We start from the raw sequence: 57,671 nt of genomic DNA on the forward strand, positions 1-57,671 counted from the left end.
TTAAAAATGATGTCACCGCGAGAGTATCGAGTTCTCAAAATGGCAAGTTAGCATTGTCCGTTTTAGCGGGGGCAACTACATGATGTAACGCTTGCGGGTCGATACGACAAACAAGCCTAGCGATAGTGTCATGAACCGGTATGCCATAACTAAAATCACCGTACTTTTTCAGCCATTCCAGTCGCGAGTGGCCAAAATCTTCGATTTCTTCCCAGCCTTCTGCGCCTGAAATCACCGCAGTCAGGATTAAAAACAGGACATCAAACAGTTTATAGGTTACTTTTGATGCTTGTCTTGGGTCTTCAATGTCGGCAAAGTGGTCAGTCAGCAAAGTCAGGCTCATCGCGGCTCTCCGTATAAGAGAGTATATGATCACGACTAGAACTGATCGTCAAATCTATCCATTATTTAGCTGCTTAACTGGTTAATAAATGTTCGCGATCTCGCACTGGCCGGATAGCCTTGGTCATGGTTTGCTTAAACCTTTCAATGAATAGTGAGGTTCTACTGACGAGCATCAAGCTTCTACGTTATGAAGCGCGATGGCTTAAGTTAGCTAGAGAGCTATAACATACCGACTTTCGACAAAAATAATACAGCACCGGCATTTATATCGTAATTTTGGATAAGACTTAATCTGCCACACTGGCGTCATGTATAAATTGAGCCAAAAATTGCGCCGAATCTCCAACGTATTGAGACTGCAGCATACCGAAATGATCTCCTGATACAATACGATAGTTCACCGATTCGCTGATCGTCTTTTCGAGATAGTCGATATACGCCTGTATATCCACACCATTACCTTTGGCGAAGATAAACAAACAGTCCAAACCATCCAGTTCCTCTATGCGATACTTTTCGAACAACGTGGTTTGCTTGTTATACAGCGTTGTCAGGCTCTCAGATATCATCTCAGGCATTGCCGCATCATTTCGCTCAGATGTCACTTCAACGGTTTCGTTACGTTTGAGCTTTTGCTGCTCAAAATAAGTATCTAGTAGCACCGCCTTTACTTCATGTCCCTCTCTACGTAATAGCCTAGCCGTCTCTAGAGCTATCACACCGCCGTAAGAGTGGCCAAGCACCACATAAGGCCCCACCCTTTGTTGCTGACGAATATTCGCAGCAAACGCCACCGCATTGTCCGCCACACTGTCAAATATGGGGGTTTCACCAAACACTCCTTGATGGTCGAAGGCCAAGACCCTATAACGATATCGTTTTCCCTGGCCGGCGAGCGCCGTAAAAGTATTCGACAACCCGGCAATCCCCGGTATCGCATAAACGGTCTGATACCCCTCATAAGCATCACCCAACGGCTTAAGTAAGCTACCACTATGGTGCTCCTCTTCGCCATTGAGAAACTTGGCTAGCGTACGGATGGTGCTATATTTAAAAAATATCTTCACAGGTAATGATTGACCTAACCGATCTTCGACTTGCGCCACCATCCGTAATGTCAACAATGAATATCCGCCAAGCTCGAAGAAGTCGTCGTCAACACTTATTTGCTCACCCGGCACTCCCAATAGATCACTCCAAATCTCTACCAGAACCTTTTCTGTATCATTCTCGGCTTTGCCCCTTTCTTTACCTAACATCAATTGTTGGACTTTCAACAACGCCCTTTTATCTACTTTCCCAGTATCAGTTAGCGGCCAATCCGCCACTATCGCATACACATGCGGCACCATAAACTCGAGCACTCGTCGTGACAATCCTTCCTTGATGCCCGCGATAAACCTTTGCTCATCCTCGACGTTATCCTTAGGCTTAATATATCCGAGCAACTGCTTTCCACCCGTTTGATGTTCAACCGCCAACACCAACGCCGAATCCACCTCTGGCTCGGCCGCCAACTGCCGTTCTATTTCCCCTAGCTCGACTCGATATCCACGAATCTTCACCTGCTCGTCACTGCGCCCACAAAACTCGATCTCGCCACCATCCAACCACCGGACATTATCCCCTGTCTTATACAAGCGCCCGGCTTGCGGCAAAGCTGCCAGCGCCACGAATCGATCCGCCGTTTGCGCCTCTGCGCCATAATATCCTTGAGCCACAGCATGACCACCCAAGTATAATTCCCCTATAACGCCTGGAGGACATAAATGTCCTTGCTTATCTATTACGTAGCAAACAGTCCCTGTTATTGCACGTCCTATTGGCACACTTGCCATTCCCTCAATATCATTACAGGTGTCGTACACAGTCGCCACGACCGTCGCTTCTGTAGGACCATAGGTATTAAGTATCCTTATCGACTCGCCAAAGCGAGCCTTAAAGCGCTGCAATTGATACTTAGACATCGCTTCACCACCTAGCACCATCAACCGTATCGACTTAAACGCATCGTCTGGAAGCTGCGGCAGTACCTCACACAACGAGTGCCAATATGCCGTCGGTAAACTCATCACATTGATATTCTGTTCAGCCGTGAAATCGCACAACGCGTTCACGTCACTGACGATCTCGTCATTGCGCAGCACCAACGTTGCTCCTGCCGCTATCGTGGCAAACACTTCCTCAACAAAAATATCAAACGACATCGTCGAGAACTGTAATACCCGGTCATCGCCGTTAATACCATACGCATTTAATGCACCACTCAAATACGACTGAAGGTTACCGTGACTTATCATTACCCCTTTAGGCTCTCCCGTCGACCCCGACGTAAATGCGATATATGCCAACTCCTCATCATCAATATCTAGCGCCAAATCATCTTCAGCCTGTGCTTCAAGCTGATCTTCCAAAGTACGCACATCCAGACTTTGATATCCTTCGAACATCAAAGAGTGACGTTCACTGTCCAGCAGCACTAATGCGGCATTACTTTTGTCACACATCCATTGCATTCGACCGATCGGATAATCAGGATCTAATGTAATGTAACAACCTCCGGCTTTCAGCACGGCAAATACCGTTGCGATCAAACGGTTTGAACGTGCCATACATATCACCACTGCTTTACCGCGCAAATCGCTTTTTTGCACTAGGCTTCGTGCTAATTGATTCGACCAGGCATTAAGCTCAGCATAACTGAGTACATGATCTCCATCGACCAAAGCTTCATGTCCTCTTCGTGTTCTCGCTTGTCGCTCCAGCCACTCGTGCCCTAAAATGCTTTTTGTCGCCTTAGCAGGTATTGCCATAGCTTCTTTAACTGGAAGCGTCGCTATATCCGACAGCTTTGCCTCCGGCTTAGACGTAACTGCATGGATTAAATGCTCAAAACAATTAGCCATTCTTTCTATCGTTGATGGCATAAACAAATCAATGTTGTAGCCCCACAAGATTTTCAACGTCTCACCATCTTCAAAACTGGACACAGACAGGTCGAATTTAGTTTTAAGCATACTAAAATTTGGCTTCGACTCACTACTCATAGTATTACTAGCAGCATCCACATTATCCACGGTATCAAGACCAAAATAGATCTGTAATAACGGCGCATAAGCCAAAGATCTTTTGAGATTTAAGGTTTTGACCAATTCATCAAATGGCATATATTGGTGAGTATAGGCACCAAGTGCCACTTCCTTAGAGTGCAGCATCAACTGCTCGAATGTCTCGATGCCTTCAAACTGAATCCTAAAAATCAAGGTATTGACAAAAAAACCTATCATCTTAGCAACTTCAGGTTTATCTCGATTAGAAATGGATGAACCAAATACCACGTCCTGCTCGTTGCTGAAACGGCTTAACATCAAGGAAAAGATCGCGCTGGCACCCATAAACAAAGTCATGTTGTACTTTGCACACAGCGCTTTCAAATCTGCTAAAGGCTTACCCCGCAATTGGCTTTCGACCATACCACCATCATAGGTTTGCTCCTTCGGTCGTTGTTTATCCAACGGCAGATTGTGCACCAAAGGCGCCGCTTCGAGATTCTTGTGCCAATAGTCTATTTGTTTTTGTCTAAGCTCATGATTAAAGAACTTGTTTTCCCAAACTGCATAATCAGCAAACTGCACCTTAAGCGGCTCTAGAAGACAGGGTTGATTATTAAGATAACAGTGATACAAGGTATCAAGTTCTAAGCGCATTAGATCCTGAGACCAACCATCAGATGCAATATGGTGAACATTGATCAACAGGTAGCTTTCGTACTCACTGAAACGGCACAATGTGAAGCGAATAGGTAAACCAGCAGACAAATCAAAACAATGATCGGCTTCTCTTTCCATATATTCATGTACTTTGAGCAGAGCTTTTTCTCTTGGGAGTTCAAAGAGATCAACAATTTCCAACGGCAACTCGGGCAACGGCAGAATCACTTGATAGACTTTGCCTTCTTCTTCTACGTAAGCTGTTCTTAAAATCTCATGACGCGCAATAATCTCAGTCAACGCTCGCTTAAGCGACGAAACATCCAAGAACTTATCGATGTGCAATTCTTCGATAATGTTGTAATAGTTCGAACCTTGACCCAACGCATCGATAAACCATAATCGATTTTGCGAATAAGTGCTTGGCGCCAGTTGTCGGTTTGACTGGATCCCCAACTGTTCATAGGTTTCGATAATGGATGGTTTGAGCGACTTTAGTTCAAGCTTGATCTCATCAGTCAACGCTCCGCGATTAGCTTCGATAGAAAGCTTTTCATCGGTCCAATTGATATAAATCGACAATGATTTGTAATTAAGCAGTTTCTTTAGGATATTCATAGTTCAACAACCTCAATATCTGCCTCATCATTGTCGTCATCTTGTGCAAACGCTGGTATCTCCAACCCTTGCTCAGCTTGTTTCTCAACAGCCTGAGCAAATTCTCCTAACTCTGAGTAATTGAAAATGTCCAAAATGGCCATTTCTATTTGCTTATCTCCGCGTAGTCTGGCGATGATTTTAGTGGCCATCATCGAATGTCCGCCGAGCTCGAAAAAGTTATCGTGCAAACCGACCTGCCCGACATCCAACACCTGCTGCCAAACCTCGGCAAGATAGCACTCCATTTCACTCTTTGGAGCGACATACTCTTTGCTTCTACTCAAGGCAGATATATCTACCCGTGGCAACGCCCGCTGATCAACCTTACCATTGATGGTAAGCGGAATACGTTCTATCGGCATAAAGGCAGCCGGCATCATGTAGTTAGGTAAGGTCAGTGCCACTTGGTTTTTCAATTCTACGATTAGTTGTTCGGTCGCAGCTTCATCAAGATTCGACTCTTGACAGCAAACCAAATAAGCGACGAGCTGCTTGTCACCATCATCCTGTTGTTGAACCACTACCAAAGCATCGTCCACAGAAGGGTGGACAATCAACACATGACGGATCTCTCCCAGCTCGATTCTAAATCCACGTATTTTCACCTGTTGGTCAGCACGCCCGACAAACTCTAAATCGCCGCGGCTATTCCAACGTAATAGGTCACCGGTTTTATACAATCGGTCACCTTCGACAAACGGGCTTGGCAAGAACCTCAGTTCGGTCATCTGCGGACTATAGTTGTAGCCACGAGCAAGACCCATACCGCCGATATACAACTCCCCAACCACACCTTGAGGTACTACACGCATCTGGTCATCTAAAACATATAGTCTGTTATTGGTGACTGGCTTGCCGATTGGAGCCACTTTGCATTCAGTATCTATGCCATGACGAACTTGGTAGATACTGCAACAAATGCTTGATTCTGAAGGACCGTAGCCGTTTAGAATTTCAACCTCAGGCAACAACTCTTTAATCAATTGCAATTGTTTCATCGCGAGTGATTCGACCCCGACAAGCAACCGTTTTAGCGGCGGTCTTTTAGTCGCACGCTCAAGATAGTTGGTAAATTCGCCAACATAAACTGGCGGTAAGAAACAACTCGAGACTTGCCGTTCAACCAACAGTCCAAACAACTTAACGGTATTCATTCGGGTGTTGTCTTCGATTACTTCTAGGCAGTGACCGTAACACAGGGCACTCATGACCTCGTATACCGAAACATCGAAACTAAAACTGGCCGCTTGTGTGACTCGGGCTCCCTGTGGCAACGGAGCAATCCGTTGCATAAATTCAAGCAAGCTGACTACACCTCGGTTATGACAAGCAACTCCTTTAGGTTTACCCGTAGAGCCCGACGTGTAAATCACGTAGGCCAAAGAGTCAGGTGTAGCATCATTAACTGGGGAATCGATCGACAACATTCGCAACTTCGCTGCCATAGTATCGTCGTTAACACATACAGCGATATCATCGGCAAAATCGCATCTATCTTTCATTTCGGTGCTGGTCAAGACAGTAGTCATTTGTGAGTCTTCCATCATGTACGCCAAACGACTTTGCGGATAAGACGGTTCAAGCGGAACATAAGCACCACCAGCTTTAAGTATCGCGACCACAGAAATTATCATTTCGATGGAACGTTCAAAACAAACACCGACCTGAACATCGACATTGACGCCGCGCTCATTTTGAAGATAGTGAGCTAATTGATTCGCTCTAGCGTTAAGTTCGCCGTAACTAAGCTGTTGTTCATTGAATACAACGGCTGGAGCATCCGGCGTCGACCTACCATATTGCTCGATGAGTTGATAAAAACATTTATCTTCTATCAGAGCTACATCGGTGCTATTAAAATCGTAAACCAACTTGTCGTATTCAGATCTCGATACAATATCTATCTGATTAATGGGTGCACTAGTATCTTGCACAACTGCCCGTAATACTTGCTGGAAGTATGCAATATAACGTTCAATCGTTGTTCTATCGAAAAGCGAGGTGGCAAATTCCAGGTTACCGACAATGACATCGTCTTGTTCCTCCATATGCATAGAAAGATCATATTTGGCACTGCTACCACCATCGACTTCATAGCTTTGCACCGAAAGACCTGTTTGATGTTCGGTTTCAACGTTCCTAGTCGTCGCTTTCTGCCAAGCAAATGTAACTTGGAAGATCGGGCTGAAAGCAGCACTTCTTGCTGGACTAATGGCTTGCACAACCTGTTCGAAAGAAACAAGCTGATTATCATGTGCAGCAAAAAACGTATCTCTGACCTGCGTGAGTAATTGTGCAACCGATGGTTCACCGGATAAATCAACTCGTATCGGCAAGACATTGATAAAGAAACCTATGACTTGTTCCAAGTCTTTAACTGGGCGGTTAGCAGAAGGCGTTCCAATGACAATATCTTTTTCACCGGAAATTTTGCCCAACAGTAGCGCCCATGCACTCATCATGGCCATATATAAAGATACGCCGTGCTCACGACTGATTTGACGCAATTGAGCAGTCAACTCTTCGTCAATGAGCAAGTCGATTGAACCACCACTAAAGTCTTGTACCGGAGGTCTTTGATAATCGGCAGGTACCGGTAGAAAATCTGGAATACCAACTAATTGATTCTGCCAGTACTGTACTTGCTGTTCGATCCCGTCATCACCCAGAGAGTCATGTTGCCATTTAGCATAATCGCCAAACTGTAAAGCCAGCGGTGCCAATGGGTTAGTTTGGCCTTTAGCAAACGCTGTATAGAGGGTTTTAAACTCCTCAATCAACAAGCCGATTGACCAATGGTCCGCGATAATATGATGCATAACCATCAGCAATACATGCTGATTTTCTGACATTTTAACCAACTGACCAAATATCACTGGACCTGCACTCAAATCAAACTCATGGCTGACAAGTCTTTCCATCCACTCGCTCAGCTTAAGTTGTTTGTCATCAAAATCGCAGAGGTCTTCGTATCCTAACTCAAATTGGCTCTCTTTAGAGACTTGCTGTACCGGTTCGTCGTTAAGCAAAATGAAGCGACTACGCAACAACTCATGACGCGCGACTATCTCATCCAATGCTCGCTGTACCACAGCAAACTCCAGCTTGCCTTTAAGTTGATAACCCAGCGAAATATTGTAGGCTAGGTTGGCACCATTGACTTGATGCTGGAACCATAATTGGCTCTGTGCAAAAGCCAGTGGGAAAGTATCTCGCTCATCACTCGGAACGATATGAACCAGATTCCGCGTCCCAGCATCGGTCTCCTCCTCATTGTTTATTATTAACTCTTCTATTACGCCTGCAAGCTCAGCAATCGTTAATGCGGTAAATATATCTCGCAGCGGCAAGTTAACCGACAACGACTCTTTGACTCTGGAGATCATTCGTGTAGCCAACAGCGAATGGCCGCCCAACTCGAAGAAGTTGTCGTAAATGCCGATTTTTTCGATACCTAACAGATCCTGCCAAATGTCCACCAAAAGCTTTTCAGTATCCTTGGTTGGCGCGACGTAATCCGCCAAGTCAAAGTCTTGCTCCGGTTTCGGCAATGCCTTACGGTCTATCTTTCCGTTCGGTAGCAGCGGGAAAGCATCCAACAACACCATCAAGCTTGGTACCATGTAATCCGGTAGCTGCTCCAACAAGTACCGGCGCAAGGTATCCGCCGTCACTTCTCCATCCACCACCGTATAGTAAGCCACCAAACGTACTTGTTCGTTGCCGCCGTACTGGGGCAGAACTAGCACACTATTGATGTCATCATGTCGTAACAACGCAACTTCCACTTCCCCTAGTTCAATACGAAAACCCCGTACCTTTACCTGATGATCTAATCGTCCAATAAACACCAGACGACCATCCTCTAAGCGACGCACCAAGTCACCAGTTTTGTACAAACGGCTATCGGGTTCATCACTAAATGGGTTTTTAATGAATTTCTCTGCCGTAATAGCCGCACTATTGAGGTATCCCCTTGCCAAGCCTGCACCGCCAAGCAACAATTCGCCCTTGACACCTAGCGGTACCAACTTCTGATGGGCGTCAACCACGTAAGCTTGGGTTTCGTCTATCGGCAAACCAATGGTGTTCTCGCCAGCACGTTCGCGTAGTGCAAACGTCGAATACGTCGTATCCTCTGAGGGACCATAGAGGTCATAGACCTTATTCACACCAGTATCATATAAACGGTTTACCAAATCCCCGTTGAGCGGCTCACCTGCTAAATTCACTGTCTTTACGCTATTTGGTAACGCGCGGTTATCCAGCAACGCCCGAATGCCTGATGGCACCGTGTTAATCAGACTTAACGGCGCACTCACCGAGTCGTCGATCAGTGATAGAATGTTCTCAACTACAACCACCTGGCCACCACTACTCAGCGTCACATATATCTCATAAACCGAGAGATCAAAACACATTGATGTCGACGCCAAAACACATCTCAACTCATCTTGGCTGTATTGCTTCAAGCTCCACTCAATCAACGCATCGGCATTGCGATGCTCTATCATCACCCCTTTGGGTTTACCCGTTGACCCGGACGTATAAATGACATACGCCAACTGCCGATCAACCAGACCCAAGTCTTCCGCATTCAAATCCGTAGCGCTGAAGCCACTCAAGGTCTGCTCAAACTCGGCGCTATCGATATACACCACCTGCTCATCGTCAAACGGCGTCTCTTGCCATTGAGTCTGACTTAATACAGTTTCTACCCCAGTATCAGCGATAATATATTGCAGACGTGACAAGGGGTATGCCGGATCTAATGGCACATAGGCGCCGCCTGCTTTCATAATCGCTAACATTGACACCACCATGTCTAACGACCGATCGGTATAAATACCCACAAACTGCTCGGCCTTTACGCCACGCACTTCAATTAAGTAGCAGGCCAAGCGATTCGCCTTGGCGTTCAATTCACCATAGCTGATATCCTGCCCTTTGGCACTTAAGGCTATCGCCTCTGGTTGGCTTTGCGCCAGTGCTTCAAAGCGTTGGTATAAACGCTGCCCTGTACCTCGACGGAACTGACTCTCGTTGCCGCTGCACAGTAATTCGTTACGCTCCACCGCCGATAGAACGTCAATCTGGTCGACTCTTTGCTCGGCGCCACTGACGAGAGCCTCAAGCACTTTTTGGAAGTAACCGATATAACGTGCGATGGTTTCTGCCTTGAACAATGCCGTTGCGAACTCAATGCTACCGACGATCCGTGACGACTGCTCTTCTAGGTGCAAACTTAAATCGTATTTTGCTGTTACTGTGCTGTCTAAACCATAGGTAGACAAGGATAAACCGTGATCATCATCAAGTCCTGATTGCCCCTCTTGCGCACTTTGCCAAGAAAACATCACTTGGAACAATGGACTATAAGAAGCACTCCGCGCCGGGCTTACCGCCTGAACCACCTGCTCAAAGGGTAAGTGCTGATAGTGGTGAGCATTTAAGAAGGTTTCTCTAACCTGTTTCAACAAGGTCTTAACATTCGGATTGCCCGACACATCTAGACGGATTGCCAACATGTTGATGAAGACCCCTACCAATCCTTCCAGCTCACCTACTGGTCGATTACTTGAAGGCGTACCGATGACAATATCCTGTTCGCCAGACAGCTTGCTCAGTAATACGCCCCAACCCGCCATCAAAGCCATATACAACGACACACCATGACGACGGCTCAAACGCCGTAACCCTTCGGTCAAAGTTTCGTCAAGTTCAAGGCTAACTGCGCTACCACTAAAGTCTTGAACAGCAGGACGCTGATAGTCCGCAGCCACTTGTAGTTGGCCCGGTGCACCTGCCAACTGACCTCGCCAGTAGTCAACATATTCAGCCATCGCTTCGCCGCTGAACCATGTTTGTTGCCATTGAGCATAATCGCCGAACTGCACCAGCAAAGGTGGCAACGGCGATGGTTCTCCGGTCACAAAGGCCTGATACAAGCACTTGAATTCGTATGTCAGTAATCCCAGCGACCATCGGTCGGCCAGAATGTGGTGCATCACGATAAACAACACATGGTCGTCTTCAGCCAACTTCAATAACGAGCCACGAATAAGGTGCTCACCTGACAAATCAAATTCGACCTTGCATAACTCACCCAATCGAGCATCCAATGCCGAAATAACATCCTCCTGTACGGATAGATCTTCTTCATCCAGCATAAAATAGGATTCATCTGCCGCCATCACCCGTTGTACCGGCACTTCGTCTACTGTCATAAAACGGCTGCGTAATAATTCATGTCGCTCGACAATGCTATTCAGCGCGTCGCGTACCGCCTGGCTATCCAGTACACCTTTGACACGATACGCTACTGGAATATTGTAAGCTTGGTTAGCGCCTTCCATTTGGTGGATAAACCACAAGCGTTTTTGCGCAAACGACAACGGGAATTGCTCACGAGATTCACTCGACTCAATAGCAGGTAGATGGCTTTGCAAGCTCTTGCTTCCATCTTCGGCAGCATGCTCTTCTATTACGATTGCAAGTTCGGCTATAGAGGGCGCTTCAAATAGACTGCGTAATGATAAATCGATCTCAACGGATTGCTTGATACGAAGCATGATACTGGTGGCCAACAACGAATGACCACCCAATTCGAAAAAGTTGTCGTGGATACCGATTTGTTCGAGATCTAGCAGCTCCTGCCAGATGCCAACCAATAGCTTTTCAGTATCGGTGGTCGGCGCGACATACTCCGCTCGATTGATCTCCAGCTCTGGCGTCGGCAAACGATTACGATCTATCTTACCGTTTAGCAACAATGGGAAAGACTGTAGCATGATGACAAAACTCGGCATCATGTAATCCGGCAAATGGCCTGAGAGATATTTGCGCAATTGCTCTGCGGGCACTTCACCATCTACCGGCGTGTAATAAGCCACTAGGCGCACCTGTTGGCTCTCGTCGTACTGAGCCATCACTAGTGCATTGCCTACGCCTGAATGACTTAATAACGCAGTTTCCACTTCACCCAATTCGATACGAAAGCCTCTAACTTTCACCTGATGGTCGATACGACCGACAAACACTAAATTGCCGTCCGGCTGACGGTGCACCAAATCGCCTGATTTATACAAACGACTTTGTGGATCATCGCTAAATGGGTTTGGGATAAATTTCGCCGCTGTCATCTCTTCGGCATTGAGGTAACCTCGCGCTAAACCTGCTCCACCAAGTAACAATTCACCTTTCACCCCAAGTGGTACCAACTGTTGGTTGCCATCGACCACATACGCCTGAGTGTTGTGAATCGGCTGACCAATTGTATTCTCACCATCACGTTTACGAAGTGCAAAAGTCGAATAAGTGGTATCTTCCGAAGGGCCATACAAGTCATATACTTTATTAATGCCAGCGTCATACAGACGGTTGACAACAACAGTTGATAATGGCTCACCGGCTAGGTTCACGGTTTTTACGCTAGCGGGTATCGTACCGCTATCAAGCAAGGCGCGAATACCGGAAGGCACCGTATTGATCATCGTCAGCGACTCTTCTATCGGCACCTCTGTCAGCGCTAGAATGTTCTCTACTATAATCGCTTGGCCGCCACTACTTAAGGTGACGAATAACTCAAATATTGATAAGTCGAAACACATCGATGTCGATGCCAAGACACAGCCTAATTCCTCTTTGCTGAAATTGTCCAAACTCCAGCGTATGAGTGCCTGAGAATTGCGGTGCTCTATCATCACACCTTTCGGCTGACCGGTTGAGCCTGAGGTATAAATAACATAAGCCAAGTGGCTATCGGTTAAGCCCAAAAGCTTGTCATCTAAATTGTCCGAGTTGTAATGGCTTAGCTGGTTCTGAAACGAAGCATCATCCATAAACACTGCTTGATCTGGCCCAAATGGAGTTATCTGGTCTCTCCATTTGACTTGAGTCAATACAGTATCAACTGCCGTGTCGTCAGTGATATAAGTCAAGCGCGATAGTGGGTACTCTGGATCTAACGGCACATAGGCGCCACCGGCTTTCAAAATCGCCAACATAGCGACCACCATGTCCAGTGATCGGTCGGTGTAGATACCGACAAACTGCTCTTGTTTAACCCCCCTTTCTTCCACCAAGTATTTCGCTAATCGGTTAGCTTTGCCGTTTAACTCACCATAACTAATGATGTCTCCTCTGCAGCTTAACGCGATAGCGTCAGGTTGACTTTGCGCGTGTCGCTCGAATAAATGATAAATACGCTCTCCCTGAGGATAGGGGACCTGAGTGTCGTTCCAGTGATAAAGTAACGAATGACGTTCATGTGACGATAAAACATCAATGCTATCGACTCTCTGACCGGCATCAAATACCATCGCTTCGAGAATCTTTTTAAAATAAGAGATAAACCGTTCGATGCGCTCTGGTTTAAACAACGACGTGGCAAACTCAATGTTGCCTACCAACATATCCCTTTGTTCTTCCATATACAGGCTTAAATCATACTTCGCAGTAATGACTGAACCGATGTCATACTTGCCTATGTCGACAATTGACTGAGGCTCGACCTGCGATTTAGTGTTTTCACCATGGTACATCTGCCAAGAAAAAATTACCTGAAACAATGGGCTATAGGCTGGACTACGGGTTGGACTAACGGCTTTGACTACTTGCTCGAACGACAATTGCTGGTGCTCGTGAGCACTTAAAAAAGTATCGCGCACTTGGATTAGCAAACTTTTCACATCTAAATCGTCTGGCAAATCTACCCGTATTGCCAGCATGTTGATGAAAAAACCGATCATCTGCTCAGTCTCTTGTTTCGGCCGGTTGGCCGATGGCGTGCCAACGACAACATCCCGCTCACCAGATAGCTTTTTCAACAAAATGACCCAAGCTGACATAACCGCCATATAGAGTGAAACTCCGTATTTGCGGCTGATCTGACGTAATCCATCAGTCAAATGGGCATCAATAGAAAAATCAATAGCATGACCTTCAAACTGCTGTACCGCTGGACGCGGATAATCCGTCGCTAACTGCAACTGTGCTGGAGCCCCAGCCAATTTGCGTTGCCAGTATTCAATATGGCGTTGCTCCACCTCGCCTGTAAACCAATCCTGCTGCCATCGGGCATAATCACCAAACTGTACCGGCAGAGGTGACAACGGCGACGGTTCACCTGCGACAAAGGCGTGATATAAAGCCTTGAACTCATCTATAAATAGCCCAATCGACCAATGGTCAGCGATGATATGGTGCATCACCAGCAACAACAATTGCTCTTCACTCGATAGCTTCACCAGCTTGGCTCGTACCAACGGCCCTGCACTTAGATCAAACTGTATGTTATTAAAGTCACTTATCCTCTTCTGTAATGCTGAAGCAGGGGCTGACAAACGACTTAAGTCCTGCTCAGTCATTTCGAAACCGATCTCTGCAGCACTCACTACCTGTTGCATCGGAATACCGTCGCACTCAATAAATTGAGTACGTAGCGATTCATGCCGCTCGACAATATGATTAAGTACCTGCTTGACCATACTTACATCCACCGCGCCCAACAAACGCAATCCGATAGGAACGTTATAGGCCCGCCCCGCCCCTTCCATCTGGTGGAGGAACCACAACCGACTTTGGGCAAATGCTAATGGGAATAAAGAACGCTGCTGACTCGCCGTTAACGGTGGTAACGGATGCGTCGAAATAGCTAGGATGTCATCGTTGCCCGAGTCAGCCAGTTTATCCAGCGTGACCGCCAATTCCGATACCGTCGGCGATTCGAATAAACGCCTAAGAGGTAAGTCGAGACCCATTTCCTCTTTAATCCGCGCGATGATACGCGTGGCTAACAACGAATGTCCCCCAAGCTCGAAAAAATTATCGTTCACCCCCACCGAAGGAATCCCCAATAGCACCTGCCAAATGCCGCACAATTGCACCTCGCGTTCACTGCGCGGCGCGAGATATATGCTTTGTCGTACAGAAAAACTCGGTGCTGGCAACGCCTTTTTGTCTACCTTGCCGTTGATATTCAGCGGGAACATATCCAGCTCAATAAAATCTGCCGGCACCATATAGGTTGGCACTAGCGGCTTTAAGTAATTCCGTAACTCACTTCCTGTGAGTTCACTATCCGCGTTAGGCACAAAGTACGCTACCAAACATTTCTCGCTCTGATGGTCTTCACGCACCAACACTACGACATCCTTTACAGATGCATGCTCTTGCAATAGCGACCCTATTTCATCTGGCTCGACACGATTGCCTCTAATTTTCACCTGGTTATCGATACGTCCCAAGTACTGTAAACTGCCATCGACTAAAAACCGGGCCAAATCTCCGGTACGATACAAACGCTCACTCTTAGCTAGAAACGTCGTGTTGACAAATCGCTGGACGGTCATTTCCGGTCTATTGATATAGCCGTTAGCCACCGCGTAACCGCCTAAATAAACCTCGCCAGCCACTCCTTGCGGCACAGCCTCCATATTCTCATCAAGGATGTAGATGGTAGTATTAGCCACTGCATGACCGATACTTACTTCATGGCCCGTTTTATCAACCTCCGGCGCACTCGGTAGCAGCGCTCGGGTAATAGCAATACTACCTTCTGTCGGGCCATAGGTATTGAACACCCGTATCCGCCCGTCAATATGATGCTGCCACTGGTTAAGTTTCTCTGGTATCGCCCGTTCGCCCCCGATCACGACGTCCGTAATGCGTTCCGGTAATGGATATTTGTCGAGCGTTGCAATCAACTCATGCCAATAAGCTGTCGGTAACACCATAGTGGTGATATCCATCTGGCGTAAAAACCCGGTAAAAATCTCTGTCGAATCGAGCATCCTCTCCGGTCGCAGCACCAAGATTGCCCCAACATAAAACGCGACAAACGCCTCTTCTAAAAACGCATCAAACGCTACCGAGGCAAACTGCAGCATCCGAGCGCCAATGTCGGTACCGTAATCATAAGCACCGCCTATCACGTAATTCACTACCCCCACATGGTTAAGTTCGACCCCTTTGGGTTTACCGGTCGAACCTGAGGTATATAAAATACAAGAAGCGTCTTCTCCCTTGACCGCAATATCCAAATTACCATCAAGTTGTTCAGCCACTGCCGATTCGACTTCGTCCATCAACACAAAACGACACATACCTTCAGGCAATACTGAAGAATGCTCTTTAGTGCTTATCATGAGCTTTACCGCAGAGTCGTCAACGATCAGCCGCATTCGCTCAATCGGACAGCTGATATCCAACGGCACATAAACCGCACCAGTTTTTAAAATCGCTAGAATCGCCACAAACTGCTCTAAGGTGCGAGGTAAGAATACACCTACTCGACTACCTGGGGTCACTCCTTGAGCTACTAAGTAATGAGCCAAATGATTAGCTTTAACGTTGAGCTCACCATAGCTCAACATGGCATTCTCTTCAGGCGATTCTATTGCAATGCAATCACCATTTTTAGCCGCCTGATTCTCTACCAACTGATGTATCAATTGCGTCGGCAGATCCATTACTGGACCCACACTCCACTGCTTGAGCATTCGCTCACGCTCAGCGGTCGTAGTCATTGATAACTCGTGCACTTCCGATTGTGGATTAGCCATCGCAGAACGTAGCAGTACTATCAGGTTTTCTATCACACCACGAATCGAATGTACGTCAAATACGTCTTGATTATACTCGGTGACTCCCCAAATCCCTTTCGGGTGCTCAATAAAACTTATAGACAAATCGAACTTCGTGGTGCCGTTAGAGTTCTCCATCTGGTAAACGACGGCATCGTCGGTAATATCCGGATACGGCTCCAATGTATCCGGTCCCCATAATTCGCTTTTATCCAGTTTGAGATCTGGTGTATTAAGCAAAATAATCATGGTATCGAACATTGGATTGCCATTCGTAGTCCGCTCGACATTCAACTTCTGGAGTAAACTTTCGTATGGAACGCTCTGATACGAATAAGCACCAAGACAAGTTTCTTTAACTTGAGCCAATAGCTCTCTAAAACTTATCCCTTTAGGCACCTGAACCCTCAGCGGCAACGTATTAAGCATAAAGCCAATAAGCCCTTCGGTTTCAATCTGATGGCGGTCGGAGATAGGCGTGCCAATAATAAAGTCGTCTTGCCGAGTATAACGCTGCAACAATACACCATAACTGGCTAGCAACAACATAAACAAAGTCACATCTTCTTTTTCACTAAACGATCTCAATTCAGCGCAGATGCTCGGAGGTAGATAGAACTTACCATTGGCACCGTTAGCCGGTATTTGCCTAGGGTTGTCTTCGACGAGTTTGAGCTTAGGTATTTCACCGGCCAAGCGTTCACACCAGTAATCCAAGTGGCTATCTAAATTCTTTCCCGTAAGCCAACGTCTTTGCCAAATGGCAAAATCCGCCCATTGAATCGACAACTGAGGTAAAATAGGTGGAACTCCATCACGATAAGCAACATACAGTTTTTCGATTTCTTGATTCAGTGTTTTTTTCGACCAGTCATCACTAGCGATATGGTGAATACTCAACAGCCAAATATATTTCGCTGTTGCGAGTTTAATCAGCTTTACTCTTAACGGTGGTTCACTATCGAGTTTAAAAGGTTTTTTCGCCTCATCGGCGGCAATCTGCAGTGCTTCTTGTTGTGCCTGCCCCAAATCTAAGTGAGTTAGATCTACCAGCGGTAACGTCATTTCAAAGGGTGGTAGAATCTTTTGCTCTGGAATACCATCATTTGCTTGAAATACGGTACGTAACAACTCATGTCTTGCAATCAGGCTGGTCATTGCCTTGCTAAGGGCTGCGATATCAATTTCATGATTGATAGGATGGGCGTCGCATACATTATAAGATGGCACTGAGGGTTCTAGCTGGTCTAAAAACCATAACCTCTGCTGGGCATAGGTCAGTGGTATGGGCTCGTTTCGGTCAAAAGCCTTCAGCTCAATGCTCTCAATCGCTTGCCTCTGTTGCAGCAGTTTTATCAATTCTGGCTTCCGCGTTATCAGTTGTCTCTTGATATCGTCATTCATGACGCCAGCTGGTGCACGGAAACGCAATTTCTCACCCTCCAGCCATAGAGAGATTTTTAGCTCTACAAGATACTTTAAAAACTGCGTATTTGATTGCATGAAACTTATTTCCTTTAGCTCAATGCTTCCGACTTGCGATCTATTGATTATTGCCCTTTAAGGCGGCGAACAAAACTTTCCATACTTTCCTCTGAAGGAAGCTTCAGTTTCGGTTCGCAAGTGTATCCAATAATTAGTACATCACGAATTGCGTTTTTACCGGCTTGTGCCTGTGTTATCGGACTTACCGCATGCATTACATTGGTATCCCAAACAATTAACGAGTCCATTGGTTCGCTCATGGTCATTGAGGTCAACGGTTTTTTATTTTTACCATAAACTGAGCTTACCCCTCCGACAACATTCTCCCTCTTTATTAAATGCATACTGACGAAGTTATTTTCGTCGTGATGGACTCCTTCGGGAGTCGGCTCCCCTATCTCATCGTCTGTACTAATAATTCGAACCTGGTGAACATCTAGCTGCCATGGATTGTTTGCCATTTCATCGGTTAGGGTAAACTGGTTAAAATGGGCGCGAATAATTTCATGTAGAAAGATATTGGTTTTAGTCTCTTCGCGCATTGGTGCGAAATGCCGATAAATACCACCAACATAGCTATTGAGTTCTTCAGATTGATAATAAGGGGTGTTTGGAAAGGCTATCACCTCACAGGTTTTTGGATGAAAATAAAAGTAGTTGAAACGTCTGAAGCGAAAATGAGATCCATTTTTCAAATATTTATCGAATCCCAAATCTTCCCAGTCTTGCCATAATTTTTGCCTAGCTTCATCCAAGTGTGAAGAAAATATAAAATCCTCTGCGCCAATAACGACATAATTGTCCGTTTTCAATTTATCTTTGGCATTGAATTTGATTTCAATAGCACTGTCTTTCATATCTACCCCCTTACTAAACTTTCATTTTATTATTTCTCATTAAGATCTCGCTCTATGAGAAATCGGTATAGTTTCTGGCGATTGGACTGCTCGCATTAACGCTCACGACAAGTATTTCTTCATCCAGCCCATCACCATTAAGACATATTTCATGTGCTACGAAGATGCTTCATCAAGCGACAAATCCGTCAATGTTATACTCATCAATAAACCAAAGATGTGACGTCTTGCCATCATTGCCCGTTTTCGGGCGACTATGGTCACATCGATTGCGAGGCTTGCAACCGGCTTTTCGATGCTATCTCGCAAAATCTGATTAAATTTCACCTTCCATCATTCCGACACCCTCTGTTTGAACTGGGTTAGATTGCAGCAGTACTTCTATTAAATCGGCCTGTTCGGCGATGGTTGATGATTCGAAGATATTACGCAGCTGTAGACTAAGGCCAAAATCGCGATTAATTCTGGCGAACAACCGAGTGGCCAATAATGAGTGACCACCAAGTTCAAAGAAGTTATCGTCGATACCTATAGCATCAATACACAGTAGATCCGTCCAAATCCCCGCCAACTGCTTTTGTAATTGAGTTTCCGGCGCTCGATATTCATTCTCGAGTTCGGGCCGTTGGTACCGAGAAGAAAGAGCTGCAGCATAAGATTCTGTTTCGGTTTCAACACAGGAGGAATTGGCAGTATAATAAGCAACATTAAGATGCGCGCTCATTATTCGAAGCACCGCCGCCGAAGCTTCTTCCCACTGCAGATTGCCCTTACCAATATGACAAATAATTGAACTGACCTTTGCCGCACATGCAGCAGTACCGGCCAACGCGTTCTGATAACTTTGCAATAGCAATCGATGTTCTGAAGGTTCAACATTGTCTTCATCCAGCACTATCATGAAGCGTTCATCAGCGCCGCTGTCTTGCGTTACTTTAGACAGCGCGGTAATCGACTCCAAACAACTTTGAATATGACCTTGAGTCATCAACAATACGCTGTGGAGAGGACTGTCGGAGGCTTTTGCGTGCTGATAAATGGCTGCCGCACCAAGCTCCGTCTTCGAATCTTCGACGATCAGCTGCACCGAACAACCGTTATCTTCGATAACCTTAAGCTGCCAAATCTTTTGCGCCAACACATCGGTTTCCAAATCTGCCTGCAATAACGCATCCCACTGACTTCTATCTGGTAGCGTCTCATTGGTCGCGACTATAATATTGGCAGCTCCAGCGCACGCCAGCTGATAAGCAATCGTCAATCCCAAATCGTTGACGCCGTCTACTAAGGCGAACGTGCGCCCCTTGACGTCGTTCAGATAATCTTGTGAGCCTAGTTCCAGATTTATGGTATCAACGGATTTAACCCAACGATGTTTACCGCGCAATGCTAGACATGATTGCTCTGACGAAGCGCCCATCTCACTGACAAGCTGCTCAGCCAGCGTCAACTCACGAGCACTTTGTGGAGCTGGTAACATGACATCCAAAGTCCGCCATTGCTTCTGCTTCTCACTGTCGTTTAACGCAAGTTCAATGCTCAACAATGCTTGCTCAGCATATAACTCCTCTTCACCAGTTACGCTTTGCGCCCCTTGAGTGACACGTAGCAACTGCAACGTATTGCAACTATCAACAAAAACGCTTTCCAACGCCTGAGAGGCATCCAGCGCCTCACGCACTCTAAGCAAACGTTTTTTAGCTGTCTGCTCATCATCCAGAGTTACAGCCAATGGCCAAAGATTCAAAACTCTGACACTTTGTAGTCCGAGTTCGGCTTCTTTGATCAACGCCTCAAGCGCATGAGGTTGATTTGGATTAACAATCCAATGGTTATCGTCCGTCGCTTCGGTTTGTTCACCCTCAACCACACAGATAGGCTCAATACCTTTAACAGATAACTGCTCGAGAACACGCTGACAAAGACTCAATTCTAGTTTTCCTAAAACAATCCAACGTAGTTGTTCAGTTATTTGGGTTTTGACTAGGTTGCTCTGCTGCCAAACTGGGGTTGAAACGCAATAATCAAAGTCAGTGAAGCTGGCAGCAGTATGGCTACTTTGACCATGTCGGTCGGAATTGTAATCAATATCTACCCAATAACGTCTGCGTTCAAAAGGATACGTCGGCAGACGCACTCTATTACGTCTTTGCTCTGCATAAAACGACTTCCAGTCGAGATCTAAACCACCAACATATAATTGGCTAAGCAACGACAACAGATGGGCTTCATCATCGCTGCCGTTATTCGCCTCAGGCCAAACGTTCAAAGCCCCCTCAATATCTTGATCGTCCCCACCGAACATCAAAGTCGTGTAACTTCGTTGTTCGAACAATCCATTGCATAGGCTAAGATCGCTATTTTCATTAACGATTTGCGTATACCAAAATTGACCGTCCTTAAGCTGTTCAGCTTCGGCCCAAGTACCATTATTCGCATCGCTGATGCTGAACGATGTCTTGTCTAAATTCATCGTCTGCAGTGTTTGATAAAGCTGCTCTTTATCACTTTTTACATAAAACTTAACCAATTTCCCCGCATTGTTAAGGTCGATGACGCCAGCCAGTACAGCCATCACGATAACGCCAGCCCCTTCACCGTGCATTGCTCGAGGCACGCCCCCCCAGCTCATCAACAGACGTGCCATCGCAAAGTCAGAAGCTAACTTCAACACGTGAAGCACCTCGCTTGGCGTATCATTGAGTTCGGCAGTTTGCATCATATGACACAGATCCAAATCCAATTCCTGCTCGAAAACATCTAAACAACGATCCACTTCACTGCGAAACATCGTTTCAGTGCGATACAACTGGAAGCCTATATTTTCAAAATTGTTGTTATGTTTGCCAAAAACAAAAACACTACCGTTGCCGGGGTCTTGTATCAGATTCTTTTGCTTGGATTTGAGTTTTAAACTTTCCAGCTGGGCGAGCAATGAAGGTACGTCACGACTGACCAACGCGCAACGAACTGGAAAATGACGTCTACCAACTGCGAGTGTATAAGCAACATCGCTCAAACTAAGTTCAGGATTATCACTAAGATGTAAACGCAAGTTTTTACAAGCTGTAAGCAATGCCTTCTTGCTAAGAGCAGACAGTACTACCAACTCATTGTCGCGGCCAGATTTCGATTCTCTAGTGAGCGGTGCTTCTTCAAGAATCACATGAGCGTTGGTCCCGCCGCTACCAACCGAATTGATACCGGCACGACGTGCCGTGCGCTTCTTAGGCCATGGCGTTAATTCGGTTTTAACCATAAATGGGCTATTCGCGAAGTCAATTTTTGGGTTGGGTGATTCGAAGAACAAGGTGCCTGGCAACATTTCGTGCTTTAAGGCTTCGATGGTCTTTATTAAACCCAAAATGCCCGCCGCTCGGTCAGGATGACCAATATTCGGCTTAACCGAGCCTATTACACAGTATTGGTTATCCTCGGTATAGCTCTTAAATGCTCGGCTTAATGAGGCGACTTCAATTGGGTCACCAAGCTCAGTTGCTGTACCACTAGCTTCAACATAATCAATCGTACGGGCATCAATATTCGCATTGGCCAAGGCCATCGCGATGGCCTCAGCTTGGCCATCAACGCTCGGAGCCGAAAAGCTTGCTTTCAGTGCTCCATCATTGTTACTAGCACTGCCCTTAATAACCGCATGAATAATGTCACCGTCGTTTTGGGCGTCTTCCAATCGTTTTAGCAGAATCAAACCCGCACCCTCACCAAACACCGTTCCACTTGAGTTGGCGTCGAAGGTGCGGCTAGATCCGTCTATAGATTGAGTGCCGCACGAAACAGGTAAATAGCCACGTTGTTGCGGCACTCGCAGAGAAATGCCGCCAGCCAATGCCATATCGCATTCACCTGAAATAATATTCTGACAGGCAACATGCACGCTAACCAAAGACGTCGAACAGAAAGTTTGAATGTTGTAACTCGGGCCACGCAGGTTTAATTTAAACGACACGGTGGTAGTTAAAGAATCAGATTGGTTAGCCAATTCAGCTTCGGTTTGAGCCAACAAGTGCGCGGTGTTGGAGTCGCGACGCAAGCTTTCTGCGTAACTATTGGTATTCGAACCACAGAAAACACCTATGCTACCGTCATAAGCCAACGGATCATAACCAGCTACTTCCATCGCCTCCCACGCGACTTCAAGTAATACTCTATGTTGCGGGTCGGTCACCTGAGCTTCCATCGGCGAATAACCGAAGAAGCGAGCATCAAACATATCAGCATTATCAATAATCGGGCGACAACGCACATACTCCGGACTCTCGAACTCATCCCGACTTACACCTGCGGCCAGTAGTTGTTCATCGCTAAAAGTAGTCAGAGACTCTTTACCATCGACCATGTTTTGCCAGAAATCATCGATCGAATTGGCGCCGGGGAAACGCCCTGCAACACCTATGATGGCAATGTCGGTAGATTCATTTCCTCCGCGCTGACGGTCGGACTTACGCTTATCGATGGCCGATTTAAGATTCGCCGCCTTATCTTTGTGAGCTCCATCGTCAAAAATTTTAGCTAACTCGTGAACGGTCGGTGCTTCAAAAATGACGACCGGAGATACCGGCACTGAAAATTCGCGCTGCAACTCGGCCACCAATTGAATGGCGGTTAACGAAGTCCCACCTAAGTCAAAGTAGTTGTCATGGATACCTATTTCTTCAATACCCAACACATTGTGCCAAACCTTGGATACTCGCTCTTCTACTTCATTAGAACTGGCGATAAAGGTTGTGCTCAATGCCGGGCGAGCATAAAGCTGAGTTTTAACCACCGGCTCGGCACTATTGACACGATTAAACGGCTCACGCACCCACTGATCCAAACGAGCCTGAATATTACCGGTAGACTCTACGATGTGGTCGCTTGGCATGTAGTAAGCCAATCGCTCGAACGCTTCGGCGCCCTCTTGCTGACTCATTTCAAATTCCAGCACGGTTTTTCCTACCGTTTCATGCTGACTCTCAGACAAACGCCAAGTATCCCAGTTAACACTCAACCATCGTGTAACGGCAGTACGGTTATGAATACGGGTAAAATTATCCATGAAAATATTGGCGGCGGCATAAGGGATCAATGTCATACCACCTAGTACCGCTGAAACCGATGAGGTCAACACGACAAAATCTAGCTGTTTGTCAGCCAGCGCCTTTTGTAACGCAATTACACCATGAACTTTCGGCCTGAATTGGTAGTCAGAGTCGTCACGGGCGACATCTTTTAAGCTACGAAAAGCCCAGCTTTCAGAAATACCGGCCGCGTGTACCACACCATTTAAAGTACCGAACGTCTCATAAGTTTTATCGATCACCGCTTTAAGCTGTTGTTCATCGCCAGCATCCACCGAGAGTACAATAACCTCAGCACCAAAGCTTTCCAGCTCCTGTATTTTACGAATTTTAACGCTAGCAGAATCATTGTATTCGTGGGCTTCAAGCCATTGCGACCATTGTTCCCGCTCAGGCAGGGCTGAACGACCACACAACACTAATTTGGCTTGTACTTTCTTGGCAAGGTGTCTCGCCAACACTAAGCCTACCCCCCCCAGACCACCGGTAATCAGGTATACGCCATGTTGTTTGAGTACTGCATCGTGCTCTGGAATGGATTCAACCAAAAACGGCTCAAAGTCTTGCAGCAAACGTACGCCGCCACGATAAGCCACGATGGGATCTTTCGGCTGTGCAAGCAACTCTTTGCGTAACGCCTGCACCAGATCTTCATCAATGGCGTCAGTACTGTTGTCAACACAGATATCGATATTACGCAGCAAAATGTGAGGGGCTTCTTGCGAGATACCCTTACACGGCCCCAGTATCATGCTCTTGTACGGATCAATTATCTCGCCTTTAACCACTTCATGAATACCGCTTGATACCACGATGATGTCCAGCGGATCCAACAAGTTGCGCTTACCAAAGGCTTGAACCAGCCACATTAAGCTAAAATACCCCAGCTCCAACATTTGTGCTTGCGGTTCCTGCCCATCGGTAACGGTAAAGAAGTGACCAATTTTAGAAGGTAAACGTGCTTCACGCTGTAATTGTCTAATCAGGCGGTCGTAGTCTTCCGGGTGAGTCGCCCTAATCTGGAAGCTGTTGTCATCCAAACGACTATAACCATCACCTTTGATCACCAAAATAGAATCGGTTTGTGTCGATTGAATCCTATTGATTGCCGCTTTGGCATAACCTAAGTCATCGCAAAATACCAACAATCTCTCTGCCGCGGCCGAGGCATTGCGCTGTTTTAGTGTCGACTCGCGCCAGACCGGTTTATACCACCAATGGGTAATATCTTCGACTTTACCGTTGTCGGCCTTTTTCATGTTGACTGGGATCATCTCACCCGGTTCAACCCAGTAACGAGTAGGTTCAAAGGCATAAGTCGGCAACGACACTTTAAGGCGACGTTCACCTTGGTAGAGGGCATGATAAATAGGCTCGATACCGGCCAACCATAGTTTAGCGACCATACTTTGTAGATAAGCGTCATCTGCTTCTTCTTGAAATGCGGCACGCATAGCAGGCACTACCGAATGGGCATTATCGGCACCAAAGGATGGATGCTGTTTAACGAAAGATCCCAGACTTTGACCCGGACCAACTTCCACCAGCACCCGCCCCTTGTCTTCAAGTAATTTGCCAATACCATCAGCAAAGCGCACCGGTTGACACATGTGATCAAGCCAATACTTCGGTGAAGTGATTTGGTCTTCGGTCACCCAGTCGCCTGTCAAACTAGAAATGTATGCGATATTGGGAGATCTGAATTCGACATCTTCAAGCAGTTCACGTAACCCATCAACAGCCCCATTCATCATTGATGAATGGAAGGCGTGAGTAGTGTTCAAACGACGATTGGCAATTTCTTTACTGTTCAGCAGTTTTTGCAGTTCGTCTATACCGTCATCCGTACCGGCCACCACGGTGGTTTTCGGGCTGTTACAAAGTGCAATGTCGACATTTTCGACCAAAAGCGACTCGACCTCGCTTTCTGACATTGGCACAGCCAGCATTGAACCGCTCGGCAAATCGTTGATAAGACGAGCACGTTTTGCTACCAACGCCAGTGCATCATTAAGCTCGACGCAACCAGCAACCGTCGCAGCAACAAATTCACCGAGGCTGTATCCAATAACTGCTTGAGGCACATAACCCCAACTCATCAGTTGATGGGCCAAACAATACTCGACTGCAAATACCAGCGGTTGAGCCAACCAGGTTTGTTGCAATACGCTGCAGCTAGACGTACCCTGTCCATCTCCTGACAACATGGCTTTAATATCAAAGGCTGGCTTTTCTTGTTCCTGCTTACTTTCAGTTTCAGTGAACAATATTTCGCGTAAATCAACACCCAACAATGGCTCAAGCACTTCACAACAGTGATCAAACTCACTGCGGAAAGTCGATTCATTATGATACAGATCAACCGCCATATTGTTGTAGTGGTCGCCGACGCCGGGGAACATGAATACCAAAGACTTGTTGCCTCCAGCCAAGTGCCCGCTTAAAAAGGCAGACAATTTTTCATCCAATAAGCCGTCGATAGCATTCTGATGGTCGCTACATACCACCGCCTGTCGAAACTCCAAACGTTGGCGACCTGTTTGCAGGGTATAGGCGATGTCTGCCAAGTTTTGTGTCGGATTATCACTCAAATGATCGGCCAGCCGCTGTTTAGCAGCATCCAACGACCATTGGGTGTTGGCCGATAACATCAATACCTGATAACGACGCGAACGGTCAGAGGGCTCAATGACCGGCGCCTCCTCTAAGATAAAATGAGCATTGGTGCCGCCCAGGCCAACTACATTGACACCAGCTCGGCGTGGTATATCCCCCCCTGGCCAAGGTTGTTTTTGCGCCGCCACATAGAACGGGCTATTTTCGAAATCAATATTCGGATTTGGTGCTTTAAAGTGCAGCAACGGTGGAATTTCTTCGTGTTTTAGCGACATTACGGTTTTGATCATCCCCGCAACCCCGGCTGCACGATCAAGGTGACCTGTATTGGGTTTAATCGAACCAATAGCGCAGAAATTTTTACTATCGGTACTTTGACGGTACGCTTTAGTCAATGCAGTGACCTCAATAGGGTCCCCCAGCTCAGTTGCCGTACCATGTGCTTCAACATATTGAATCGACTCAGGATTAATCCCAGCTACCCGCAATGCGGCACTGACAGCATTAGTTTGACCGTCGACCCCAGGGGCGGTATAACCGACTTTGAGCGAACCGTCATTACTGATCGCAGAGCCTTTGACCACCGCATAAATGTTGTCGCCGTCTTCTAACGCATCGGCAAGACGTTTAAAGACTACAACACCAACTCCATCACCAATAACAGCGCCTTTAGAGTCGGCATCAAAGGTACGCACGTGCCCGTCTGGTGAATTGATGCCACCTTCTTCATATAAGTAACCTTCTTTCCCGGAAACTGCGATATTGACACCTCCGGCCATAGCCACATCACACTCGCCACTGAGTAGACTCTTGCAGGCCATGTGCATCGCGACACCTGAAGTCGAGCAAAAGTTTTGCACTGACAGCGCCGGACCTTTCAGATTGAGTTTATATGCTATTCGGGTCGCCAAAGCATCTACGGTATTACCAACACCAACTTGGAGGCCAGCAACCGGCGAATCCATCAGATCCTGACGAGACATCAGATTAAGCAAATAATTACTGGCATTAGAACCGGCAAAGATACCGATAAGGCCTTTGAAGCTTTCTGGGTCGCAACCCGCGTCCTCCAAAGCGGCCCAAGCGCATTCAAGTAGCTGCCGATGTTGCGGGTCAATAAACTCGGCTTCGCGCGGTGAATAACCGAATAACCTAGCATCAAAGTGATCGATATTTTCGATATCGAAACCAGCGCGAACATAGTTCGATTTGCGGAATTCTGCCGGACTAACGCCCGCTTCGATCAACTCACTTTCACTGTAAAAAGAGATAGCCTCAACACCATCTCGCAGGTTTTCCCATAACTCCGTTGGTGAACGAGCACCAGGAAAACGACCCGACATACCGACGATAGCAATGTCTCTGGCTCCAGTGCCATTTTGCACTTTTGCACGGCGGGCATCGAATATTTCTCTTTCATCCGGGCCTTCACTATGCACATCAGGCGCCAACAGTTTAACCATCGCTTCAACGGTTGGAGCTTCGTAAAGGATGACTTGCGGCACGTCGATATCTAATTCACGACGCAAATCAGCAACAATTTGTAAACCCACTAACGAGTTACCACCTAAATCGAAGAAATTGTCTTTGGTACCAATTTCATCGATACCCAACAGGTTCTGCCAAATCTCAGCTATTGTCTTTTCCAAGTCGTTACTCGCAGCAACAAAACTGGTTGCCAAAGCCGGACGCGGATAAGCAGTTTTTTTACGAGAATGATTAGACTGAACCACTTCAGCTAGCTTAGCAACGGAGCACACATTGGACCCGCGGATCATCGCTATCGCGTCTTCCGGCAAGACAATAACCTGAGGCACATCAATAGCAAGAATACGTCGGATTGCCTCCATCCCTTCTTCGAAAGTAATGCCGAAGTTTTGACGATGTTTAATCATCGCCTCGCGCAATTCTGGGTGAAAACCTTGCAAACCATCGCTCCACGCATCCCACTGCCATTCACCAAAGTTAATGGCAATCGTGGTGCCGTGATCGTATTGATGCGCCAGCGCATAGGCATCAAGAAAAGCGTTACCGGCACAATAGTCTATTTGACCTGCCCCCCCCCCACTAAATGCTGCGATTGACGACACCAGTATGAAAAAATCCAGTTCGACATGTTCGACAGCCTTAGCGATGGCCAAAGTCCCTTGAACTTTAGAACGCAGAGTCTGTTCGGCTGCTTCGACGGTTTTAAGCTGTGTTAAACCCTGACCTGGGACACCTGCAGCATGAATAATACCATTAAGCTCACCAAATCGTTCGATGGCATCCTCGGCGACTGTAGCCATTGCCTGTTCATCGGCAACATCTGCCACAATGACCATGACTTCAGCACCAGCTTTAACCAAGGCATTAATTTTCTTCACTCGTTCGGTAATTCGATCACTTTCATTAGCTTCGCAAATAGCATTCCACTCGCTTTGCTCAGGCAATGCAGAGCGACCAATCAATACCAATCTAGCCTTTTGAGTTCGATATAGATGTTCGGCAATCGCCAAGCCAATCCCGCCCATTCCTCCGGTGATCATGTACACGCCATTTTCTTTAAGGCGACTATTACCTTCCAGCGGCGCTTCCATCCTGACTTTCTCAATCAACGGCAGGTAACGAGTGTTATTACGCAAAGCGACAAACTGATCTTGAGCCCCTAATAATAATTCGCAGGCCAGTTGTTTGGCCAATAAAGCGATATCAACGGCCCCCATGCCCAAAGTAAAGGCATCGATACTACGACAAGCAACATTGGCAAACTCTTGACGGATAACTTTAGTCGGGCCTTTAACGAGCGCTTTGCTTGGGATAATAGGTTCATTACCGATCACCGCTTGCATATCCGCAGAAAGAATACACAACTCGAGGTCAGTATCGATAAGATAATCTCCGATAGACTTAGCCAACTGGAACAGAGTATAAAAGCCTAGGTTGACTTGTAATTGGATATCCATTTGCTCATCATAGCGAGCGGCAGTCCACCCATACACAATACGGCTGGGAAGCTTAGTGCTTTTTTTCAGTGCCTTGAACATCGCATCAAGGTCTTTTTTGCTGCCAGGACGGATGTCGAAGCTACCGTCCTTATTAGCGTTGTAATGCTTGCCGTGGAAGGCCAAAACGCAGTTAATACCATGCGGTTTAACCGTTTCAGCTAAGGTTTGACACAAACCATCGGCATCTGCGAAAACTAACCAGTTCTGCGGTGTATTGATGTTTAAATTCGACAAATCATCGACCGCGGCGCCATCACTCTCCCACTGAGGGAAGTAGAAAGAGTCAGCCAGTTCGGCCTTAGGCTCTTGCGACATCATCAACTGTTGCGACAAACTAACGTCTTGCTCGGCCGTTTCTATCCAATAGCTTTGACGATCGAATGCATAAGTCGGAAGAGGAATACGACGACGACTTTCACCGTCATAATATCTTAGATAGTTAGGACCGCTACCGAGCACCCAAAGCTTGGCCAAAGCCGCAGTGAAGACGGCTTCGTCATCATCATCGACGTACAAGGTTCTCATTGTCTGTACGGTGAATATACCGCTGTCATCACCATGGACCGTAGCACGCTGTTTAATCAACGAGCTTAAACTTTGGCCGGGGCCAACCTCAACCAGCGTCCAATCGCCATCTTCAAACAACGTATCGATACATTCACCGAAACGAGCAGTTTGGCACATGTGATCAATCCAATACTGTGGGTCCATGGCTTGCTCTGACGTGACCCAAGTTCCAGTGACGTTTGACAGGAAGCGCATTGTCGGTGGATTGAGGTCTATCTCGCTCAATAATGTACGCAACTTGTCCTTGGCTGGCGACATCATTGAGGAATGGAAAGCATGACTCGTCGAAAGTCGACGGCACATGATGTTCTTGTTTGACAGCAGCCCTTCTAAAGCATCGATAGCGCTGTCGGCTCCTGCAGCAATAGTCAGCTTAGGTCCGTTAATGATACCGATATCAACCTGTTCGTCGAGAGATGTCAACAAGGCTTCTAGGGCCGATACCTCCATAGGCACAGCTATCATAGAGCCTTCAGGCAAACTCTCTATGAGCTTGGCACGCTCAGCAACCAACTTAAGGGCATCTTGAATAGAAAAGATGCCCGCCATAGCCGCAGCAGCATATTCACCCAAACTATACCCCACCACGGCTTCAGGAGATACGCCGCAACGCAGCAGGTGATTGGCAAGACAATACTGCACCACGAAAGTGCAAGGTTGGGCGTTAATAGTACGATTGAGTTCTGCGCTAAACTCATCATCGGGCATACGCCCCAATAGCATCGCTTTAGCGCGGTCGAACACAGGCATATCGTCGACAAACAGAATATCTCTTAAGTCGTGACCGAGTATTCCTTCGAGAACATCGAAGCAGTGGTCCATGTCTTCTCGGAAGTCGTCGTCCTGAACATAGAGGTCATTTGCCATGTTTACATATTGTTCGCCAACACCGGTGAACATAAAGGCAATCGGTTGTTTGGTGGCTGGTAGCGCTGATTGAATAAAACGCTCTTGAGGACGTTCTCGCAAAGCTTTGATCAACGCTTCGCGACTGTCACCAACGACAGCCAAGCGCTCACCATATTCACGACGGCCGCAGTATAGCGTGTAAGCAGCATCGGCAAGAGCGACTTGTGGGTCGGATTCAAGTGCAATGGCGAGATTCTCACGCATCTTATCCAAAGAAGTATGGTTCTTGGCGGATAAGCTCAAAAACTGCCACCGACGCCCTTCGTCCATATGTTCCGGCTCTGGCGGTTGTTCAAGAATAATATGAGCATTGGTACCACCGACCCCCAAAGCCGTGATACCAGCACGACGAGGAACATCCATTTCAGGAAATTGATACGCCGTATTACGCACCGTGAATGGACTGTTTTCCAAATCCATTTTTGGGTTGGGCTTATCGAAATGTAATGTCGGTGGTGCGATACCAGTACGTACTACGTGAGCAGCCTTCATGACACCAATAACACCGGCTGCACGATCAGTATGGCCGAAGTTAGTCTTGATAGAACCCAAAGTAACGAACTGCTTTTTGTCAGTATATTCACGATACGCACGAGTCAGTGCCGTCACCTCAATCGGATCGCCAAGCTCAGTCGCCGTACCGTGGGCTTCAATATAGTGAATATCTTCAGGTTCAAGACCGGCATCTTCCAATGCCAATGTGATCACTTCCGCCTGACGCTCGACACTGGGTGCGGTATAACCGGCTTTAAGTGAACCGTCATTGTTAATAGCGGAACCCTTAATTACCGCATGGATGGTATCGCCATCTTCGATAGCGTCATCCAGACGTTTAAGCACCAACATACCGGCACCATCGGAAAAAACAGTACCTTGAGCACGTTCATCAAAGGTGCGAGTATGTCCGTCTGGCGAGCTTTGATTGTTCGGTTCGAACAGATGACCGTGTTTGGTCGGTACATGCAATGAAATCGCGCCGGCCAACGCCATATCCGACTCGCCTGAGCGCAAACTTTGACAAGCCAAATGAATGGCAACACCCGAGGTTGAGCAATAAGTCCCAACAGAAAAACTTGGACCATTAAGGTCGAGCTTATAGGAAATGCGGGTACACATTGAATCCTGAATATTCGCCAATGATATGTCAAATGGATCGAGCGTCGCCCACAATTCTTTGTCGGCATGTAAATGCATTTGATAGTGACTTTGCATGGTGCCAGCGAAGACGCCGATAGGTCCGTCGAAGCGTTGAGAATCGTAACCGGCATTTTCCAAGGCAGTGAAGGCTACTTCCAACATGACACGGTGTTGTGGATCCATTAACTCAGCTTCACGCGGGTTAAAACCAAATACACCGGCATCGAACATGTCGATGTTTTCGATGATTCCGCGCTTTTTTACATAGTTCGGATCATTGAATATAGCAGCCGGAACACCGGCATCGAGCAATTCATTATCAGTGAAAGTAGTGATGGTTTCACGGCCTTCGACGATATTGTCCCACATGGTTGCTACGTCATCAGCCCCTGGACAACGCCCAGCCATACCAACAATGGCAATGTCGATGTGCTCTTCGCTGTTATTATTAGCGCTCAATCGCTCTAATAGCGCTTTTTTTGCTAGGCTAAGCTTGTTGTCTTCACTCATTTGATACTAATCCTTGCACTTGGATAATCCTTATCTAAGGTAGGTACGACCCACGATTTACTCCGATTGGCTTTAAGCTAACGCAAAGCAAATACGGAACTTATTCGCACCTTCCCTAATTTGGGTCGACCCTTACACGATGATTCTCAACTTACAGTCACCATTACTTGGGCGACTTCGAATCCAGTCTCTCAAGCAACTGTTGCACCTGTTCTTCCGACATCGATTCGATATCAGTCTTCATCTTCCTCAGGTTGTTCTTACGTTTGCTCTTACGACTTTTCTTTTTAAGCGGTTTGTCGACTACATCACCTCTACTGTCATCGATACCGAGCTTCTTCGCCATTTCACTGACACTCGGTGCTTCGAAGATCAAAATTGGTGACAACGAAACTTCGAACTCACGCTGTAACTCAGAAATCAGCTGCATTGAAATCAGCGAGTTGCCGCCGAGCTCAAAGTAATTGTCGTCGAGGCCGACTTTATCGATACCTAGAACACGTTCAAAAACAGCAGCGATACGCTTCTCTATTTGGTTGTTCGCCGCAACATACGAGGTGCTCAGCTCAGGGCGTAAGTGTTGCGATTTGCTTGCGCCGCTTGTTTCGCTGGCTTTCCGCTTGAGGTAAACCCATTGTTCAAGACGAGCATGTAGGTTGGCTGTAGAGTTGACCAAGTTGCACAACTTGTTAACGCTCAACACACGGCGTACGGCTTCTGCACCTTCATTCGGCCACATTAGGAACTTCTCCAATGTGGTGCCTTGGTGGCCAATCGGACCATCTTCGGCAGCCCAAGTATCCCAGTTCACGGCAATCCAGCGAGTACCACGGTCATTTCTACGCGCCATGGCAAAACCGTCCTCATAAGCATTAGCCGCAGAGTACATTGCAAGTCGCAAACCACCGAGGGTCGCGGACAGTGAAGAGAACAACAAACAGAAATCCGCGTTGCGCTCATCAAGGAGTTCGCTAAGGATAACTGTGCCATGGACCTTGGCGGCGAAATGAGCCTCGCTACGCTCTCGGGTAATATCAGCGATGATGTCATGAGACTCATCAGTGTTCAGGCCCGCAGCATGAAATACACCATTAATATCGCCATAAACCGATTCAATGATTTTAAAGGCCTCGCCCATCTGAGCCTTATCGGCAACATCAGCGGCAACGACCATAATGCTGCCCCCCTCCTGTTCTTTACGTCTGATGGCTCGGATGATGCGACAAACCTGTTCGTCGTTACCTTGTTCAAGCCATTCGTCCCATCGCTCTTTGGCTGGAAAGCTGCGACGAGAGAGTAAAGCAACATTGGCGTTGTATCGTTTGGTCAACATCCCTGCCAGCGTCAAACCAACGTTACCCAATCCACCGGTGATAAGGTAGGTGCCCTGCTCTCGAAGTATGTCTGAATTCTCGGCAACCTCACTGAGTGCTATTGAGGTGTAGCTTTGAACCAAACGTTCAGTATCGCGCCAGGCAATGGAAACATCCTGAGTATCGGCGCTTAGTTCCTTAACCAAACTGTCGATGAAGTCTCGTGATAACGTGGCAGCGGTATGGTATTCTACATCAACATTACGGACACTGATGTTCGTGTATTCTTGTGGAATTGAACGGCAAGCTCCCAGCAAGGTGCTGTTACCCGCAATGACATCATCCTCTTGACGAACCATGTAAAGACCACTGGAAACCACATCCAGCTGTAGCTTTTTACTGGTCGTCTTACCCCAAGTCTGAGCCAGCTGAATTAAGCTGAAAAAGCCGAGTTCCTGTAATTTTGCGAAATCACGCTCTTGCGTCAGTGTGCCCATATGAACAATCCTGTCCGGCATCATGTCAAGTTGCTTTAAGGTTTCTAGCCACTCAACCATCTGGGCTTCTTCATTACCGTCTAACCGGTAGGTATATTCGTCTACTTGCTCTAATGCTTGACCGGCTCTAACTTCCACGGTAATTATTTTGCCGCCACTTCGTTTGAGACTATCAGACAAATGTTTACCTACTTCGCCCTCATCAAGTATCAAACAGCAGATCTGAGTGCTAAACACGTGTTTGTCGATATCGCTTGGACGCAACGCTTTAGGCAACCAATCGCTCTGGTAAAACCATTGGCCGATGTCCGAGACTCTCTCATCAGTATTTTTCTTGGCGATCTGTTCGACATTGGAGCCTGCTCCCGCTTCGACCCAGTAACGGTTACGTTCGAACGCATAGGTCGGCAACGACACTTTCAAACGACGCTCATTACCGTAGAATGCATTCCATTGCGGTTCCACACCGGCAAGCCACATCCTAGCAACGGCATTTTGTAAATAAATGTCATCACTATCGTTCTGGAACGAAGCTCTCAGGGTCGAAACGATAGATATAGACTTCTCATCGGTACATAAAGGATGCTGTTTAACAAAGGATCCAAGACTTTGGCCTGGACCTACTTCAACCAAAACTCGACCCTGCTCCTCAAGCAACTTGCCAATACCGTCAGCAAAGCGCACGGTTTGACACATATGGTCCAGCCAGTAATCGACTGAAGTCACTTCCTGATCTGTTACCCAGTCTCCGGTCAAGTTAGATACATAAGGGATAGTCGGCGTATTTAACTCAATGTCTTCGAGTAATTCGCGCAAGCCGACTCGCGCACTTTCCATCATTGGGCTGTGGAAGGCATGAGATGTGCCTAAAACGCGACAGACAATGTCTTTACTCTCCAATTCCTGCGCAAATGCCATAATAGCGTCGGTACTACCTGCTACTACGCTGGTTTTAGGACTATTGCATAACGCGACGCTGAGCTCTTCACCCATTAGCGGTTCAAGTTCCTGCTCAGACATCGGCACTGCCAACATAGAACCACCTGGCAAATCATTGATTAAACGCGCACGCTTAGCGACTAAAGTTAGGGCATCTTCCAATGATAAACAGCCGGAAATAGTTGCAGCGACAAACTCACCTAAACTGTAACCGACCATAGCATGAGGCATATAACCCCAGGTCATCAATAGATGAGCTAAACAGTATTCGACAGCGAACACCAAAGGTTGCGCCAACCAAGTTTGCTGTAGCTGAGAGACTTCATCGCCGCTGTCTTTGCCAAGCATTGCTTTGAGATCAAAACCGCTGTTGTCTTCCGACTTGGCCGATAAATCGAACAACTTGTCGCGCAAATCGACGCCAAGCAACGGTTCAAGGACATCACAACAGTGATTGAACTCTTCACGAAAAGAAGACTCCTTGTGGTACAAGTCGAACGCCATATTGTGATAATGATCGCCAACACCTGGGAACATGAAGACCAAAGTCTTGTGAGCATCGCTCAAACGCGCGCCCATCACTTTCTGCTGATTATCAGTTAATGCATCAATTGCCGACTGATAATCATCCGCGACGACAGCATATCTAAACGGCAAGCGCTTGCGACCGAGTTGTAAGGTATAGGCAACGTCAGCAAGACTCTGCTGAGGGTGACCGCGCAAATGTTCTGCCAAACGCTTTTTAGTCATATCCAATGACCACTGACTATTAGCACTGAGCATTAATACCGGAACTCGTTGAGCATCGTCCGATGGTTGTAACTGCGGCGCCTCTTCTAAGACAAAGTGAGCGTTGGTACCACCAAGACCAACCACGTTAACAGCGGCACGGCGCACTGTATCGCCGCGTGCCCATGGAATATTTTTATCGGCAACAAAGAAAGGACTGTTGTCGAGGTCAAGGTTCGGGTTAGGAGATTTGTAATGCAGCAGCCTTGGGATCTCTTCATTGCTCAAAGACAGTACTGTCTTAATCATGCCGGTAACGCCGGCAGCGCGGTCGAGGTGCCCGGTATTCGGTTTAACCGAACCTAATGCCACGACACTTTTTCGTCCCACACCTGCATTACGATATGCCTTACTTAACGCAGTAACTTCGATAGGGTCGCCAAGCTCAGTTGCAGTGCCATGGGCTTCGACGTATTGAATAGTCTCCGCACCAATGCCTGATGCAGCTAGAGCCTCACTGATGGCGCCAACCTGACCATCGACGCTGGGAGCGGTATACCCAACTTTAACCGAGCCGTCATTATTGACCGCAGACCCTTTAATGACCGCGTAAATGTGATCACCATCAGCAATAGCATCGTCAAGGCGCTTAAGCGCCACGATACCGACACCGTCACCAATGACAGCTCCTTTAGCGTCGGCGTCGAACGTGCGGATATGGCCGTCAGGTGAATCTATACCGCCTTCTTCGTAGAGATAACCTGTTTTGCCTCTGACGGAAATGCTAACACCACCACCGAGAGCAACGTCACATTCGCCAGCAAGTAAGCTTTTACAAGCCATATGCATAGCCACACCAGAAGTCGAACAGAAAGTCTGGATGGACATTGCAGGACCTTTAAGATTCAACTTGTATGAGACTCTAGTCGCTAATGAGTCGTTGGAATTGTTGAAGTAAGCCTGCCAAGTCGCACTACCGGAGCTTGTGATATCAGGACGAGACAATAAGTTATTGAGATACAAGCTAGTGTTAGCGCCGCCGTACACACCGATAAGACCTTTATAAGTCTCTGGATCGCAACCTGCATCCTCCAAAGCTTCCCATGCACATAACAAAAATTGACGATGTTGCGGATCAATAAACTCGACCTCACGGGGAGCATATCCGAATAGACGAGCATCGAAGTGATCGAAATCTTCAACATCATAACCGACATTAACATAGGCTGGATTGCGAATGAGTTCAAGGTTAACACCGGCGGCAAGCATTTCTGCCTCCGTATAAACGGTGCTGGCCTCAACACCCTCTTTGAGGTTTTGCCAGAACTCACGGACGTTATTGGCTCCCGGGAATCGGCCAGACATACCTACGATGGCAATATCATTGGACATACCGGCTTGACGAGCCTTTTCACGACGCTCACTGAATACTTTACTGTCATCAGCCATAATCACAGCTTGTTCTGGCACCAGATATATTGCTAATGCAGCGACAGTAGGCGCCTCATAAAGTACTACAGGAGTCAGCTCAGCATCGAACTCTTTACGCAGTTCAGCAACGACTTGTAAACCCACCAGCGAGTTACCACCAAGATCAAAGAAATTATCGTCGGTACCGATCTCATCAATACCCAAAACATTTTGCCAAATCGCGGCGATTTTGCTTTCTAATTCACTGGTAGCTGCAACAAAATCGGTCGACAGTGCCGGCCTTGGGTAGCTCGATTTCTTACGATTATTGTTGACAGCGCTATTCATATCGACTGCCATACAAACGTTAGAGCGAGCAATCATGGCTACTGCATCTTCAGGCAAGAATATAACCTGAGGCACATCAATAGACAGAATACGACGAATCGCTTCCATCCCCTCGTCGAAAGTAATACCGTATTCTTGACGATGTTTTATCAATGCAGCACGCAATTCCGGTTGATAACCCTGCAAGCCTTCAGACCAGGCGTCCCACTGCCACTCACCGAAGTTTATGGCAATTGTCGCACCATGTTTATAGTGGTTGGCCTGCGCGTAAGCATCCAAAAATGCGTTACCAGCACAATAATCGATTTGGCCAGGCCCACCGCCGGTGAATGCCGCGATAGAGGAAACCAAGATCATAAAGTCGAGCTCAAGCCCCTCAACCGCTTTGGCTAGGGCTAAGGTCCCCTGTACCTTAGAACGTAACGTTTGCTCAGCCGCTTCCAAAGGCTTCAACTGAGTCAACCCCTGACCAGGCACACCAGCAGCGTGAATCACACCATCTAGAGTGCCAAAACGTGTTACGGTCTGAGCAACGATGTCTTTCATAGCTTGCTCATCGGCCACGTCGGCAGTAGCAACCATCACCTCGGCACCGGCCTTGACCAATGCATTAATTTTCATGACGCGTTCAGTAACGCGGTCATCTTCACCCGACTCACAAATGGCATCCCATTGGTCTTGCTCTGGCAATGATGAGCGCCCTAGCAATACCAGCTTGGCATTTTGCGTTTGGTGGAGATACTCGGCAACGGCCAAACCAATGCCACCCATACCACCTGTAATAAGGTATACACCACCATCTTTTAGACGGATATGACCGACTGTGGACTCATCCATATGTATAGGTTCGATAACCGGTAGCAAACGCTCGTTGCCACGCAACGCCACATATTGATCATCCTTGTTCAACAACTCTGCCAATAACCGATCGGCAACACCTTGTTTATCTTCGCCAATCTCTTCAGATACGACATCAATATTACGGCAGATAACATTGGCAAATTCCTGGCGGATAACCTTAACCGGGCCTTTAATCAGGGCTTTGCTCGGTACCACAGCTTCAACACCCAGAGCCGGCTGCATATCGCTAGACAAGATGCATAAATGCAATTCATCGTTGCTCATGCGCTCACCAATCGTTTTGGCCAATTGGAATAAGGTGTAAAAGCCAAGATTCATCTGTATCTGGATATCAAAATTGTCATCCCAAGACTCTAAGGTCCAGCCATAAACGATGCGGTTTGGCAAACGCTTATCCTGCTTAAGCTGCTTGAACACTGAATCTAAATCTTTCTTATTAGCCGCCCGAACCACGAAACTACCGTCTTTCTTGATTTGATAGCGCTCACCATGGTAAACGAGTACAGAATCGATTCCTTTATCTTCCGCTGCTTGTATTAGACGGTCACAAACACCGTTGTTATCTGCAAACACTAACCAACAAGCAGCAGTAGAGTCACTCTCAGCAACCTCATTACTTTGATCTTTGTCCCTAGCCCACAGTGGGAAGAAAAACGAATCAGCCAAATCGTATTTTGGCTCTTGCGACATCAACAACTGACTGGCAAGGGACTCTTGGTGTTCGAACGCCGTTTCAATCCAATAGCTTTGACGGTCATAGGCGTACCCCGGCAATGGAATACGGTGACGGCGCTCTCCTTCGTAATAACGGTGCCATGCTGGCGCACAGCCCAATACCCAAAGTTTCGCCAGCGCTGCGGTGAATATTGCGACATCATTGTCTTCAACGTACACAGTGCGCATGGTTTGAACCGCAAAGGCTCCGCTGCCATCACGAGTAACCGCTGCGCGTTGCTTAATCAATGAGGTCAAGCTCTGGCCTGGACCCACCTCAACTAGCGCCCAGTTACCGTCGGCTAATAAGGTATCGATACAGTCGCCAAAACGAGCTGTTTGGCACGTATGTTCAACCCAGTACTCTTCGTCAATAATGTGCTCGCTATCTAGCCAGCTACCAGTGACATTAGATAAGAAACGAATGGTGGGTGTCTTGAACTCGACTTCTCTTACTAATTCAGCCAGTTGCTCTTTGACTGGAGCCATCATAGAAGAGTGGAAGGCATGTGTGGTCAGTAAGCGGCGACACATCACCTGCTGACTGCTCAACTGTTGCTCCAAGGCTTCAATCGCGCTGTCGCTACCAGAGGCAATGGTCAGTTTAGGGCCATTGACAATACCAATATCTATAGCTTGGCCAAGCTGTTCAATTGTGTCTCGCAACTCTTCAATAGACAAAGGTACTGCCAACATCGAGCCACCCGGCAAGCTATTGATAAGCTTGGCGCGCTCGGCCACCAACTTAAGTGCATCCTCCAGTGAAAGAATGCCAGCCAATGTTGCTGCGGTATATTCGCCAAGGCTATAACCGACCACGGCTTCAGGAACAATGCCGTTACGGATCAGGTGATTGGCGAAACAATACTGGACAATAAAAGTGCAAGGTTGAGCAAATACAGTTTGATTCAACTTGGTGCTGAATTCGTCATTCGGAACTTGGCCCAACATCATCGCTTTGGCGCGGTCAAATGATGGCATGTCCTCAACGAACAAGACATCACGCAGATTCGTATCTAAAACATCAGCAAGTACTTCGAAGCAATATTCCATATCGTTACGGAAGGCCTCTTCCTCACGATATAAATCGCCAGCCATGTTTACATACTGATCACCCACACCAGTAAACATAAAAGCTACAGGTTGCTTACTCGCGGTCTTAACCGATTTAAATATTCTATCTGCTTTATCACCGCGCAATGCGTCTATTAACTCTTTATGAGATCGCCCCACAACTGCAAGACGTTCGCCGAATTCGCGGCGACCACAATGCAAAGTATAAGCCGCGTCCGCCAAGTTAATTGCATTATCGGCAGCCAAGGCATTAGCGAGATTTTCACGCATCGCCTCTAGAGACGTTGACGTTTTGGCAGACAACGTCATAAATTGCCATCGTTTACCAGCAACGCTCGACTCTGGTTTAGGCGCTTGTTCCAATATAATGTGTGCATTAGTGCCACCCACACCCAAAGTCGTAACAGCGGCGCGGAGCGGAATCGACGATTCCGGCAACTTATACAAAACATTACGTACTTTGAACGGACTGTTTTCTAAATCCATCTTCGGATTCGGCTTTTCAAAGTGTAATGTCGGCGGAATAACACCGGTACGCAGCACGTTGATCGCCTTAATCATGCCAATAGCGCCAGCGGCACGGTCGGTATGACCGAAGTTGGTTTTAATCGAACCTAAAGTAACGAACTGCCTTCTATCGGTGAATTGGCGATAAGCGCGGGTCAATGCCGCCACTTCAATAGGATCGCCCAGTTCAGTTGCCGTACCATGCGCTTCGATATAATTGATATCTTCAGGCGTCAACTGAGCGTCTTCCAATGCTCTGACGATAACCTCAGATTGACGTTCTACACTCGGTGCGGTAAATCCTGCTTTTAATGAACCGTCATTGTTGATGGCAGACCCTTTGATAACAGCATGGATAGTATCCCCATCCTCTTGAGCATCGGTCAAACGCTTGAGCAACAGCATCGCACAACCGTCAGAAAATACTGTACCTTGGCCGCGCGCATCGAAAGTCCGGGTATGGCCGTCTGGTGAGCCTTGATTATTCGGCTCGAACAAGTAACCATGCTTATTAGGCACCAATACAGAAACACCACCGGCTAATGCCATATCTGATTCGCCGGTACGCAAGCTCTGACATGCCAGATGAATACTCACGCCAGAGGTTGAACAGTAAGTGCCGATAGACAGGCTCGGCCCACTTAGGTTGAGCTTGTATGAAATACGCGTAGACAATGAGTCTTGGGTATTACCCAAATTGGTTTCGAAGCGATCCAATCCAGCCCAAACTTCTTTATCGCGATGCAGTTGCATCTGATAGAGACTCTGGGTCGTACCGGCAAACACACCGACCAAGCCATCAAAACGATGAGAATCATAACCAGCGTGTTCCATAGTCGCCCAAGCGACTTCCAACATCACACGGTGCTGCGGGTCGATCAATTCGGCTTCGCGAGGATTAAAGCCGAATACTCCAGCATCGAACATATCGATATTATCTAGAATACCGCGCTTTTTGACATAATTCGGATCATTGACCAAAGCGGTAGAAATACCAGACTCTAGCAATTCCTCATCAGTAAACGTCGATATGGTTTCTCTCCCATGGACGAGGTTATCCCACATGGTGTCAACATCCTTGGCTCCTGGGAAACGCCCAGCAAAGCCGATCACCGCAATATCGTCACACCCAGCAGCAGCTCTTGCATTACGACGACGTTGTTGAAGACGCTCAGCATCACCACTTTGTTCCTGTACGTCTTTATCGCTACCCAAACGTTTACTTAATTCACTGACGCTTGGTGCTTCGAACAGCAATACCGGTGACAGGGAAACATCGAACTCACGCTGCAACTCGGCAATAACTTGCATCGAGATAAGTGAGTTGCCACCCAACTCGAAGTAATTGTCATCCAATCCGACTTGATCGATACCAAGCACATTCTGCATTACACGAGCGACACGTTTTTCGGTTTGGTTGTTGGCTGCAATAAAAGTGGTGCTCAATTCAGGACGAGCGTAGTAACGCCTCTCGGCTTCGTCAATCCCTACTTGGCTCATGCGTTTACGATATACCCACTGGTTCAATCGCTCATACAAATCGGCTGTCGAATTGACCAAGTGACAAGCCTTAGAGCTAGACAAGATGCGACAAACGGCATCCACGCCCTCTTCCGGCAACATCAAAAACTCTTCGAGAGTTGTACCTTCATGGTCCTGTTCGCCGTTTTCACGTGCCCAACTATCCCAATTGACCGCAACCCAGCGGGTCACAGGATCATTCCTGTGGGCGAAAGCTACCCCGTCTTCATAAGAGTTGGCGGCAGCATACATCGACAACTGCATCCCCCCCAGAGTGGCAGCTAAAGACGAAAACAGCATACAGAAGTCAAGCTCTCGCTCGGCAATTAGACGCTCAATAACTTGGGTACCGGCAACTTTAGCTAGGAAGTGAGCCTCACTGCGCTCGCGGTCAACCTCCAAGATCACCGCATGAGACTGTGCGGTAATCACACCGGCGGCATGAAACAAACCATTCAGCTTGCCATATTGCTGCTCTACATCCGCAAAGATTTTAGTCATTGTCGGTTCATCGGCAATATCACCGGTAACGACAAAGACATTACCGCCTGCTTCATTCACCTCACGCAAACGCGCGATTTGGCGGCCAACACCATCCTCTGAGCCATGCTTGGCCAGATAGCTATCCCAATCGTCTTGTGCCGGGAATGGCCGACGCGACAACAACGCAACATTAGCCTGATACTTAGCAGACAGCATGCTCGCGATATTCATGCCGACATTACCTAAGCCGCCAGTGATCAGGTAATTGCCACCTTGACGCAATACATGGTTGTTTTCTCTCACGTCTTGAAGAGGGCAAGAAACGTAAGACTGCACATAGCGCTTGCCTTGACGGTAAGCAACGGCCACATCGTCGTTAGTACTCAGCAATTCTGTCATTACCTCATCGACGTTAATTTGTCCGGCGACAAAGTCGATACCGCGAACGGTAATGTTAGGAAATTCCTGCGGAATGGTACGGTAAGCACCAACATTAGTGAATTTGGCAGGCACAACGTTATCTTGTCCAACGGCCATATAAAGGTCACTTGAAACCACATCGATGTGAGCCGGAGCGTTCATGCGACCATCAGATAAACCTTGCGCCATCGCCAAGACGCTGAAAAAGCCACGTTTTTGAACCGCTTCAAACTCCGACAGCTCCGTCAAACTACCACAATGAAGCAAGTGCTCCGGCTTGAAACCCTGCTCGCACAGCTCGGCGACTGATTTACGCAATTGGCTCGGTTGATCGGCATCGACGACATATTTGCATTCGCTAAGTTTGGCAAACTTAGCGCCGTCAACCAAAGTGATCAAAACACACTTGCCGCCTGCGTCGCTGATGCGGTTGTATACCTGTTCGGTCAGCGGCTGTTCAAAGCCGACCACCAGCCATTTGGCATCCTTAACCTTAATAGTATCGAGGTGTTCTTGTTGGATAGCAGCCGTTTGCCAGCATTGCTCATAAAACCAAGCACCAACATCCTCGATTTTACAACCTTTGTTATCGACATCGCGTTTGATGTCGATCCAATAGCGTTGGCGCTCAAACGGGTAAGTCGGCAGCGATACTCTGCGACGAGTTTCATTGTGGTAGAAGCGCTGCCAATCAGGCGTACAGCCACTACTCCATGCGGCAGCAACAGCGTTCAATAGGCTTTTTAGGTCAGAGGCATCCTCATAGATGGTGCGCATGGTTTGAGCAACAGTCAACTGATCACTATCAATGCGGAATTGTGGATGCTGCCGAACCATCGACGTAAGGCTTTGACCCGGTCCGACCTCAAGGATAACTTGACGGCCTTTGCTCAACAACTTGTCTAGCGCTTCACCAAAGCGAACGGTGTGGCACATGTGTTTGAGCCAGTAGTTCGGATCGGTTGCCAGTTCAGGAGTAATCCAATCACCGCTGACGTTTGACAAGTAAGGAATAAACGGCTCATTCAACTCAATGTTATTCAGTACTTTTTCTAGTTCTGGACAAGCCGCTTCCATCATTTTAGAGTGGAAAGCGTGCGTGGTTTGCAGTCTGCGACTAAACAATTCTTTGTCTTTAAGTACGCTTTCCAAAGCCGCGATATCTTGTTCAGAGCCGGCTACCACAGTCATATTTGAACCATTGGTAATGGCAATCGACAGATTGTCATTTAAAAGCTGCCTTAACTGTTCTTCACCTGCAGGAACAGCCAGCATGCAACCAGGCTCAAGTTGGTCGATTATCCTCGCGCGCTCAACCACCAATGTCAGCGCATTTTCCAACGATAGGGTTCCGGCAATGGTGGCTGCAGCAAACTCGCCAACACTATATCCGACCAAAGCCTCCGGAACGAGGCCCCAACTGATGAGCAATCTTGCTAAGGAGTACTCCACAACGAATACTGCCGGTTGTGCAATCCGAGTAGAGTTTAAAGCTGACGGTACCGCATCCCCGCCTTTGTCTCCTCGGAAGAATAAAGCGTTGAGATCCTGCTTCGAAGTTTGCTGCGTGACGTTATCATCAAACAACACCGATTTGAGGTCCAAGTCGCTGTTTTGCTCCAACCAGTCAAAACACTTATCCATCGCAGCTTTGAACTCGGGCTCAGTCTGATACAACTGCGCGCCCATGTTGACATAATGTTCACCAACACCAGGGAATATAAAGGTCACAGGTGACTTGTCACTATTAGAATTGGTGACGACGGCAGCATCATTTTGGCCGCGCAAAAGCTCAATCGCATTTTCGGAAGATTGGCAGATAACGACTTTGCGTTCACGCATCTCTTTGCGGCCGAACTGCAAAGTGAAGGCTATATCGGCCAAAGAAAGCTCGTTATGCGTTTCAATATAATCGGCCAAGTTGTGTGACATTTTGTCTAATGCTTTTGGAGTTCTGGCCGAAAGTGTTAGCATTTGCCATTCGCGGCTAGCACTGGTGGCCGGCAGCAACGGTGCTTCTTCGACAATGACGTGGGCATTAGTCCCACCAATACCCAAAGCATTTACCCCGGCAATACGCGGTTTCTCACTTCGCTTCCAAGGGCGAAGTTCAGTATTGACGAAAAACGGACTGTCATTGAAATCGATTTCTGGATTTGGCGCTTCAAAGTTCAAAGACGGTGGTAACACCTCGTGTTTGAGCGACTGCACCACTTTGATGAAACCGGTGGCACCTGCGGCACGGTCCAAGTGACCGAAGTTACTCTTAACAGAACCTAAAGCAACAAAATGACGTTTATCGGTGCTGAAGCGGTAGGCGCGGTTCAATGCTGCGACCTCAATCGGATCTCCCAACTCAGTCGCACTGCCATGGCCTTCAACATAAGATATTTGCTCGGGTTCAACCTCCGCAACCGCCATCGCCGAAGCAACGACCTCAGACTGACCTCTAACACTTGGTGCGGTAAAACCAGCTTTAACGGCACCATCATTATTGATAGCTGACCCACGGATCACCGCGTGAATCTGGTCGCCATCAGCCAAAGCATCTTCCAGACGTTTCAACGTAACGACCGCAGCACCATCACCAAAGATAGTGCCGGTTGCGCCAGCGTCATAACTACGCGTCTGACCATTACACGATTCTTGACCACCTGGGTTGTACTCATAACCGAATTTAGTCGGAACACGTACGGAAACACCACCAGCCATCGCAATATCTGATTCACCGACACGTAGACTTTGACAGGCTAAGTGAATGGCGACCAAAGAAGTTGAACAGAAAGTTTGCACCGACACACTTGGTCCACGGAGGTCGAGCTTATAAGAAACCTTGGTACACAAAGCATCTTTATCGTGGGAGATAACGTTATCAAGATTAACGAAATCTTTACCGAATTCAGTGTTAGCGATAAGGTCAACACCATAACTACTCATGTTAGCACCGGCAAATACACCGATGTTGCCAGCATAACGACTGGAGTCGTAACCAGCGTCTTCCAACGATTCCCAAGCACATTCAAGGAAGAGTCGGTGCTGCGGATCCATCACTTCAGCTTCACGAGGCGTGTAGCCAAAAAACGCGGCATCAAATTCTTCGACATTTTCCAAAATTGAACGAGCACGGATATAATTCGATTGACAATAAAGGCTTGGACTGACTCCCGCCTCCTTTAACTCTTCATCGCTGAAAAAACTAATTTTTTCAACGCCTTCAGCAATGTTTTGCCAGAACTGTTCAACGCTATTACTACCTGGAAAACGACCCGACATACCGATGACGGCAATAGGAACCATTCCACCACGGTTGCTCAACTCTCGCCGACGCTGTAACTGGGCTTTGAAGGTTCCTTCTTCCTGTTGCGCTTCATTGCCGTTCGGCATCAAGTGCTTGTTCAACTCGCTAATAGTACCAGCATCAAACAACAATACCGGGCTGACCTGAGTACCAAATTCCTCTTGCAGTTGCGCCGCAACTTGCATCGCCGACAACGACGTACCACCCATGTCGAAAAAGTTATCGTTAACCCCAATCTTGTCGATGCCCAAAACTGAGCGGTAAACCTTAGCAATACGCCGCTCTGTTTCGTTACTAACTTCAACATAAGCAGTCGGTAAGTCAGGACGTTGATAGAGATTCATGGCAACGTCTTCTTCTTGAACGATATGCTTCGGCTGCTTAGCACGTAAAAATTCACCGCTCACCCATTGTTCAAGACGAGCGTGCAAAGAACCGGTCGAGTGAATCAGGCGCAGCGTTTTGGAAGCCATGGCACGAGTCAAGGCATCAAGCCCCTCTGCCGGCGTCATCGCAAACTGGGCAATGGTTGGCTCAGTAGAAGTATCGGCTTGGGCAAGTTCTTCATCGCTTCTAACATCCCAAGAATCCCAAGCAATTGAGCTGTAGCGAACCCCCTCAGTGTCTCGCTTGGACTCCACAAATGCATCAAGGTATTGGTTGGCAGCACAATATGCGGCAAAACCGAAGCCCCCTAATACAGTCGATACCGATGAAAACAATAAGCAGAAGTCGACGTCGTGCTGCTGTAGTAACTTATCAAGAACCAAAGTACCTGTGACCTTGGACTTGAAATGAGCAATACTGTCTTGTTTGGTAGTATTTTGGATCGGAATCAGAGACTCTAACGTCGCATAACCAGCCGCATGCACTACCCCGTCGACTTTTCCCCAATGTTTGGAAACATCCGACATCACGTGCGTCATTGCAGCTTCATCAGCAACATCCGCTTTATAAGTGCGGACTTCTCCCCCCAACGATTCAAGAGCCAATATCGAATGGATCTTACCGACTACACCGTCGTCAGCATGTTTTTGCTCAAGATATTCATCCCATGACTCACGAGCCGGTAAATCGGTACGCCCTGTCAACACCACTTTGGCATTGAACTGACCGAGAAGATAACGCGCAATAATCAAACCGATACCGCCTAGACCACCGGTGATTAAGTAAACGCCTTTATCCTTGAAGCCGACTTCATCACGTTGTGCTGACTTAATTGGGTCAGCAACAAACGTTTGAACAAAGCGTTGACCATCCCGATAGGCAACGTAGACATCAGTGCATTTACTATATAGCTCAGCAACTAAACTACCCATTTCAGACGCCATCTCCATGTCGATGGTACGGCAAGTCACATTTGGGTATTCCTGTGGAATTACGCGGGCAGGGCCGAGCAAAGTCGAAGCTAGCGGCGTAATTTTCTCATCGCCTTTCACCAAGCTAATGTCCGAGCAGACAACGTTCAATTTCAGCGGCTGGTTCCAACGACACTGACCGATGGCTTTGGCCAACCATATCAAAGCATAGTAAGCGCGCTCACTTTCTTGACGACCGCTAAGGAAAGTAATTTGGTCAACCATAATGCCTTGTGACTGAATCTGACTGAGCAACAACTGGTAGTCTTCAACTTCATTAATGTTAAGGCCATAGTGCACGTCATTGTGTTGAATATACTCATCTGCTTGTTTGGCTAATAGCACCGTGTGACCATCTTCACGAAGCTTTTCAACCAACTCGTCTGCATTCTGCTCGTCTGCCAATATCAAATGACATTGCTGTTCAACAGCTGTAGATGCGTCCAAAGCTTTATTCTGCCACGCAGGCTTGTAGAACCAATTGGACGGATCCGGTTGTTTGCCCGCGGCTGGACTCAGCAATCCGGCGATGGTGTCCGCCTGGGGCACATCAATCCAGTAACGCTGGCGCTGGAACGGATAAGTCGGCAGTGACAAACGGGCACGGCGCTCACCGCTCCAAAAGCATTTAAACGGCAATTGATAGCCCGCTAACCATAACTTAGCAATAGCACGCAGCAAGAACGCCTGATCGGAATGGTTGTCGAATTCATTACGACAACTTGGCACCACCACACGAGCACTAGACTGTTTAAATTGCGGTTGCATCCGAACGATAGAGCACAAACTCTGCCCTGGCCCGACTTCGAGCAAAGCACAACTCTGCTCGCTCAACAGGTGCTCAAGGCTCTGAGCAAACAACACGGTATGACGCATATGACGGCCCCAATATTCAGGAGATATTGCTTCTTCATCGGTCAACCAGTTGCCCGTTACATTAGACAAAATAGGAATAGTCGGCGGGCTCAACTCAAATCCAGCAAGCATGTTTTCGAGCTCTTCAACTACCGGCTCCATCATCGCCGAATGAAATGCATGGCTGGTGCCTAAGCGACGACTCAAAATGCCGTCGCTTTCCAAACGTGACTGAAGGTTGTCGATAGCGTCTATTTCGCCTGACAAAACAGTCATCTCAGGACCATTAATGATCCCAACAGATACCGAATCACTCAGATAAGGCTCAAGCTCATCTATGCCCGTTGACACACCGAGCATTGCACCTTCAGGTAATTCGGCGATAAGACTTGCACGGGTTGCAACAATTCGCAGCGCTTCTTGCAATGTAAAGACGCCAGCTATGGTTGCCGCAACATATTCGCCTAAGCTATAACCGATAAGCACATCAGGTTTAATACCCCAAGATTGCAACAAACGGCACATTGCATATTCAAGAACGAACACCGCTGGCTGAGCCGCCTCGGTTTCGGTTAATATACCGAGCTCACGTTCACCTGAGAGCATCCGTTTGAAAGCCTCATTGTCGTCGTGTTTAAACTGAGGCTCTTCGCGTAAAGCGTCGAGTAAATCAAGTCCCATTTCACGATTCAAGAACGAACAACATTCCTCAACCCACTTTCGAAATTCAGGTTCGGTACGATAAAGGCCAGCGCCCATGCCCAAATAATGATCACCGACACCGGCAAAAATCATCCCCAACGAATTCGGGAATTTATCTAGAACCGTGTCACGCAACATACATTCAGGTGCTAAACCACGCAGAGCTTTAATTGCCTCTTCATGAGTGTGACAAACCACGGCGCAACGATGCTGATAAGCACGGCGACCAATTTGCAGTGTATAGGCCACATCGGATAGATTCGCTTGCGGATTTTGCTCAAGGTAAATAGCTAAATTTTCACAAGCGCTGTCAAGAGCAGCTTCAGAAACCGCAGAGAGAACCAGCATGTTGCACGCTCTGGCCCGACTTGACGGCATTACCTTAGGAGCCTCTTCCAACACGATATGAGCATTTGTACCACCAATACCCATAGCATTTACCGCTGCACGACGGACGTTGTTGGTGCGTTTCCAAGGGCGTAATTCGGTATTGACGAAGAATGGGGAATTATCCAAATCCAACTGTGGATTCGGCTTTTCAAAGTGCAAAGTCGACGGAATCATTTCATGATGCAAAGACAGCGCCGCTTTAATGAGACCGGTAGTGCCAGCTGCACGGTCAAGATGCCCTACATTACTTTTCACCGAGCCGATACCGCAGTATTGATTTTTTACCCCAAACTGGTGATAAGCCTTTGTCAGTGCACGTAATTCAACCGGGTCGCCTAGTTCAGTAGCCGTACCATGGGCCTCAACGTACCCAATGGTTTGCGGGTCAACGTCGGCAGCCCGCAAGGCATCGACGATACACTGGCTTTGACCTGTCACACTCGGAGCGGTATAACCAGTTTTCATACCGCCGTCATTATTGATTGCGGAACCTTTGATTACAGCATAGATGCGGTTTCCATCGGCAAGGGCATCATCCAAACGCTTAAGTGCCACCATCGATATACCGTTACTGAGCAAGGCGCCTTTACCATCTTTGTCAAATGGTCGGCAATGACCATCTGGCGAATCAATCCCCCCTTGTTCAAACAAATAACCGACTTCTTGAGGTGTGGCGATGCGGGAACCACCAGAAATCGCAAGATTGCAGTCCCCCTGAAGCAAGCTGTTGCATGCCATATGGGTGGCAACCGCAGAAGTCGAACAGAACGTTTGTACGTTGACACTTGGCCCTTTCAAATTCAGCTTATAACTGACCTTGGTAGTTAACGCATCATTGTAGGTGGCGATACTCAAGGCTAAGCTGGGTAATTTAGCTTTAAGCTCTGGGTTGGACAGCAAGTTCAGCATGTAAGTACTGATGTTCGCACCACCGAACAAGCCAATACGGTCATTTTCTCCTTCACCAGTCTCACCGGCGTCTTCCAACGCTTCCAAAGTGCATTCAAGGAACAGGCGGTGTTGAGGGTCGAGTAGCTCCGCTTCACGAGGCGGGAAACCAAAGAACTGAGCATCGAACTTATCGACATCAGGAATGTAACCAGCCACTTTGACATAGTTTGGATGGGCCAACATCTCAGGGCTAACGCCACTTTCCAATAGTTGCTCATCGTCAAGAAAGCTTATACCTTCTTTACCCTCTACCAAATTTTGCCAAAATTGCTCAACATTTTTGCTATTGGGAAAACGACCCGACATCCCGACGATAGCGATATCGCGAGATTTAGATCGCACATTGTCGTTATTGCCGATACTTGTTTTGTTACCTTTGCTAGTCGCTTGTTCTGTCGACTTTTTGCCGTTTTCAGTGGTCACCGCCTGAGTTTCTTTCGCCGCACTTTTTGCCTTTTCAGCAAAGCTGTTTTGTGCAATATCGACATACCCCCCATGCTCTTTGAGGTATTGCACCATAGTCGCAACAGTTGGCGCTTCATACAGTACAGTTGCGTTTAAACTAACCCCAGTTAAACGACCAAGCTCAGCCATTAATTGCAGGCCGATTAGTGACGTGCCGCCTAAATCAAAGAAACGGTCGGTCGGCCTGAGCGATTTAACACCCAAGAATCGTTGCCAAACCTGATGAACGGTTGTTTCAAGCTGATCAATGGATTTAACTGGCTCATCTACTGTCGGAGAAATCTTTTGCTCAATTTCGTTAGTACTTTCAGGATGCTGCCAAATCATCGACTTTAGCTTAGCCAAATCATCACGAATTTGTTCAACGCTAGTACCGCAAACCATGATTTGAGGTTGTGCCATAGTCAATGCATCGACAAAAGCCTGCGCACCTTGTTCATCGGTCAAACCACATTGCTTACGGTTATTGATCAAGAAGTTCTTTACTTGAGTCGGGAAGCCGCTCAAACCATCCGACCAAGCATTCCATTGCCATTCACCCCAGATAATAGAGATGACTTTGCCTTGACCTTCACGGCAAGCCAAAGCATTCATATAAGCATTGGCTGCGGCATACTCGGTTTGGCCTGGGCCACCACCAAGTGTTGAAACGGTTGAAGAGCACAATACCAACCGTGGAATATGCAGTCGTTTGACTTCGGCCAATAGGATATCAGTCCCTAATGTCTTAGGGAGTAAGATCTGGTCGATTTGGTCTTTGCTCTTACCATGCAACAAACCACTACCGGCTACACCAGCAGCGTGAATGACACCGTCGATTGGACCAAAGTGTGCAGTGATGTTATTAAATGCTTTCGCAACTTGACCGGCATCAGTAACATCAGCTTGTACCAGCATAAGTTCGCCACCAGCCTGCTCTAAACTTTGCAGAATTTTAAGCAATTCGGCTCGCGAATCATTGGCGGCTATGAGTTGCGACCATTGATCCTTGGCAGGCATTGCGCTACGCGCTACCAAAGCAACTCTGGCTTTGTTGACTGATTGCAATTGTCGCGCCAATGCACGACCAATACCACCAGTACCACCAGTTATCACGTATACCCCGCCATCATAGATTGCAGGTTCTGCACTAGCGACAGGTTCTACCGCGTTAAAACTTAATGCTAAGAGGTTGTCACCTCTAATACACACGCTGCGTTGTCCGATTTCACTCACCAAAACTTCGGTCACCAAGCGAATCGGTTGTTGTAATGCTAAGTCGACGTGCTGACACTGCCAGTTGGGATTTTCATACTGCAAGGTATGCAGCGTCCCCACCACCATTGCCGAAGCAGGTAATACGATATCTTGTGCTGTCGCTTTATGGGCCAAAGTCGTCAATAGGCGCAAACGGCCACTGCTTTCAGATGGTAAAGATTGGACCAAGTGAACCAGGCGCTCAAACGCATCGGTTGCAATATCTTGCACTGTTCTGTCAGCTCTTAACGGCCATGCGTAGACGATATCACTGCAGCTAATCGATTGCTTTTTAAGCTGATCAAATAATAGCCGGTAGTCATCGGGTTCATTAGCTCGGATCGTGTAGTTCGGATGGGTGCTATCGAATGCATCACCCTGGTGAACCAAAATCACACCTTTGCCTTTTTTCTTGAGGGCGTGAGCCAATTGCGTTGCATAACCGTCGCTATCGACAAAAATCAATAGATCGTTTTGCTCAGCTAAAGCTTCACTTGCTTGGATCGTTTGCCATTCAGGTTTAAGGTAAATAGGCGAGCGCTGTTCGCCAGTAACGTCAATGCTATCACCAAACCAGTGGCGTGATGCGTCAAACAGCCAACTTGGCATACTCACCTGTTTAACCGGTAGGTCAACATAGGTACGTTTAAAATCGATTGTTACACCTGCGAGCCACAAATTAGAGACTGCACGTAAGAAGAATGCTTGGTCTGGTTGCTCGTCAAAACCATTGCGACAGCTTGGCACAACAACATGACTTTCGCTGTCAAAATCCGATTGCATTCTGACGATAGAACTGAGGCTTTGCCCAGGGCCGACCTCGACAAAGGCTTGATATCCATAATTTAGAAGACAATTCAAGCCATCAGCAAACTGTACCGTTTGACGTAGATGGTTTGCCCAATAGGCAGGTGACATCGCCTGTTCGTCGGTCATCCAAGTACCGCTAACGTTCGATACTAAAGGCATCTCAGGTGCATTGAGCTCAATCTCATGCAACAATTGCTGAAGAGGTTCAATAACGGGTTCCATCAGAGCCGAATGAAAGGCATTACTAGCACCGATATAACGGCTAATTACGCCGTCTTCCGTAAGCTTTTCAAAAACGTTATCAATAGCATCCGGCTCGCCTGATAACACAACCATTTTCGGACCATTGACAATACCGATAGACACACCGTCAACCATGTATTTGACAACGTCCTCTTTTGACAAGGGCACGGCTAACATCGCGCCTTTAGGTAACTCGTTAATAAGTTCTGCGCGTCGAGCAACTACACGCAGAGCGTCTTCAAGTTTAAATACGCCCGCGACCGTCGCAGCAACATATTCGCCAAGGCTATAACCGATCAAGCCATTGACTTTTACTCCTTTCGATAGCAACAACTGATAGAGGGCATACTCGATAATGAAGACGGCGGGTTGTGCGGCTTTGGTTTGTGACAAAATCCCCATGTCTCGATCGCCGCTGACCATACGCTTGAAGGCATCGCCCTTAGCGAGTAATTGCGGTTCGCTTAAGGCATTCAGTAAATCTAAACCTGTCGTTTTTTTGAGATAGCCACAGCACTGATCGACAACGGTCTGAAATATCGGCTCACTGTGGTACAGTCCACTCCCCATACCTAGATAATGATCGCCAACACCAGAGAACACCAAAGATACGGCTCGCTCTTCTCCTTTTGGGGCTACACCTTCAATCACATAAGCCGAGTCGTCAGTTTCTAAGGCCTTGATAAAATCAGCACCGCTTTTGGCAACGACAACCATACGATTGCAATACTGCTCTCGACTCGCCAAAGTATAAGCCAAATCGCTCATAGTGGGCGCATCTTCGCGGCTCAAAGTTTGCGTGACCACTTGTTGAGCTTTACTCAAGGCTTTTGGGGTTCTGGCGGAAAGCGGGAATAAGTGGAAACCATCGTTGGATAAGCTTTTGTTGGCCACTGGGTTGTACTCTTCGAGTACCACGTGAACATTCGTTCCACCAAAACCGAAGCCACTGACGCCAGCCAAGGCGAGTCGTGGCATGATTGGCCAGGACTGTGCCTTATCAGCGACTCGAACCGCCGAATTTTCAAAGTCTATACGAGGATTTTTATCAGAGAAATTGATTGACGGTGGAATGATACGATGTTTCATCGCCAAAACGGTTTTGATCACCCCAGCCATACCGGCAGCGGCTTCTAAGTGACCAATATTGGTTTTAACCGAACCAACCAAACATTGTTGCGTCGGTTTACGGTTTTGCCGCAGCACAGTGGACAATGCCGAAACCTCAATGACATCACCAATAGCTGTCGCGGTACCGTGAGCTTCAATATAATCGATATCGCCGGGAGATACACCAGCAGCCTCATAGGCGGAAGCCAGCATGGCTTCTTGCGCATTGCGGCTTGGCGCGGTCAACGCTAAAGTGCGGCCATCCTGATTCATCGAACTACCGCGAATAGTACAATAAACTCGGTCGCCGTCTTCTACCGCTTTTGACAACGGTTTAAGAATAATAGAGCCAACACCTTCACCACGAACATAACCATTGGCTCTAGCGTCGAAGGTATAACAACGGCCATCGGGAGAAAGTAAACCAGCCTGAGAGAATACAATGGTGTATTCAGGCTTAAGTATCAAATTAGCCGCACCGACGATAGCTTGTTTTGATTCGCCATTGCGTAAACTCTGACAGGCCAAATGAATAGCGCTGAGTGACGACGAACATGCGGTATCAATAGTAAGACTTGGGCCGCGTAAATCGAAGAAATAGGAAATACGATTGGCAACGATACTAGCGGAGTTGCCAGTTACAGCATAAGGATCAATAGCATCAAGCTGACAATATTGACGATCGAGGTATTCAATATTAGATAACCCAATAAAAACACCAGTTTCACTCTCTCGTATCGCTTTTCGATTAAAACCTGCATCTTCCAGAGCTTCCCATGCTACCTCTAACATCAAGCGCTGCTGCGGATCCATACGTTCGGCTTCGCGAGGAGAAATACCAAATGCATCAGCATCGAAATGAGCGATATCACTAATAAAGCCACCGAAACGAGTATTCATCTTCCCTGGAGCTCCAGCTACCGATGAATAATAGGCATCGACATCCCAACGACTAGCCGGCACTTCGCTAATAGCGTCACTCCCTGATACTAGCAGTTGCCAAAATTCTTCGGGATCATTGGCACCAGGAAAGCGGCAAGACATACCAATGATGGCAATCGGCTCTTCGTCGCAGGCTTTTTTATTCGTAACTTTAGGCTGTGCAGGTGACTCGACTTGATTAAGGATATATTCCGCTGCCTTTTTAATTGACGGGAAGTCGAATAGTAAGGTGTCAGGTAAAACGCAATCCAAACGTTTTTCCAAATTTCCAGTAATTTCTAATACTTCACTTGATGACAAACCATGAACTGACAAATCGTCATCGGAACTAATATCGGTAGACGGATCACCAATCATTTCAGCGATATGCTCGATTAACCATAAACAAATTTGGTCAACATTCATTAATTTCATTTTTTTCTCATATTTTTAGTGACATTTAAAAAGCCCCATCCCAATCTATCGGACTTTTAAACCAGCGGCTTTTTAACATCAAGAGATTTATATTTTTATTTAGCAACTCAAACTTAAATAGTGAGTGTTGTAACCGTATAAATAATTATTCCTCGAAAAATAATTTATAAAAATTAATTTCCTAAATCAGATCCTTGAATCGAGAAATAATTACTGGAAATACTTTCAAAGTACACGTCAACTTGATAATAAAATCTTAAACACGAATTCAACGAATACTATTGCCAGAAAAAATACGATATTTCTTCAACGATTAGCCGTCAGTGATGCCTTAATTATTTGAATTCCGAAAATGCATATCAACGCCGCTTAACACCTTCAGTCAAAGAACCATCAAGATAACGTGCTTTACAGGCACTACGCTCTACTTTGCCACTAGTGGTCTTAGGTAGAATCCCCTCAGGTAACACAACAACATCATGCAAGCGCAGTTGACTTTCTTCAGAAACCTCTTTTAACGCTATACGTTTAATGTATTTGGCCGAAACCTTTTTGGAATCAAGATCTACCACTTGATCGTCATCAATCACTTGATATTCCTTTTTAACTTCACAAACCAACACCACTTTGGTCGCTTCATCCTCTTCATAAGAAAAAGCGATGGTACAACCTAAACGTAAGCATGAAAGAGATTTTTCCACTGAAAATTCAACGTCTTGAGGATATATATTGCGCCCATCAACGATGATAAGGTCTTTGCAACGACCGGTAATGACTAATTCATCTCCTATCATAAAACCGAGATCTCCTGAGCGCATATATTGGCGGCCCGGAAGACCGACAATCTCATTTCCGAATTTATCTTTGGTCTGATCTTTTTTATTCCAATAGCCTTGTGATACAGACATACCACTGACCCAAACTTCGCCAATATATTGCTCATCGAGCAACTCATGAGTATCCGGATTGACAATACGAACGTCGTAGTCCCAATACCCAGAACAAACTTTGCCGCAACCGGTCATGATTTTGGTATTTTCACCGCTACTCAATACCGCTTTACCTTGCTCCATCGCAGCGATGTCTATTTCATAGTAATTAATGCCGCCATCTGACATAGTTGCCATTAGGGTGTTTTCAGCCAATCCATAGCAAGGGCATATAGCTTCTCTTGGAAATCCGACCTCCATAAAGGTCTCTATAAACAGATCCATATTTGGCTTTTTAATAGGTTCCCCAGCATTACCCGCGTGAATCCAACAAGATAGATCCAACGAATTGAATTCCGCTTCATCTTTACTCTTTCTGGCCAGCAGGGCATAGGAGAAGTTGGGGCCCGCGCTATGAGAAATACGAAAGCGATTAATCGCTTTAGCCCATCGAAACGGTTGATGAACAAAGTCAAATGGCGACATAATAAAAACTGGCATCCCAAAAGCCAAAGGAACCAATAGGCCTTCAATCAAACCGAAATCATGAAAATACGGCATCCAACAAATACTACTGGTGCCAACCTTATGGCAACCACTGTTAACACCAATATAATTGATGTTGCTCATCAAGTTGGCATGAGAAATCATCACGCCTTTAGGGGTAGAAGTAGAACCTGATGTATATTGCAGATAAGCAATA

General features: G+C 47.1%; 7 protein-coding genes (1 of these 7 running past the window's edge). All 7 read right to left on the reverse strand.

The genetic code is table 11. From position 1 onward, the window contains the following. Positions 1 to 34 precede the first annotated feature (34 nt). The gene (locus A10D4_RS11070) at positions 35 to 343 is read right to left on the reverse strand and encodes an ISAs1 family transposase (RefSeq protein ID WP_008489587.1); all 309 of its coding nucleotides are present in this window, start codon (positions 341 to 343) and stop codon (positions 35 to 37) included. 289 nt (positions 344 to 632) lie between these two features. Then, on the reverse strand, positions 633 to 4,673 hold the full coding sequence (locus tag A10D4_RS11075; protein WP_008489588.1) for a non-ribosomal peptide synthetase: 4,041 nt from the start codon (positions 4,671 to 4,673) through the stop codon (positions 633 to 635). Next, positions 4,670 to 17,803 (reverse strand): non-ribosomal peptide synthetase, encoded by a 13,134-nt coding sequence (locus A10D4_RS11080; protein ID WP_008489589.1) that lies wholly within the window; start codon positions 17,801 to 17,803, stop codon positions 4,670 to 4,672. Before A10D4_RS11080 ends, A10D4_RS11075 begins: the two co-directional genes overlap by 4 nt. Before the next feature lie 47 nt (positions 17,804 to 17,850). Beyond that, positions 17,851 to 18,642 carry a 2OG-Fe dioxygenase family protein gene (locus tag A10D4_RS11085; protein WP_008489590.1) on the reverse strand — a complete coding sequence of 264 codons (792 nt, stop codon included), beginning with the start codon at positions 18,640 to 18,642 and terminating at the stop codon, positions 17,851 to 17,853. Between the two features lie 316 nt (positions 18,643 to 18,958). Then, the gene (locus tag A10D4_RS11090) at positions 18,959 to 32,449 is read right to left on the reverse strand and encodes a type I polyketide synthase (RefSeq protein WP_008489591.1); all 13,491 of its coding nucleotides are present in this window, start codon (positions 32,447 to 32,449) and stop codon (positions 18,959 to 18,961) included. 163 nt (positions 32,450 to 32,612) lie between these two features. Further along, entirely contained in the window at positions 32,613 to 56,039 is a 23,427-nt protein-coding gene (locus A10D4_RS14125) for a type I polyketide synthase (protein WP_008489592.1), read from the reverse strand. Positions 56,040 to 56,398: 359 nt separating this feature from the next. After that, positions 56,399 to 57,671, reverse strand: the 3' portion of a protein-coding gene (locus A10D4_RS11100) for a fatty acyl-AMP ligase (protein WP_008489595.1). Its footprint extends 554 nt past the window's final position; only the last 1,273 of its 1,827 coding nucleotides appear in the window; its start codon lies beyond the right edge, outside the window; its stop codon occupies positions 56,399 to 56,401.

The sequence above is a fragment of the Idiomarina xiamenensis 10-D-4 genome (assembly GCF_000299895.1).
GTDB lineage: Bacteria > Pseudomonadota > Gammaproteobacteria > Enterobacterales > Alteromonadaceae > Idiomarina > Idiomarina xiamenensis.

Coding starts and splice junctions, on each gene's coding strand:
- A10D4_RS11070 (WP_008489587.1), bottom strand. CDS start 343: ATGAGCCTGACTTTGCTGACTGACCACTTTGCCGACATTGAAGACCCA.
- A10D4_RS11080 (WP_008489589.1), bottom strand. CDS start 17,803: ATGCAATCAAATACGCAGTTTTTAAAGTATCTTGTAGAGCTAAAAATC.
- A10D4_RS11075 (WP_008489588.1), bottom strand. CDS start 4,673: ATGAATATCCTAAAGAAACTGCTTAATTACAAATCATTGTCGATTTAT.
- A10D4_RS11090 (WP_008489591.1), bottom strand. CDS start 32,449: ATGAGTGAAGACAACAAGCTTAGCCTAGCAAAAAAAGCGCTATTAGAG.
- A10D4_RS14125 (WP_008489592.1), bottom strand. CDS start 56,039: ATGAAATTAATGAATGTTGACCAAATTTGTTTATGGTTAATCGAGCAT.
- A10D4_RS11085 (WP_008489590.1), bottom strand. CDS start 18,642: ATGAAAGACAGTGCTATTGAAATCAAATTCAATGCCAAAGATAAATTG.